We start from the raw sequence: 54,744 nt of genomic DNA, 5'->3' as shown, positions 1-54,744 counted from the left end.
GCACCAGCCGGGTCATACCCTTGCCGATGGCACAGGCGTTGGCGCTTAGCCGCTCCTTGGTGTCGTTGGTTCCCAGCATGATGACCAGCAGATCCACCGGGGCGTGGCTCTTCAGGCAGGGATAGAGGTAGGGGAGGGCGGGCATACCCTCCTCCACCGGGTCCTCAAAGACGGTGGTGCGGCCGGGCAGCCCCTCCTCCAGCACCAGATAATCCTGACCCAGCGCCCGCTGGAGCAGGCAAGTCCAGCGCTCCTCTTCTCCAAAGCGGAACTGGGGCGCGTCCGGGCTGTAGCCGTGGGTGTTGGAGTCTCCCAGGCAGACGATGTGCCGGCGCATCTTACTTCAGCTCGGGCAGGGAGGCGGCGGCCACGGACTGACCCACCCGGCGGGCCTTTTCGTCGGGCAGGGTGGGATTGATCTTGTCGGCGATCTCGGGGTACTCGTCGGCCAGCACGTTCTTGCAGGTCTCCAGGATGATGTCGCCGCCCTTGCCGGACATGACCCGGCCCAGCAGCAGCACGTGCTTGAAGCCGTAGAAGTGGTGGTACAGGGCCAGAGAGTGGCCCAGGTACACGCCGATGGAGCGGAAAATGGCCTCGGCGGGGGAGTTGGGCTGCTCCATGATCTTCTGGATCTCCTTCAGCTTCTGGGCGGGAGCCAGATCGGGGGAGAGGTTGATGCCGGCGGCGGGAGCCAGCTTGATGACGCCGTCCTGGGAGAAGTACTTCACGCCGCAGCCGATGTCGCCGGACCACTCGTCCTCCATGGCGTTGGGGTTCACATCCACCGGGGCGAAAGCCAGCTCGTTGAGCCAGCCGGTGATGTTGCCGTTTTCATCCACATAGCCCACAGCCTCGCTGGTACCCATGGCGATGCCCATGATGTTGTTTTCCTCCAGGCTCATGGCGCCGGCCAGAGCGGACACGTCACCGTCGTTGGCCACCACGTAGGGCACGTCGCCGAAGGTATCGGTGATGGCCCGGATGTAGATGTCCTTCACCTTGGCATCAAAGTCCTCCTTGGGTACCTTCAGGAACAGGGAGGCCACCATGGTGCGGTTCTCGATGTAAATGCCGGCGGAGGACACGCCTACCGCGTCCACACGAGGCATATGCTCGGCGGCGGACTTCAGGGCGGCCACGATGCCGTCATAGTGGTAGTCCGGATCGGCAGTGACCTTGGGATACCACACCACCTCTTCAGAGAACACAGGCTGGCCGTCGATGACGGCGGACACCTTCCGGTCGGAGCCGCCGGCGTCAAAGCCGATGCGGCAGCCGCCCAGGTGACGGCCTACCGCCTGGGGATTACTCTTCTCGGCGGGGACCGCGTCGCAGTACACCACCTCAAAGGGCTTCTCATACACGTTGGACATGAACTCGGCGTCAAAGGACCGCTTGCCGCCCACACAGTAGGTGGCCTTCATAGCCTCAAAGATCTCCTTGTCGCCGCTGATATATACCTTAAAACCACCCATGTACCACAGCATGGTCTTAATGAGGCGGTCCACATAGTACCGGTCGGCCTCAGCCATGTCGGGGGTGCCGTGGATAAAGGTCTTGTACACTGCCACCTCGCCGCCGGCCCGCTCCACTGCCAGGTCCAGAGGCTTTTTGGCGTCCTTCAGGAAGGATGCGCAGAATTTGCCCAGAGGGAGGAAGCCGGGGTCCAGCTCCGGCACATGCTTGACGGGCACTTCAATTCCCAGATGCTTCATAAGAGATCCTCCTTTAGTTTGTGAGAAACAAACAGCTTTCCTTGCTTATAGGCTACCAGTTTTTTTAAATCTGTCAAGCATATTTTCAGCGTTTTGAAAATTATTTTCTTTTTTCCCTTGACGGGGTGTGTGGCGGCGGGTATGATGAAGGCAGTGAGACCGGTTTTTTATTTTTGAAAGGTGGGTTTGATAAAAATGGATATGACTGCTCGCCTGCAAGGGCATCGGAAGTGGATCCAGGAGGAGCTGGAGCGCAGCGTTTCTTTCTGGCTGAAGAATGGTATGGACCTGGTGCACGGCGGTGTGTACACCTGTCTGGACCGGGAGGGCAAGGTGTTCTCCACTGACAAGAGCGTGTGGATGCAGGGCCGGTGCGCCTGGACGTTTGCCTATCTGTGCCACACCTACGGCGTGAAGGACGAGTGGCTGAACGCCAGCAAGAGTTGCCTGGATTTTATGGAGAAGTACTGCATCAACCGGGAAGCGGGCAACCGGATGTACTTCACCGTCACCGGGGACGGCAAGCCTCTCCGTCAGCGCCGCTACTGCTTCTCCGAGGGCTTTTATGCCATTGCCAACGCGGAGTACTACGGCGTCACCGGGGACAAGGAGTGCCTGGACCGTGCCCGGGCCGCCTATGACCTGATCTGGAACCTGAATCAGGGCCTGATCCAGGACCCCACCGGCATGGGTCCCAAGACCATCCCCGAGACCCGGTCCGGCCGTGCCCTGGCCAACCCCATGATCTACCTGAACATCACCTCCGTGCTGCGCCGGGTGGACCCCGAGCAGGAGGCTCTGTACAACGAGCGGGCCCAGCAGTGTGTGGACGAGATCTTCCGCTACCACTATAAGCCTGAGCTGGGCTGCACCCTGGAGAGCGTGGGTCCCAACGGTGAGTTCCGGGGCGACGTTACCGAGGGCCGTGTGGTCAACCCCGGCCACGACATTGAGTGCTCCTGGTTCCTGATGGAGGACGCCAACCGCAAGGGAGATAAGGACCAGCACGCCACCGCTGTGAAGATCTTCGACCAGGCCATCAATGCCGGCTGGGACTACGAGTACGGCGGACTGCTCTACTTTATCGACTGCCTGGGCCGTCCCCCCGAGGCCTATGAGCACGACATGAAGCTGTGGTGGCCCCATGACGAGATCCTCATTGCCTCTCTGATGATCTACCGCGACACCGGGGATGAGAAGTATCTTACCTGGTTCGAGCGCACCCTGGACTACTGCAAGGAGCACTTCTCCGATCCCGAGTACGGCGACTGGTACGGCTATCTCCGCCGGGACGGCAAGCCCACCATGCCCGCCTGCAAGGGTTCCACCTTCAAGGGTCCTTTCCACCTGCCTCGTATGCTCATCATGTGCGACCAGATGCTGGGGCAGCTGCTGAGCCGGGAGTAAGGTGGCGCTTATGCCCTTGAGTAATGTATTTGAGAAGATCAATACCGAGTACTATGAACTGACCAGCGCGGAGAAGAAGGTAGCCGACTACGCGGTGATCCACCAGCAGCGCACCCAGTTCATGTCCATCTCTGAACTGGCAGAGGAGGCGGGGGTGGCGGAAGCCACCATCTCCCGCTTCTGCCGCCGGCTGGGATACAAGGGCTACAGTGCCTTCAAGCTGGCCATTGCCAACGCCACTGCCGGGCGGAGCGAGCTGCCCGCCCGGGAGGATAAGCTGCTGCCTGCGGACAGCGTGCAGGAGATGGCCCGGAAGGTGTTCGACACCGATCTGGAGGCCATGAAGCAGACCCTGGAGCTGGTCCAGCCGGAGGCCATCCGCCGGGCGGCGGACATGGTGATCTCCGCCGGCCGGGTGCTGTGCATGGGACAGGGCGGGTCCATGATCCTGTCCCAGGAGTGCGCCCACCTGTTCAGCACCATTCAGATGAACTTTACCGCGGTGATGGATTCCCACCTCCAGGCCATCGCCGCCTCTCAGCTCACCCCCGGGGACGTGGTGATCTACTTCTCCTACTCCGGCTCCACCAAGGAGCTGCTGAAGAATGTGCGCATCATCCGGGAGCGGAAGGCCAGGCTGATCCTGGTGACCCGCTTCCCAAAGTCCCCCGGCGCCGCCTTTGCCGATGTGGTGCTCCAGTGTGGCTCCCGGGAGGGCCCGCTGCAGGGCGGATCGGTAGGTGCCCGCATCGCCCAGCTCTACCTGATCGACGTGCTCTTCGGCGAGGTGTGCCGCCGGGATCCGGAGGGCTGCCGCATCCGACAGGAACTGGTGGCTGAGGTGCTTTCTGACAAGCACATCTGACAGGGGCGAATTTGAAAGAAATTTGCAAATTTTCGTGAAAAGAAAAATTTTTTGAAACACTATTGACAAAACCTTTAGCGAACTGTACAATCTATACAACGGGTCCTTTGTAGGGAAGAAGCAATTTTATTAAAAATGAGGAGGATACGACAATGAACATGAAGAAACCCCTTGCCCTCCTGCTGGCTGCTGGCATGACCCTCGGACTGGCCTCCTGCGGCAACGGCACTCAGGGCAGCACCGAGTCCCCCGCGGCTGGCGGCGAGACCGGCGGCTCCAACACCGGCGCTATTGAGCTGAACCTGTGGTCCTTCAACATCGGCGGCTTCACCGACGCTGCTGCCTGGGAGCCCATCGTGGCTGCCTTCAACGAGGCCAACCCCGACATCAACGTGACCGTCACTCCCATCAACTATCAGGACGGCGACCAGAAGCTGACCACCGCCATCACCTCCAAGCAGGCTCCCGACATCATCTTTGAGGGTCCCGAGCGCATCGTGGGCAACTACGCTCGCAACGACCTGATGGTGGACCTGGGCGACCTGTGGGAGAGCGGCGGCTCTGACATCGCCGAGGGTATCTCCTCCGTGTCCCAGCTGGATGGTACTTACTACATGTATCCCCTGAGCGTTGCCGCCCACTGCATGGCCATCAACTATGAGGCCTTTGAGGCTGCCGACGCCCTGCAGTACATCGACGAAGAGACCCGTACCTGGACTACCGACAACTTCGTGAAGGCTATGGAGGCCATCCGTGACGCCTCTGCTGCCGGCACCATCAACATCACCGTGCCCGGCATCATCTACTGCGGCGCCCAGGGCGGCGACCAGGGCACCCGCGCTCTGGTGAACAACCTGTACTCCGACTACTATGTCACCGAGGACGGCAGCTCCTACAACGCCAACAGCGAGAACAACGTGAAGGCCCTGCAGCTGCTGCAGAGCATGGTGAACAACAAGTCCATTTCCGCCAACGCCAGCTTCGCCGCTGCCGACGAGCTGCAGGCTTTTGCCAACCAGACTTGTGCTGTCACCTTCTGCTGGAACTACTCCAACTACACTCAGTATGCTGAGCAGACCCAGTTCACTCCCTTCGCCATGGCTTTCCCCTCTGACGACGGCGAGCCCGAGCTGGAGATGGCTGGCCCCTACGGCTTCGGCGTGTTCGACAACGGCGACGAGGCTAAGATCGAGGCCGCCAAGAAGTTCATCGACTTCGTGTGCAACGACCAGACCACCGGCGTTGAGGCTGTGAAGACCACCGGCTTCTTCCCCGTGCACTCCGAGTGGGGCGACGTCTATGCCGACGCTGAGGACGCCGATCTGCGCGCTCCCTTCGCTCTGATGAGCAACTATCTGGGCCGTTACTACAACCTGACCGGCGGCTGGACTGAGCAGCGCGCTCTGTGGTGGCCCATGCTCCAGGCGATCATGACCACCGGTGCCGACGCCCAGACTGCGGCTGACGACTTTGTGCAGCAGGCCAACGCCAACATCGGCTGATCCTGACCGTTACGGTCTGACATCAAGCAAGAATGTTGTGCCCGCTCCCTGTGAGGGGGCGGGCACAGCTTTTTATCCCGGTGTGAATCCCGGGAAAGCGAGACTACGTTGAAAGAGGGGAGAGACTCATGGCGCAAAACACCGCAGCGGCTCCGGCCAAGCGGAAGCCGAAAAAGGAAAAGCGTTCCCAGTTCTCCGGCATGAGCAAGGCATTGGTCCGGAGAGAAACCATTTCCGCTTACCTGTTCCTGCTGCCCAGTCTGATTTTCTTTGTGTCCTTCGTGGTGGTACCCATGTTCATCTGCGTGTTTTACAGTTTCACGGAGTATGGCCTGGGCGGCATCAAGGGCTTTGCCGGACTGGACAACTACATCAAGCTGTTTAACGATCCCATTTTCCACCGGGGCTTCCTGAACACGGTGCTCATCGTACTGGTGGCGGTGCCCACAGTCACCGCCTTCTCCCTGTGGGTGAGCTCCGCGATTTACAAAATGCACTCTGTGCCCCGCTCCTTCTTCCGCTGTGTATTCTACCTGCCGGTGGTTACCGGCTCCGTGGCTATCACCGTGGTATGGAAGTGGATCCTCCATCCCTACTATGGCATACTCAATCAGCTGACCGGCACCAAGGGCTTTGACTGGCTGGGCACTTCGTCCACCGCCATTTGGTTCATCATTCTGATCCTGTTCACCACCTCCATCGGCCAGCCCATCGTGCTGTACGTGGCGGCTCTGGGCAACGTGGACCAGTCCCTGGTGGAAGCGGCTCAGGTGGACGGCGCCACCAAGCTCCAGGTGTTCTGGAAGATCAAGTGGCCCCAGATCCTGCCCACCACGCTGTATGTGCTGGTCATCACCACCATCAACTCCTTCCAGTGCTTCGCTCTGATCCAGCTGCTGACCAAGGGCGGACCGCTGAATTCCACCATGACCATCATGTATCAGGTATACGATACCGCATACCGGCTCAACGATCTGGGTTACGCCAACGCCATCGGCGTGATTCTGGCCATCATCATTGCCATCTTCTCGGCCATCCAGTTCAAGCTGGTCAAGACAGACTAAGGGGGGAGTGAGAGAACATGAAAGCGAAAAATACGGATCTGAGCGGCACTTCCACCGGCTACAAGGTATTTTCGGCGGTGGTGCTGATCCTGTTGGCCATCTTCTTCCTGTTCCCCCTGTACTGGATCGTGACCGGTTCCTTCAAGAACAAGATCGAGATCAATGCCAACTATCCCATCTGGTTCCCTCAGGAGCCTACCATGGACAACTATGCGCGGCTGTTTGAGCATCCCGCGTTCCATTGGCTGTTCAATATCATCTTCATCTCCGCCATGGCTATGATCCTCACCTGCCTCACCGCCGCCCTGGCCGGCTACGCTCTGGGCAAGAAGCGGTTCTATGGCCGGGGCATCCTGTTTACCATCATCATCTGCGCCATGGCCCTGCCCAAGCAGGTCATCGTGATCCCCCTGCTGCAGGAGATGACTTTCTTCCACATGAACGACAACCTGTGGGCCGTGATCCTGCCCACCGTTGGCTGGCCTTTCGGTGTCTTCCTGATGAAGCAGTTCTCCGAGACCATCCCCAACGAGATCCTGGAGGCTGCCCGCGTGGACGGTGCCGGTGAGCTGCGCACCTTCTTCAGCGTGGTGTTCCCCATGATCAAGCCGGGCATCGGCGCGCTGGCCATCTTTACCTTCGTCAACACCTGGAACGATTACTTCCTCCAGCTGGTCATGCTCACCAGCGACACGAACTGGACCCTGCCTCTGGCCATCGCCAACCTGCAGGGCGAAATGTCCAGCGACTTCGGTCTGATCATGGCCGGTGCGGCCCTGGCCGCCATCCCCATCGTGGTGGTGTTTATCGCCTTCCAGAAGTACTTCACCCAGGGCATCGCCATGGGCGCAGTCAAGGGCTGATCCCTTTCTTTGTGTGTTGTTTTTAACTTTTTTGAGAGAAGGAATATATCATGAGCGATCTGAAAAAGTACCAGGGCGTAATCCCCGCCTTCTATGCCTGCTATGACGAGGCCGGCAACATCTCCCCCGAGGGTGTCCGTGCCCTGACCCGCTACCTCATCGACAAGGGCGTCAACGGCCTGTATGTGGGCGGCTCCTCCGGTGAGTGCATCTACCAGAGCGTGGCTGAGCGCAAGGTGGTACTGGAGAACGTGATGGCTGAGGCCAAGGGCAAGGTGGTCATCATTGCCCATGTGGCCTGCAACAACACCGCCGACTCCTGTGAGCTGGCCGCCCATGCCGAGAGCCTGGGCGTGGACGCCATCGCCGCCATCCCTCCCATCTACTTCCACCTGCCTGAGTACGGCATTGCCCAGTACTGGAACGACATCTCCGCCGCCGCTCCCAATACTGACTTCGTCATCTACAACATCCCCCAGCTGGCCGGCGTGGCCCTCACTCCCTCTCTGCTGGCTGAGATGAAGAAGAATCCCCGGGTCATCGGCGTGAAGAACTCCTCAATGCCCGTCCAGGACATCCAGATGTGGCGTGACGCCGGCGTGCTGGTTTTCAACGGTCCCGACGAGCAGTATGTCTCCGGCCTGGCCATGGGCGCCTGCGCCGGCATCGGCGGCACCTACGCCGTCATGCCCGAGCTCTTCCTGAAGGTGTATGAGCACTTCCAGAAGGGCGAGATGGAGCCCGCCCGTGAGATCCAGAACGACATCTGCCGCATCATCTACAAGATGTGCTCTGCCCACGGCAACCTGTATGCCGTGATGAAGGCTGTCCTGGCCAAGAACGGTGTGAACTGCGGTTCCGTCCGCAAGCCCATGCCCGGCCTGATCGACAGTGACGCCGCCGTGGTAGACGAGGCCGCCGCCATGATCGCCGCCGCCATCGCCAAGTACTGCTGAATATAGGAGAAGATCGGTATGCGTATTTATCAATCGGAAGATTACAATGCCATGAGCCGTCGGGCGGCCAACATCATCTCCGCCCAGGTGATCTATAAGCCCGACTGCGTGCTGGGTCTGGCTACCGGCGGTACTCCTGTGGGTACTTATAAGCAGCTGGTGGACTGGTACAAGAAGGGCGACCTGTCCTTCGCCGAGGTCCGGTCCGTGAACCTGGACGAGTACCTGGGCCTGTCTCCCCACCATGAGCAGAGCTACCGCTACTTCATGCAGGACAATCTGTTTAACCACATCGATATCAAGCCGGAGAACACCCATGTGCTCAACGGTCTGGCTAAGGACCCCAACGCCGAGTGTGCGGCCTACAACAAGCTGATCCAGGACCTGGGCGGCATTGATCTGCAGCTGCTGGGTATGGGCCACAACGGCCACATCGCCTTCAACGAGCCCGGCGACGACTTCGGCCTGGAGACCCACGTGGTCACCCTCACCGACCGCACCATCGACGCCAACACCCGCTTCTTTGATAGCCGGGACGACGTGCCCCGTCACGCCCTGAGCATGGGCATCAAGAACATCATGAATGCCCGGCGGATCCTGATGGTGGTCAGCGGCGAGGACAAGGCGGACGCGGTGGTGAAGGCCTTTGCCGGCCCGGTGACCAAGGATGTGCCCGCCTCTGTGCTGCAGCTCCATCCCGACGTGACCCTGGTGGCTGACAAGGCCGCCCTGAGCAAGCTGGTGGAAGCGGGTGTGCCCGTATGCGGATAACCGGCGGTCAGGTTTTCGACCTGCATGAGGGGTTTGTCGAGCGTGACGTGTGCTTTGACGGCCGTCTCCTTTCCAACTCCAGTGACGACGGCCAGAGCTATGACGCTTCCGGCTGCTACGTGATCCCCGGCCTCACCGACCTGCACTTCCACGGCTGCAAGGGGTATGATTTCTCCGATGCTGACCCGAAGGGATTGGAGGTCATGGCTGAGTATGAGCTGTCCCGGGGCGTGACCCAGATCTGCCCCGCCGGCATGACTCTGCTGGAGGAGCAGTTGACAAAGGTGTGTCAGGTGGCCGCCGCCCACAAGGAGGCCGACAAGCCCGGTGCTGCCCTGTGCGGTATCAACCTGGAGGGACCCTTCCTCTCCATGGCCAAGAAAGGCGCCCAGAACGGCGCCTGGCTCCACGCTCCCGACGTGGCCATGTTCCGGCGGCTGATGGCCGCCTCCCACGGTCTGGTGAAGCTGGTGTCTCTGGCTCCCGAGGAGCCCGGCGCCATGGAGTTTGTGGAGGCTGTGGAAGGGGAGGTCACGGTATCCCTGGCCCATACCACGGCAGACTATGACACCGCCATGGAGGCCTTCCGGCTGGGTGCCCGCCAGGTGACCCACCTGTTCAACGGCATGCCTCCTTTCAGCCACCGCGCTCCCGGCGTGGTAGGCGCCGCCCTGGATACTCCCCTGTGCAAGGTGGAGCTGATCTGCGACGGCGTCCATATCCACCCCTCTGTGGTGCGGGCGGTGTTCAAGATGTTTGGTCCCAAACGGGTCATTCTGATCTCCGACACCATGCGGGCCGCCGGTATGCCAGACGGCGACTACACCCTGGGCGGTCAGGACGTGACCGTGAAGGGCAAGCACGCCACCCTGGCCGACGGCACCCTGGCCGGCTCGGTGACTGATTTGATGAATTGTATGAAGACCGCGGTGTCCTTCGGCATCCCCCTGGCGGACGCGGTGCGGGCGGCGGCGGTGAACCCCGCCAAGGCCATCGGCATCTTCAGCCGTGCAGGCAGCCTGGAGCCCGGCAAGCGGGCCAACGTGGTCATTCTGGACAAAAATCTGGACGTCAAGGACGTCTTTTTCCGCGGCAAGCTGGTGAGCCGCTGAAGCACGACCCCCAAATCAGGCCTCCCGGCCCTACTCCATTCCCATAGGGCCGGGGGAGCTGTCAAAAAGGAGGAAAAACCGCCGGCCGGCGGTGCGGCAGTGTGGAGACCTGCCGTAAAGTCCCCGGGGTAACCACTCCCCGGCGGGCGAGAGGGTATTTGCGGAGGCATTGCCCTTACGGCCAAGGAATATGGCAACGGTATCTCTGAAGGGTATCAAGAAGATCTATGACAACAAGGTGACCGCCGTCCACGACTTCAACCTGGAGATCGCGGACAAGGAATTCATCGTGCTGGTAGGCCCCTCCGGCTGCGGCAAGTCCACCACCCTGCGGATGGTGGCCGGCCTGGAGGACATCTCCGAGGGCGACCTGATCATCGGCGGCAAGCGGATGAACGACGTGGAGCCCAAGGACCGGGACATCGCCATGGTGTTCCAGAGCTACGCCCTGTATCCCCACATGACCGTGTATGAGAACATGGCCTTTGCTCTGAAGCTGCGGAAGGTGCCCAAGGACGAGATCGACAAGAAGGTGCGGGAGGCCGCCGCCATCCTGGACATCACCCAGTACCTGGACCGCAAGCCCAAGGCTCTGTCCGGCGGCCAGCGGCAGCGTGTGGCCATCGGCCGCGCCATCGTCCGTGATCCCCAGGTGTTCCTGATGGACGAACCTCTGTCCAACCTGGACGCCAAGCTGCGTAACCAGATGCGTGCCGAGATCATCAAGCTGCGCCAGCGCATCAACACCACCTTCATCTACGTGACCCACGACCAGACCGAGGCCATGACCCTGGGTGACCGCATCGTCATCATGAAGGACGGCTTCATCCAGCAGATCGGCACCCCCCAGGAGGTGTTCGACCGTCCTGCCAACCTGTTTGTGGCTGGCTTCATCGGCTCTCCCCAGATGAACTTCTTTGACGGCACCCTGTCCAAGCAGGGCGGCAAGTACCAGATCACCGTGGGCGAGGCCACCATGGAGCTGTCCGACAAGGCTCAGGCCATCCTCACCGAGAAGGAAGTGGGCGACATGGCTGTGACCGTGGGCGTCCGTCCCGAGCACATCTCCTTCGCTCCCAGCGCCGGTTCCCACACCATCTCCAGCAAGGTGGACGTGTCCGAGATGATGGGCAGCGAGGTCTACCTCCACGTCAGCGCCGTGGGCAGAGATGTGGTGCTGCGGGTGCCCACCGTGGACCTGCCCGAGGAGCATCGCGCCGGTATCCCCTACGGTACTGAGATCAACTTCACCTTCCGTCCGGAGCTGATCCATCTGTTCAACCCCGAGACCGAGCTCAATCTGCTCTACTAAGAGAATCAAAAAGCTCCGCGGACCAGTTCAGGTCCGCGGAGCTTTTTTAATTATTCCGGATCCACCGGGTCCACCTCGACAGGGTGTATCTTGCGGTACTCCTTGGTCCAGCGGGAGAGCTGGAACAGGGTCCACAGGTCGGCGGCGCCGGAGTAGAGCAGAGAGATGCCGATGAGCCGCACCAGCGTGGTGCCCGCCAGCATGGGACGGAATACCACCACCAGGCCCAGGACCACGGTGATAAGGGAGAGGATCAGGTAGAGCGTCCAGCCCATGTGCTCCATCCGCCGCAGCTCCAGAGCCCGCATCAGGTTGAGCAGTCCGTCGATCAGGATATAGATGCCCAGAATGACGGTGAGGATGCTCTGAAACAGGGAGGGCTGGAACAACAGCACCGCGCCCACGGCGGCGGCCACGATGCCTAGCAGCAGGGTGAGAAAGCTGCCCGCCGTCCGCGTCTCCTCCCGGCAGAAGCCGACGATGGAGATCACACCGTAGAACAGCAGAATACCGCCGGTGAGGTAGCACAGTACATCCATGACGGTGGTGGGCCACACCAGCAGGATCACGCCCAGAAGTACATAGAGAACGGAGAGCAGTACAAAGCTGACGCTGAGATTTTTCAGTCGGTCTCGCATGGAACAGACCTTCCTTTCTTGTGGGCCGGAGGTTTTACTGCCAGTCCTTGCATACATCGATCCAGCCGGCGCTATTGGCCAGCTGGGCCAGCTCGTCGCAGTTGAGCTTCACCGCGGAGGCTGCGTTGCCGGCGGCGGGATAGATGGTATCGAACCGCTGGAGGGATACGTCCAGATAGGCGGTAACGTTGGGATGGGTAATGGCGAAGGGGCACACACCGCCGATGGTGTGGCCGGTGAACTCCACCACCTGGTCGGGGGTGAGCATGGTGGCCTTGTGGTGGAACTGGGCCTTGAACTTGGAGTTGTCGATCTTGGCGTCTCCGGCGCAGACGATCAGGATAGCCCCGTCCTCGTGGACGAAGGAGAGGGTCTTGGCGATGTGGGCGGGCTCACAGCCCACCGCCTGGGCGGCCAGCTCTACCGTGGCGCTGGACACGTCGAACTCCCGGATGCGGTCCTCGTAGCCCCGCTCCCGCAGGTAGGCCCGGCAGGCTTCAATAGACATGGCTCACTTGCCTCCCTTTTTGGCTTCTGCCTTGGCCAGGAAGCGATCTACGGTGATGATAAACCGCTCGTGGGTGCCGCCGCCGATGGCGCCGGCCTCGTCAAAGGCCTTGACGGAGAAGGTGAGCTTCTTGCCCTCTACAGCGGTGAGCTCAGCCTCCGCCCACACCTTCATGCCCACAGGGGTGGCGGCGTCGTGAGTGACGTCCAGCTTGGTGCCCACGGTGCCCTGACCCTCCTCCAGATGGGCCTGCACGGCGTTGACGGCGGCGTTTTCCATCAGGGCGATCATGTACGGGGTGGCGAACACAGGCACCAGGCCGCTGCCCACGGCAGCGGCGGTGTTCTGCTCGGTGACCACAGTCTCCGCCTTACCCTTGCATCCAACAGTGAGAGACATATGCGTTCAAACTCCTTTCGATTCCAGCATCCGTTTCAGATATTGCCCGGTATAGCTCTCCGGACAGGCAGCCACTTCCTCGGGAGTGCCCGTGGCCACGATAGTACCGCCGCCGGAGCCGCCCTCGGGGCCCAGGTCAATGATGTGGTCGGCGGTTTTGATGACATCCAGGTTGTGCTCGATGACCACCACCGTGTTGCCCACATCCACCAGCTTCTGGAGCACTTCAATGAGCTTGTGGACGTCGGCGGTGTGCAGGCCGGTGGTAGGCTCGTCCAGAATATAGATAGTCTTGCCAGTGGAGCGCTTGGCCAGCTCGGTGGCCAGCTTCACACGCTGGGCCTCGCCGCCGGACAGCTCCGTGGAAGGCTGGCCCAGCTTCACATAGCTCAGGCCCACCTCATAGAGGGTGTGGAGCCTGTTGTACAGCTTGGGCAGGTGCTCGAAGAAGGGGAGGGCCTCCTCCACCGTCATGTCCAGCACCTCGTAGATGTTCTTGCCCTTGTACCGCACCTCCAGAGTCTCCCGGTTGTACCGCTTGCCCTTGCATACCTCGCAGGGCACGTAGATATCGGGCAGGAAGTGCATCTCGATCTTGATCAGACCGTCGCCCTGGCAGGCCTCACACCGGCCGCCCCGGACGTTGAAGGAGAACCGGCCGGGGCCGTAGCCTCTGGCCTTGGCGTCGGGGGTGGAGGCAAACAGGTCCCTGATATCGTTGAACAGCCCCGTATAGGTGGCCGGGTTGGAACGGGGGGTGCGGCCGATGGGGGACTGGTCGATGTCGATGACCTTGTCCAGATACTCCTCGCCCTCGATGGCGGCGTGCTTGCCCGCCCGTGTCTTGGCCCGGTTCAGGTCGGCGGCCAGCCGCTTATAGAGGATCTCGTTGACCAGGGAGGATTTGCCGCTGCCGGACACGCCGGTGACGCAGGTGAAGGTGCCCAGAGGGATGGATACGTCCACGTTCCGCAGGTTGTTTTCCGCCGCTCCCTTGACGGTGAGGAAGTGGCCGTTGCCCTTCCGCCGCTCTGTGGGGATGGGGATCTGCTTCCGGCCGGACAGGTAGTCGCCGGTGATGGAGCCGGGGGTGTTCATCACCTCTTCGGCGGTGCCGCAGGCCACCACCTGACCGCCGTGGACGCCGGCGCCCGGTCCGATATCCACGATATAGTCGGCCTGACGCATGGTATCCTCGTCGTGTTCCACCACCAGCAGGGTGTTGCCCAGGTCCCGCAGGTGCTTCAGAGTGTCCAGCAGCTTGTCGTTGTCCCGCTGGTGCAGGCCGATGGAGGGCTCGTCCAGGATATAGAGCACCCCCATCAGGGAGGAGCCGATCTGGGTAGCCAGCCGGATGCGCTGGCTCTCGCCGCCCGACAGGGTGGCGGCCGCTCGGCTCAGGGTCAGGTATTGCAGACCCACGCTCTGGAGGAAACCCAGACGGTTCTTGATCTCCTTCAGGATGCGGTCGGCAATGAGCATCTTCTGCTCCGACAGCTCCAGATGGTCGATGAAGTCCAGGGCGTCGGTCACCGACTTGCGGCAGAACTCGTCGATGTTGAGGCCTCCCACGGTGACCGCCAGAGCCTCCTTCCGCAGCCGCTTGCCGCCGCAGTCGGGGCAGGGCCGCTCACTCATGCAGTCCTCCAGGTCCCGGCGCATGGCGTCGGACTGGGTCTCCTTGTAGCGGCGCTCCAGGTTGTTGATGATGCCCTCAAAGGGCTGCATCAGGGTGCCGTGGCCGTTGGCGCGGTCGTAGGTCAGCTTCAGCTTTTCTCCCTTGGTGCCGTAGAGGATAATGTCCATGATCTCCTCCGGCAGGTCCTTCACCGGGGTGGTGAGCTTGAAGCCGTATTTTTTGGACAGGGCCTCAAAATACATCCGGGAGATGGAGTCCCCCTTGATGTTGTTCCAGCCGGAGGCGGTGATGGCGCCATCCAGAATGGACAGCTCCTTGTTGGGGATGATGAGGTCGGGGTCCACCTTCAGTTGGGCGCCCAGGCCGGTACAGGTGGGGCAGGCGCCGAAGGGGTTGTTGAAGGAAAACATCCGGGGAGAGAGCTCCTCAATGGAGATGCCGCAGTCCTCGCAGGCGTAGTTCTGGGAGAACAAAATGTCCCGGTCCTCGCCCACGATGTTGATGACCACCAGGCCGCCCGCCAGGTTGGAGGCCACCTCCACGCTGTCGGTGAGGCGGCGGGCGATATCCTCCTTGATGACCAGACGGTCCACCACGATCTCGATGTTGTGCTTCTTGTTCTTGTCCAGCTCAATGGCCTCGGTGAGGTCGTACAGGGACCCGTCCGCCCGAACCCGGACATAGCCGGACTTCCGGGCGTCCTCGAAGATCTTCTGATGGGTGCCCTTCTTACCCCGCACCACCGGCGCCATCACCTGGATGCGGGTGGCCTCCGGAAGGGCCAGCACCTGGTCGATGATCTGGTCGATGGTCTGCTGCTTGATCTCCTTGCCGCACTTGGGGCAGTGAGGTGTGCCTACGCGAGCCCACAGCAGACGGAGGTAGTCGTAGATCTCAGTGACGGTGCCTACGGTGGACCGGGGGTTTTTGGAGGTGGTCTTCTGGTCGATGGAGATGGCGGGGGACAGACCGTCGATATAGTCCACGTCGGGCTTCTCCATCTGCCCCAAAAACATCCGGGCGTAGGAGGACAGGGACTCCACATACCGGCGCTGTCCTTCGGCATAGATGGTGTCAAAGGCCAAGGAGGACTTGCCGCTGCCGGACAGGCCGGTGAGCACCACCAGCTTGTCCCGGGGAATGTCCACGTCGATATTCTTTAAGTTGTTGGCCCGTGCGCCTTTGACGGAAATATGGTCCAGCATAAATGAGGAACTCCTTTAAACGATCAATAACCGAACAGCTTGGCCACGTCGGCCAGCATATCGCGAATGGGCAGATTATAGGGGCAGCGCTTCTCGCAGGCGCCACACTGGACGCAGGAGCCGGCGTGATACTGCAGCGCCTTGTACCGGGCCACGGCCCAGTCGGCCAGCCCGTACTTGCGTGCGTAGTTGGCCATCAGGAAATTCTGAGGGATGTCGATGCCGGTGGAGCAGGGGGCGCAGTAGCCGCACCGGCGGCAGAACTGGGTGCCCAGCTCTCTGCGGACGGCGGCGCACTGCTCCATCTCCTCCTGGGACAGAGGAGTGGTCAGGTCCACCGCGGCGTTGCGGTCCACCTCTTCGGGGGAACCCATGCCGGGAATGGAGATATCGATGACGCCGGAGGCGGCGATGTACCGCAGGGCCAGCTTCCAGTCGTCCAGATTGCCGCCGGCCATGGGCTTCATGGCGATGGTGGCAATGCCCTTCTCCCGGGCCAGAGCCAGGGTGTCCCGGCCCTGATCCTCCACGATGTTAAAGGGGAACATGACGGTCTCGATCTTGTCGGCGTACTGCTCCACCAGGATCTTCATGGCGTCGGCGCTGTGGCAGGTGACGCCGATGTGGCCGATCTTCCCAGCGGCCTTGGCCTCCTCCAGAGCGGCGTAGGCACCGTCGGGACCGAAGGCCTTTTCAAAGTCCTTTTGCTGGAGATTGTGGAGCTGATAAATGTCGATATAGTCGGTGCGCAGGTTCTTCAGGCTGGTCTCTACGTCTTTGGCCATGCCCTCCTTGTCCCGGACCATGCTCTTGGTGGCCAGAATGAACTTGTCCCGGCGGCCTTCCAGAGCGGTGCCCAGATACTCCTCGGACACGGTGTAGCCCCGGGCGGTGTCAATATAGTTGATGCCACACTCCTCCAGCTTGTCCACCACTGCCACCGTGTTGGCGGCGTCGGCACGCTGGATGGGAATGCCGCCGAAGGAAATGACGGCGGCCTTGAGACCAGTTTTACCTAAGGTGACGTAATTCATGTGGAAAACCTCGCTTGTTAGAATCTATATGGGCCAAACGCGCAGGCCCAAAATATAAAAAGGAATAGACATCACAAAAAATGTGAAGGTGACCATGGCCTGTGATATCAGTGCCTGCGGGGTGGGCTCCACGGCCTCCGGGTCCTCCACCCAGAAGGACATCCGGCACAGGAGGAAGGGGTGGAAAAACCAGATGCCCAGGCCGGCGATGGCGGCAAAAAGGGTGCCGATGGCCCAGAGCCAGGGTTCGCCCCGGTGATGGTCCGGCTCCGGTGCGGCGGAAAAGCGGCGGATATCCCCGGCGGTTGGGGCGTGAGGGTCCTGACTTTCGGGTGGTTCCTCGCCCGGGGCATAGGGACCATAGACGGTATCTCCCCAGCGGTAGATGACGGTGCCGTCGGATTCCACCGTCAGAACGGCGGCCGCTCCGTCCACCTTTGCGATGTAGACGGTGTTTTCCCCATCTGTGGAGCGGGAAAACATGGTGTCCTGATATTCCAGATAGTAAAAACGCCCCAGGATCAGATAGAGGATGGAGAACAGCAGAACCATCCCCGCCAGCAGGATCATCAGGACTTTTCGCACCTTCTGAAACATACTGCACTCCTCCTCAACGCTTCCGTCGGCTTTACTGTCCCCGCAGCTCGATAATGCGGTCCCGGAGTACGGCAGCGTACTCGAATTCCAGCCGCTTGCTGGCCTCCCGCATTTCTTTTTCCAGCTTGGCGATGGCGGCCTCCTTCTCCTTCTTGGACAGGGCTTTCTTGGAGTGAGGCAGTTCCTCCTTGTCCTCCGACAGGTCGATGACGTCCCGGACAGACTTGATGACCGTCTTGGGTACGATGCCGTGCTCCTTGTTGAAGGCGTCCTGTTTGGCGCGGCGGCGCTCAGTTTCGTCGATGGCCCGGCGCATGGAGGGGGTGATGGAGTCAGCGTACATGACCACCAGACCCTGGGCGTTTCGGGCTGCCCGGCCGATGGTCTGGATCAAAGAGGTTTCAGAGCGGAGGAAGCCCTCCTTGTCGGCGTCCAGAATAGCCACCAGGGACACCTCCGGCAGATCCAGACCCTCACGCAGCAGATTGATACCCACCAGCACGTCGAAAGTGCCCAGCCGCAGGTCCCGGATGATCTCCATCCGCTCGATGGTGTCGATATCGTGGTGCATGTAGCGAACCTTGATGCCGGCGTTGGTGAGGTAGGCGGTGAGGTCCTCCGCCATCTTTTTGGTGAGGGTGGTGACCAGCACCCGCTCTTTCCGGGCGGTGCGCTCGTTGATCTCCCCGATCAGGTCGTCGATCTGACCCTCCACCGGCCGCACCTCGATCTTGGGGTCCAGAAGGCCGGTGGGGCGGATGACCTGCTCCACGATCTGACCGGAGCGCTCCCGCTCGTACTCGCCGGGGGTGGCGGACACGTACACCACCTGGTTGAGCCGCTTCTGGAACTCCTCAAATTTCAGGGGCCGGTTGTCGAAGGCGCAGGGGAGGCGGAAGCCGTAATCCACCAGACTGGTCTTCCGGGCACGGTCGCCGTTGTACATGGCCCGCACCTGGGGTAGGGTCACGTGGCTCTCGTCGATGAACAGGACAAAATCCTTGGGGAAATAGTCCAGCAGGGTGTGAGGGGGCGACCCGGCGGGCCGGCCCTCGATCACCCGGGAGTAGTTCTCAATGCCGGTGCAGTAGCCCAGCTCCTGCATCATCTCCACGTCGTACATGGTGCGCTGCTTGATACGCTGGGCCTCAATGAGTTTGTTTTCCTTCTCGAAGAAGGCCACCCGCTCCTCCAGCTCCTTGTAGATCTCCTGGACGGCGGCGTCCATCTTCTCCTTGGGGGTGACGTAATGGGTGGCGGGCCAGATGGGGATGGTGTTCAGCCGCCGGATGGGGGCGCCGGTGACCACGTTGATCTCGCTGATCCGGTCGATCTCGTCCCCGAAAAACTCCACCCGGATGGCGGAATCCTTCCAGTAGGCGGGGAAAATCTCCACTGTGTCTCCGCGGACCCGGAACATGTTGCGCTCGAAGGCGATGTCGTTGCGCTCGTAGCGGATGTCCACCAGCTTTTTCAGCAGTTCGTCCCGCTCCATGGTGGCTCCCACCCGCAGGGAGACCATCATCTTGGCAAAGTCCTCCGGCTCGCCCAGACCGTAGATGCAGGACACCGAGGACACCACGATCACGTCCCGCCGCTCCATCAGGGAGGCGGTGGCCGCCAGACGCAGCCGGTCGATCTCCTCATTCACCGCCGAATCCTTTTCAATAAAGGTGTCGGTGTGGGGGATATAGGCCTCGGGCTGGTAGTAGTCGTAATAGGACACGAAGTATTCCACCGCGTTGTTGGGGAAAAACTCCTTGAACTCGGCGCACAGCTGGGCGGCCAGGGTCTTGTTGTGGGCCAGCACCAGGGTGGGGCGCTGCACCGCCTCGATGACTTTGGCCATGGTGAAGGTCTTGCCCGAGCCGGTGACACCCAGCAGGGTCTGCTCGTCCAGACCGTTCTCGATACCCGCCGCCAGAGCGGCGATGGCCTCAGGCTGATCGCCTGCCGGCTGATATTCACTGACTACTTCAAATTTTGGCATACCATCACCTCGCGTTCCTATTCTACCAAAACAAATGTTCTATTTCAACCAATAATTTCAGGGCCGGTAAAAGCCGCTGTCCCGGAGGGACACCATGTCGTCGTCCACGAAAATCAGGTGGTCCACCAGCGCCACGCCCAGGGTGCTCAGGATGGGAGCCAGGCTGTTGGTGGTGGCCACATCGTCGTCAGAGGGGAAGGCGATGCCTGAGACATGGTTGTGGGCCAGCACCACCGCCGAGGCGTTGAGGGACAGGGCGGCCTCTGCGATGAGCCGGGTGGTGACGTTGACCGCGTTCACGTTGCCCTCTCCCAGCTTGCGGATGCCCAGCACCTTGTGCTTGCCGTCCAGGCAGAGCAGGCACAGCATCTCGTTCCGCGCCCCGAAGAAGTAGGGCCGCAGCAGGGTGTAATAGTCCCGGGAATTCCGGGCGGTGTCGTCCACCTGGGTGCGGACGGTGAGATAGCGGCCGGAAAACTCCTTTACCGCCTTGAACAGGACGGCGGCGTGCTCTCCCACACCCTTCACCTTCTGAAGCTCCTCCGGCGTGGCGTCCAGTATCCCGGCCAGGGAGCCAAAGTGGTCGATCAGCTCGTGGGCCAGGGGATTGGTGTCACTGCGGGGGTTGGCGTAGAAGAGCAGCAGCTCCAGCAGCTTGTGGTCGGGAAAAGAGTCCGGCCGGGCCAGAAATTCAGTTTTCAGCCGCTGACGGTGGCCGTCGTGGGTGCCCATGGCCGGACCTCCTTTCCACGCAACATTACCGGGCGCCGTACTCCTTCAGGTAGGCTTCCATTTTGCCCTTCATCTCGTCGTCGATATACACCTTGCCGTCGATCTCCTTGTTGTGGAGGAAGGCAATGATCTCCTTCACGGTGACGATGGGGTAGACGGCGATGCCGTAGTCCTCACGCAGCTCGTCCAGAGTGGAGCAGTCCTTGGTGCCCCGCTCCATCCGGTCCACGGACACGATGAGGGCCTTCATGTGGACGTCGGCCACGTGCTTGAACAGCTCGATGGTCTCCCGGACGGCGGTACCGGCGGTCACCACGTCCTCCACGATGACCACATCGTCCCCGTCCTGGGGCTTGTAGCCCACCATGGAGCCGCCCTCGCCGTGGTCCTTGGCCTCCTTGCGGTTGAAGCAGTAGGGCAGGTCACGGTCATAGTTGCGGTACAGGGAGGCGGCGGCGGTGACGGCCAGGGGAATGCCCTTGTAGGCGGGCCCGAACAGGCAGGTGACTCCGTCGGGCAGGTTCTCCTGGATGCAGGCGGCGTAGTAGTCGCCCAGCTTGGCAGCCTGAGCGCCGGTCTTGTAGTTGCCGGTGTTGATGAAGTAAGGGGTCTTGCGGCCGGACTTGGTGGTGAAGTCGCCGAAGGTGAGCACGCCGGAGCGCACCATGAAGGTAATAAATTCTTCCTTGTAGGTCATGTCAGTCAGCCTCTCTTTTTCAAAAAATTGTCGAACTATTATATCATTATTTCCATGCCGGTACAAGGTCGTACCGGGAGAGGAAAAATCCTTTTTTTATAAAAAATTAATGTAAAGTTTCCAGGGGATATGGTACAATACAAAAGATTTCAAGTGCGAGGTGTTCTGATTGGAGTTGTTGGACTGGCTTACCCATACCAATTTGGGTGAAATGCTGTTTACCATGCTGGTGTCCATGGTGCCCATCATCGAGCTGCGGGGCGGCGTGCCCTTCGGTACCGCCCTGGGTCTGCCTGCGGGCCAGGCGCTGGTGGCCGCCATCATCGGCAATATGATCCCCATCCCTTTTATTATTGTCTATATCCGGCGGATCTTTCTGTGGATGCGGCGGAAATCCAGAAAGCTCAACACTCTGGTGGATAAACTGGAGCGGAAGGCCCACCTGAAGGGCCAGAAGGTGAGCAAATATAAGTATATCGGCCTGTGGCTCTTTGTTGCCATCCCTCTGCCGGGCACCGGTGCCTGGACGGGGGCTCTGGCTGCGGCCTTTTTGGATATGCCCCTGCGGAAGGCACTGCCCTCCATTTTCCTGGGTGTGGTGACTGCCGGACTGATCATGACCTTTGCCACCGGTCTGGTGGTGGCCACCGTGGGAGGCTGAGACCCTTTCCGCCTTTGCCGCATAGGATGGGGCGGAGGTGAGCGGTGTGCATGAGATCTTACAGGTGCTGCTGGCACTGCTGACGGCGGCGGGCCTGCTGGCCCTGGGCTGGGTGCTTTTCGGCAGACTGGTGACCCCGGTAGGGGGGCGGGACGGCGGCCCGGTGTACGCCGTGGTGCCCGCCGATGGCGGCGGAGAGCACCTGGAACAGGATGTGAAGGGCCTTTTGTGGCTGCGGGGCGGGGAACTGGCCCGGTTCACCATCGTCATCGCGGACAACGGCCTGGATGAATCAGGCCGGGCGGTGGCGGCGGCCCTGCTGACCGATGCCACCGGAGTGGTGGTCTGCCCCGGCGACCGGCTGGGTGCGTACATTTTGGGGAAATAGGATTCGACAAATGAGCCGCTTGATGGTATCATAATCCCTGAGAGAAAGAGGAGGGGCAGCCATGCAGGAGGCGGAACAGACGTACATCGAGGGCACCGTGGAGGCCGTGGTCTACCAGAACCAGGAGAACGGCTACACGGTGCTTCGTCTCGACGTGGGAGACGGCGCTTCCATCACCGTGGTGGGCTGTATGCCCGGAGTGGCTCCCGGTGAGGGCATTTCCGTTCAGGGTGCCTGGATGCGCCACGCCTCCTACGGAGAGCAATTCAAGGCCGAGGCGGTGGAGCGGCGGCTCCCCGCCGGTACCAAGGCCATCTTTGACTACCTGTCCTCCGGGGCTGTGCGGGGCATCGGCGCCGCCACCGCCCGGCGTATGGTGGAGGAATTTGGGGAGGACGCCCTGCGGGTGCTGGAGGAGCACCCCGAGCGGCTGACCCAGATCAAGGGCATTACCCGCAAGCGGGCTCTGGCTATCGGGGAGAGCTTCCGGATGCAGATGGGGATGCGGCGGCTGCTGGACTTTCTGGGGGAACACCAGGTGCCCCTCCAGCTGGCTATGCCCCTCTACCGCAAGTTCGGGGACCGCGCTCTGGAGGTGATCCGGGGCAACCCCTATCTGCTGGTGGACGAGGAGCTGGGGGTGGAGTTTGCCGACGCCGACGAGCTGGCCCTGTCCATGGGCATGGACGGGGACGATCCCCAGCGGGTGGAGGCCGCCCTGCTGTTCGAGCTGACCCACAACCTGGACAACGGACACACCTTCCTGCCCCGGCGGAAGCTGGTGCCCGCCACCGCCCAGCTTATCGGGGTGGAGGAGGACCTGCTGGAGGACGCTTTGGAGACCCTGCTGGAGCGGGGGGAGGTCATCCAGGAGCAGGTGGCCGGGGAGGAGGCAGTGTACCTCCACGACCTGTGCGAGGCCGAGCAGTACGTGGCCTGGCGCGTCACCGAGATGGCCCGTGGTGAGCTGGTGGCTCCCCACGACCTGGACAGGCTCATTGACCGCATCCAGGCCGACCAGGGGATCACCTACGCGCCCCAGCAGCGCCAGGCGGTGCTGCTGGCCGCCCAGCGGCAGGTGATGCTCCTCACCGGCGGTCCCGGTACCGGTAAGACCACCTCTCTGCGTGGTGTGCTGGCCCTCTTTGAGGAGCTGGGCCTGGAGACCGCCCTGGCGGCTCCCACCGGCCGGGCGGCCAAACGGCTGGGTGAGCTGTGCGGGGCGGAGGGGTACACCATCCACCGCCTGCTGGAGACCCAGTACGATCCCCACTCCGGGCGGCTGGTGTTCGCCCATGATGAGAGCGACCCGCTGAAGGCGGACGCCGTCATCGTGGACGAGACCTCCATGGTGGATATCGTGCTCATGCGCGGCCTGCTGTCCGCTCTGCGGCCGGAGTGCCGCCTCATTCTGGTGGGAGACCCGGACCAGCTGCCCAGCGTGGGGCCGGGGAACCTGTTCTCCGACCTGATCCGCAGCGGGGTGGTGCCCATGGTGCGTCTGACGGAAATTTTCCGCCAGGCCGCCGAGAGCGCCATCGTCCGCAACGCCCACGGGGTCAACCGGGGAGAGCTGCCCGACCTGAAGGACAACAAGCACGACTTTTTCTTCCTGCGCCGCAAGGACCCGGCCCGGGCCGCCGAGACCATTGTGGAACTGATCCAGACCCGCCTGCCCAACAACATGGGCATTCCCGCCGACCAGATCCAGGTGCTTTCTCCCACCCGCAAGCGGGTGGCGGGCACCGCCAGCCTGAACCGGGCCATCCAGGAGGCGGTGAATCCTCCGGGAGAGGACAAGCCGGAGCGCCGCTTCGGGGAGTATGTCTTCCGCCAGGGAGACCGGGTCATGCAGGTGCGCAACAACTACGACGTGATGTGGAAAGACGGCCTCACCTCCGGCATGGGCATCTTTAATGGCGATATCGGTCAGATCATCCGTGTGGACAACCGGGAGGGCACCCTGACGGTGGACTTTGAAGGCCGTCAGGTGGAGTACACCGGGGACATGCTGGTGGAGCTGGAGCCGGCCTACGCCATTACTGTCCACAAGGCCCAGGGCAGCGAGTACCGGGCGGTGATTCTGGCGGTGAGCGACGGCGCCCCCATGCTGCTGACCCGCGGGGTGCTGTATACTGCAATTACCCGGGCCAGGGAGCTGCTGATCCTGGTGGGTGACGAGGAAGTGGTGGCCGCCATGACCGCCAACGACCGCCAGCAGCGGCGGTATTCTGGCCTGCGGTGGCGCTTGGTGCAGATGGCGGAGTAAGATAAATTTTATGCCGTAAAAATGCACTAAGAATAAACTTGATTTGCAGTACAGAGGATATGCTTTGTTTACCAAAGATCAGGAGGCAAAGCATATGGGCAAGACCAATCATCTCAGCATCCGCACGGACAAGGAACTCCACGATAAGCTGCAATATGTGGCGGCTTATGAGGGACGTTCCATGAGCGGGCAGATCCTGTATTTGATCCAGAGCTGCATCCGGAGCTTTGAACAGGAGAATGGCCCCATTCCAGTGGGGGACGAAAAATGAGCGGGGCGGCGGCGAAACTGCTGGATTTGCTGTTCCCGCCGAAATGTGTGTTTTGCGGGAAGATCCTGTCCACGGGGACCGAGCATCTGTGTCCCGCCTGCCAGAAGGACCTGCCCTGGCTGGAAGGCCCGGCGGCGGAGCAGAAGGGAGAATTTTTCTCCCTGTGCGCCTCGCCGCTGCGGTACCAGGACAAGGTGCGGGACTCCATCCGGCGGTACAAATTCCAGGGACGCAGAGGCTACCACAAGGCCTATGGCCTGCTGGTGGCCCAGTGTGTCCACGACCATTTGGCGGGAAAATATGACCTGATCACCTGGGTACCTCTTTCTGAAAAACGGAAGAAGGAGCGGGGCTACGATCAGGCCTTCCTGCTGGCCAGCGCTGCGGCGCTGGAGCTGGGCGACGTGGCGGTGGAGACCCTGCGGAAAGGCCGTGACAACGCGGCCCAGTCCGGCCTGGAGGGAGAAGCCGAGCGCCGGGCCAACGTGCTGGGTGTCTATCAGCCGGTGGACCCGGAGCTGGTGGAGGGCAAACGAGTACTTATGATCGACGATGTGGTGACCACCGGCTCCACCCTGTCGGAGTGCGCCCGGATGCTGCGCTCCATGGGGGCTGCGGACGTGGTTTGTGCCACCCTTGCCCGTGCCAGATAAAAAACTTCCCGAAAATTCGGGGAAAATGACGTTGAAAAGGAAACCGTACTTCTGTATAATATAGGAGATTATCTATGAAATTTTGGGATAAACTAAAAATAAAGTTATCAAGACTTAGAGGTGCTGGTATGTTCAGTAAAGATATCGGTATCGACCTGGGTACGGCTTCGATCCTGGTCTACGTAAAAGGCAAAGGCGTGGTGCTGCGGGAGCCCTCCGTGGTGGCCATTGACAAGAATACAGGCAAACTGCTCAAGGTGGGCACTGAGGCTCAGCAGATGCTGGGCCGTACCCCCGGCAACATTGTCGCCATCCGTCCCCTGCGGGAGGGCGTGATCTCCGACTACGACATGACCGAGCGGATGCTGAAGGAGTTCATCCGCAAGGTGACCTCCTTCCGGCTGTTCAAGCCCCGCATCGTCATCTGCGTCCCCTCCGGCATCACCGAGGTGGAGGAGCGCGCCGTTATCGACGCCGGTATCCAGGCCGGCGCCCGCCGGGTGTACCTCATTGAGGAGCCGGTGGCTGCCGCTATCGGCGCGGGCATCGACATCGCCAAGCCCGACGGCCACATGATCGTGGACATCGGCGGCGGCACCACCGATATCGCCGTTATCTCCCTGTCCGGTATCGTGGAGTCCACCTCCATCAAGATCGCCGGCGACCAGTTTGACGAGGCCATTGTGAAGTACATCCGCCGCAAGCACAACGTGCTCATCGGCGAGCGTACCGCTGAGGAGCTGAAGATGCAGATCGGCTGCGTGTTCCCCCGTCCCGAGGAGCAGACGGTGGAGATCAAGGGCCGCTGCCTGATGACCGGTCTGCCCCGTGTGTTCTCCGTATCCTCCAGCGAGATGATCGAGGCCTTTGAGGAGGTCTCCACCCGCATTCTGGAGGCCATTCACGGTGTGCTGGAGCGTACGCCCCCCGAACTGGTGGCCGACATCTCCACCAACGGTATCTGCATGACCGGCGGCGGCTCCCTGGTCTGGGGCTTTGACAAGCTGATCGAATCCCATACCGGCATCGAGACCCACGTGGCCGACGACGCCATCTCCTGTGTTGCCTACGGCACCGGCAAGAGCCTGGACGACGTGGACAGCATGCAGGACGGTACCATCAACCTGTCCCGGCGCAAGCAGATGAACTGAATCAACAAAAGTCCCCGGCGAAAGCCGGGGACTTTTTTCTTCCAAGACAGTTGAAACGGGGAGTTTGGTACGGTATACTGAAAGTGAGAAAGAAGGCCTTAGGGCCGATAAAGAAATGGAAAGGTGAATCGGATGGAACAGTCAAAGGTCCAGACCATGGCCGTCACGGCGGCCCGGGCACGGCTGCTGGCCATGGATATGGTGCATGCCGCAGCCTCCGGACACATCGGCGGCTCCCTGTCCTCCATGGACATTCTTACCACGCTGTACTTTCATGTAATGCGGGTGGACCCCGCCAATCCCAGGGACCCGGACCGGGACCGCTTTGTGCTCTCCAAGGGCCACTGCACCCCGGCCCTCTACCCCACGCTGGCCCTGAGAGGCTTTTTCCCCGTCACCGACCTGGCCATGTTCCGCCGCATCGACGGCACCATGTCCGGTCATGCTGAGATGCACGACGTGAAGGGTGTGGACATGTCCACCGGCTCCCTGGGTCAGGGCATCTCCGCCGCCGTGGGCATGGCCCTGGCGGGCAAGGCCGACAAGAAGGACTACCGGGTGTATGCCCTGCTGGGCGACGGTGAGATCGAGGAGGGCCAGGTGTGGGAGGCCGCCATGGCTGCCGCCAAGTACCACCTGGACAACCTGTGCGCCATCGTGGACGTGAACGGCCTGCAGATCGACGGCGCCACCGCCGACGTAATGCCCTCCGAGCCTCTGGACAAGAAGTTCGAGGCCTTCAACTGGAACGTGATCCATGTGGACGGCCACGACTTTGACGCCCTGGATAAGGCGTTCCAGGCTGCCGCCGCCTGCAAGGACAAGCCCACCGTGCTCCTGGCCAAGACCGTCAAGGGCAAGGGCGTGTCCTTCATGGAGAACAACTACGGCTGGCACGGCAAGGCCCCCAACGACGAGCAGTACGCCCAGGCCCACGGAGAGCTGCTCCAGGGTCTGATGGAGCGCATGGAGCAGGCCGGCCTGCAGGTGTCTGAGCAGATCGCCACCACCTACGGCGTGCTCAGCGAGAAGGAGGGAGTGTGAGCCATGAGTGAGAAGATCGCCACCCGCGTGGCTTACGGAAAAATGCTGGCTGAGCTGGGTGCTCAGTATCCCGACCTGGTGGTGCTGGACGCCGACCTGTCCGGCTCCACCCAGAGCGCCTTTTTTGCCAAGGCGTTCCCCGACCGCTTTTACAACATGGGTATCGCCGAGGCCAACATGACGGTTGTGGCCGCCGGTCTGGCCACCTGCGGCAAAATGCCCTTTACCAATACCTTTGCCATGTTTGCCACCGGCCGTGCCTATGAGCAGGTGCGCAACTCCATTGCCTATCCCCGCCTGAACGTGAAGGTGGTGGGTTCCCACGGCGGCCTGTCCGTGGGCGAGGACGGCGCCACCCATCAGTGTATCGAGGACTACGCCCTCATGCGGGCTATCCCCAACATGATGGTGGTCTCCCCCTGCGACGGTCCCGAGATGCGCCTGGCGGTAAAGGCTCTGCTGGACTACGACGGTCCTGCCTATATGCGTCTGGGCCGCCTGGCGGTGGACAGCATCACCGACGAGGTGCCCGGCTACACCTTCCAGCTGGGCAAGGGCTCCGTCCTGCGGGACGGCTCCGACGTGACGGTGATCGCCACCGGTATGATGGTGCAGATGGCCTATGAGGCCGCCAAGACCCTGGAGGGAGAGGGTATCTCTGTCCGGGTCATCGACATGCACACCATCAAGCCTCTGGACCACGAGCTGGTGCTCAAGGCTGCTCTGGAGACCCGCTGCATCGTCACCAGCGAGGAGCACACCGTCATCGGCGGCCTGGGCTCCGCTGTGGCGGAGTTCCTGTCTGAGCACTGCCCGGTGCCCGTGGTGCGCCACGGCGTTTACGACGAGTTCGGCCGCTCCGGCGAGGCCAAGGCGGTGCTCAAGGCCTACGGCCTCACCCCCGAGGGCATTGCCGACAAGGTGCGCCAGGCCCTGAAGCTGAAGAAATGAGCGATATCCGCCTGATTTGCCTGGACATGGACGGCACCCTGCTGGACGATGACCACGCCACTGTGCCCCAGCGCAATGTGGCCGCACTCCGAGCGGCGGACCAGCGGGGGGCAGCTACCGTTATTTCCAGCGGCCGGGCCTGGGATCTGCTGCGGGAAGTGGACGCTCAGCTGGGGATCACCAAATACGCCGTCCTTTCCAATGGTGCGGCGGTGCTGGACGTGGCCTCCGGAGAGTGGATCTACCGCAACTGCCTGTCCGACCAGGTGCGGGTCCCCCTGATCGAGCTGCTGCTGGACTGGGGCGTGCCCTTTGAGATCTATTGCCAGGGAAAAAACTATATTCAGGCAGACCGGAAGGAGCAGGTGCTCTCCTGTGCCTTTACCCCTCAGTTCCGGCGGATCCTGGCTGAATACTCCCAGTTCCCCCAGCATATGAATGAGGCCCTGCCGGCGGGAGCGGTGGAAAAGATCCACGTCTTTTACGTTCCGCCGGAGCGGCGGCAGGAGCTGGTGGAGCGGGCACTGGAATGGGGTCCCCTGTCTGTCACCACCTCGTTCCAGAACAACATGGAGTTTACCGCGCCCGGTGCGAACAAGGGCACCGCGGTGCAGGCCCTGTGTGCCCGGCTGGGCCTGGGGCCGGAGCAGGTGATGGCCTTCGGAGACGCAGGCAACGACCTGGAACTGCTCCGCTGGGCCGGCTGGTCCTTCGCTATGGCCAACGCCACCGAGGAGGCCAAGGCGGCCGCGCGCTATGTCACCGGTACGAACCATGAGGCCGGTGTGGGCATGGCGGTGGAACAATATCTTCTGAACGGCTGAAAAAGAAAGCGGCGCATGAAATCATGCGCCGCTTTTTTCACAGGCCGGTTCCGGCCCTTTTACTTTGCGGAAATACCACAGCAGGAAGACGACGGTAAAGATCAGGCACAGCCCCTCGGAGACCAGGGGAGAGAGCCAGATGCCGGTGTCTCCGAACAGGGCGGACAGCGCCACCAGACACCCGGATATGAGCACCAGGCTCCGTCCGAAGGAGATGGTGAGGGCGGGAACCGGATGCTCCATAGCGGTGAAGAAGCCGGAGACTACTACATTGAAGCCCATCACCAGGAAGGACAGGGAGTAGAGCCGCAGGGCATTGGCGGTGTAGCCGAACAGCGGGTCTTCTGCCTCCAGGAACAGCCCTACGATAGGCCCGGCGAAGAGCTGGCAGATCAGGAAGAAGCCGACGCCCGCCGCCGCCACCAGCCGCACGCCGTAGGAGAGGAACCGGTGGCACATGGGCCGCTCGCCCGCTCCCAGGTAAAAGCTGGACAGAGGCTGAATGCCGTGGGCGGTGCCGATCATGGTCATGAGCACCAGGGTGTTGACATAGCTGATAATGGTGTAGGAGGTAAGTGCTTCACCGCCGATGACCGACAGAATGATCTGGTTGAACAGGAAGATCACGAAGCCGTTGGAGAACTCGCTGAGACCGTCGGACACACCCAGGGGAATGATCCGGCGATAGGCGCCTAGATCCCACTTGAACTTTCCAAACCGCAGGGGCTCCCGGTGTGTGAGGAAATAGATCACGAACACGATGGTGGAGGTGACCTGAGCCAGGCCGGTGGCCAGGGCGGCGCCCCACACCCCCCAGTGGAAGTGCATCACGAACACATAGTCCAGTACGATGTTCATGATGGCGCAGGAGAGCACGCCGATGGTGCTGACGTGGGGTGCGCCGTCCGCCTTCACCTGCACCTCCAGGTTGTAGGACACGGTGAAGAACACGGCAAAGCAGGAGATGATGCCCACATACTCCTTCACCAGGGGCAGCAGGTCGCCGCTGGCGCCCAGGAAGACGGCCACCCGCTCCAGATTCAGGAGCACCGCCGCAGACAGAGCCAGGGAGATCACGATGACCACGAACAGGTTCTGGTTAAAATAGTTCCGTGCCTTCTCCTTGTCCCCCTGGCCCAGCGCCAGGGACAGGACGGTGGAAGTGCCGGTGGCCAGCAGGATGCCGATGGTGAACACCAGAGACACGAAGGGCATGGACAGGTTCACCGCACCCAGAGCGTGGCTGCCCACCCCGTGGGCCACGAAGATGCCGTCCACCATGGTATATAGGGAAAAGATCCACATGGAGACGATGGACGGGATGGTGAATTTGAAAAATTTCCGTACTAAGTTCAAGGGTAAAACCTCCTCTTGTTGCATCTATCATAAACCCTCGTACTATCCGAAAGTCAAGGGCGGGAGGCAAAAAAATTGAAAGAGTATTATCAGATCCACGAATTGGCCAAATTGTTCGATCTCTGCCCCGATACCCTGCGCTATTATGAGGAAAAGGGGCTGCTTCACCCCGATCGGGGTGAGAACCGTTACCGAAAATACGGCATCCAGGATATCTGCACCCTGAATATCATCCGCTCGCTCCGGGAGCTGGACCTGCCCACCGGGGAGATCCGGGGCTATCTGGAGCGGCGGAGCGTGGGGGAGACTCTGGAACTGCTGGACCGGGAGGAGGAGCTGCTCCGCCGCCGGATGGCGGAGCTGGAAGAGGCCTGCCGGGAGGCGGAAGAGCGCCGGGGGCGTCTGGAGCGCTACCGGGGCGTGGAGGCCGGACAGGTGGAATTCCTGGAGGAGCCGGAGCGGCCCTATGTGTTTCTGGAGAAGGACTTTATCCTGGAGAAGGAGGTGGACTTCCAGCTCAAGCGGCTGGAACAGCGCCACCAGGATTATATCCAGGTCATCGGCAGCCAGTGTATGGGAGCGCAGGTGGACGAGGAGAGCCTGAAAAAGGGGATCTACAACCACTTTTCCCGGGTGTTTTTCCTTACCCGGCCCGGGCTGCCCTACGATGATCTGCTGCCCGGAGGCGAGTATGCCCGGCTGTACTACCGGGGAGAGTACGACCGCATGGAGGAGCACCTGGGCGCACTGCTGGCCGGCATCCAGGCGGCAGGCCGGCAGCCGGCGGGCGCACCTCTGGAGCTCTACCGCATCGACGCCCATGACACCAATCGACCGGAGGAATACGTCACCGAGCTTCAGGTGCGGGTCTGTACCCCATAAAAGCCCGGTTTCTTCAGGCAACTTTTTACAGCGGCGGTGCGTCTATGGCATGACGGGTTTCCCGTCGGATGCAATGCTTGGCAGGAGGAAACGCACATGAGAAGAATAGGTAAGACCGCCGCTGCCCTGGCGATTCTGTCTGCGATGTGCCTCAGCGGCTGTTCGCAGGCTCAGCCCGGCGCTGAGGATACCAGCAGCCCCAGTCTTGTGACCCCATCCCCGTCTCCCATTCAAAGCGAGACCCCAACCCCTCCGGATCCCATGGATGAGGTCTATCCGGTGGACACGCAGGAGGATGCGGCCAAGATCCTGGAGCAGGCCTATGAGGGGCTGGTACAGGAGCTGACCTTCCGCTTTGCCCAGGAGGACTTGTCCCTTCAGGACCGTTCCATACTGCTGCAGAACGCCTCCAATCAGGTGCTGAGCGTCCGTCCGGAGCTGAAATATGCCTACGCCCTGGAATGTGCGGACGGTGCGGAGGGAACGGTCTGTAAAATCTCCTATATGCCCTATAAGCTGGGATATCCGGACGGTGTGCCGGAAGGAGCGGTGGAAATCCACAACCTGGCGGAGCTGGTGGCTGCGGCGGATAATGCGCTGGGGGCCGAAGAGATCCCCATCGTGATCCGGGACCCGGAACTGCTGGTGGACGACATGCAGCGTGCCCTGCAGCAGGCGGGATATAGTTATGTGGTGTATACACTCAACAGCGACGCCACGGCAATCTGTGCGTCTCCGGGCGTTTCTGAGACGATGGAACAAAACCTCGAAGCGGTGCAGGAGGTCCAGCGCCTGGCGAAAGAGACCGCGGAGAAAATTTTGACCGATACGATGGACGACGAAGAAAAGCTTCGAGCCATTTACGGCTTTATTGTGGAAAACACCACGTATGACTACCGGTATTATCAGGCCCCGGATACTATGCCCTATGAGTCCAGAACGGCCTTTGGACCGTTACAGAACGGCACGGCTATCTGCGGCGGTTTTTCCTGGGCGTTTCGTATGCTCTGCGAAGAAGCGGGCATTCCCTGCTGGAACGTTACCGGCACCGGAGCGGGGGAGGAGCATATGTGGAATTGCGCTCTGATAGACGGAGCGTACCGCTACTTTGACACCACCTGGGACGCCGGACGCGCAGACGAGAGCCAATGGCGGTATTTTGCCCGGACGGAAGAGGAGATCTCACAGGACCACTTCTGGGGTGTGGGCCAGCAGGAGCTGATACACGCACTGACCCAACAATAGGTCGGGAGAGTCCTCGCCGTATAAGGACAAACCGTGTCGGAATACAGTGGGACCAGGAGGTGTGACCTATGTTTCCAGCCTGGATCCTGCTGACACTCAATCATCTGTTTTTTACCCTGCGGCTTTCCGGCGGGGCGGCCAGTTCTTTTCCGCGGCCCCTGAAGGCGGAGGAGGAGCGGCAGTACCTGGAATTGGCCGCCCAGGGAGATCTGGAGGCCCGCAACAAGCTGATCGAGCATAACCTGCGTCTGGTGGCGCACATTATTAAAAAGTATTATACCCCCAACGGGGATCAGGACGATTTGATCTCCATCGGGACCATCGGCCTGATCAAAGGAATCAGTACATTTCGGCCGGATAAGAAGGTGCGGCTTGCCACCTACGCCTCCAGATGCATTGAAAATGAGATTCTGATGTATTTTCGGGCTCAGCGAAAAAACCAGGGAGAGCTCTCTCTGTCCGATTCCATCGACGGAGACGGGGACGGCAGCTCACTGTCCCTGATGGATACTATCAGCGTGGACGACAATATGCTGGAGGAGTTGGATGCAAGGGACTCCTGTGTAAAGGTCCGCCGCTGTGTGAAGAACTGCCTGGATCCTCGGGAGGCCATGATCATCACGCTGCGTTACGGACTGAATGGGGATACGCCGCTGACCCAGCGGGAGATCGCCACCCAGTGCGGTATTTCGCGCAGCTATGTATCCCGCATTGAAAAGAAAGCGCTAAAAAAGCTGGAAACAGCTATGGAGAGCCGAACATAGATAAAAAAATCAGGAGCAAGCGTTAAAAACGCTTGCTCCTGATTGGCGCAGAAGGAGGGATTTGAACCCTCGCACGGTTTAACCCGCCTACTCCCTTAGCAGGGGAGCCCCTTCGGCCACTTGGGTACTTCTGCATACAGAATACGCCGCCGAATCACTGAAATATAAAAATGGCGGAGAGAGTGGGATTCGAACCCACGGATGCTTGCACATCGCCGGTTTTCAAGACCGGTTCCTTCAACCACTCGGACATCTCTCCACGTCCGGGCTCCGGCCAAATGCAAAAGAAATTATACAATAGATTTATCCGGTTGTCAATGAAAAGAACAAAAAAATTTAACGCTTTTCGTCTGGAAATCTGAGACGTGGTGTGGTATATTGGGAAAGTATGCGAAAAGGGAAGAAAAGTTACAGAAACAGTGAGGTAATGCAGTAAAATAATGGATATGACGACGAAAAATCAAGTATTGTATCAGGAAAAGCTGGCAACTCCCGAGGGAGTGGCGGCCTGTATCAAAGACGGGCAGCACATTTTTATGGATATTGCCCTGTCTCAGCCCAAGGCCATTATAGAAGCGATCGGCCAGCGAGCCCGTCAGGGCCAGATGTCCGGGGTGACGCTGAGCAGCATGATGGACATCTATCCCATGGCCTGCTTTGAACCGGACGCTCCGGAGGGATTGCAGGGAATATCTCTGTTCTGCGGTTCCGGTGCCCGGAAGGCTGCCAAAGAGGGCCGGTGTGACATCCTGCCTGGATATTACCGGGACTTTCCTCGGATCATCCGGGAAAACAGAGAGGTAGACGTATTCTGCGCTGCGGTGTCGCCGATGGATCGTAACGGCTATTTCAGCCTGGGTACGTTGTCATCTGCCACTCAGACGATGATCGATAAGGCGGATGTGCTGCTGTTGGAGGTAAATGAGCATGTCCCTTACTCATTCAGTGCCCCTGTCATCCACGTTTCTCAGGTGACGGCGCTGTGTGAAAACCACATGCCGCTGCCGACCCTGAAACCCGCTGAGCTGGACGAAGTGAGTTTGAAGATTGGTGAGCTGATCGCCAATGAGGTGCGGGATGGCTCCACCCTTCAGTTGGGGATCGGAGCGATCCCCGACGCAGTGGGTTTGGCGCTGCGGGAGAAACGAAACCTGGGTATCCACACAGAGATGTTTACCGACAGTATGGTGGAACTGATCCAGTGCGGAGCGGTGGACAACAGCCGCAAGCCCATTCACCGGGGGCGGTCGGTGGCCACCTTTGCCTTTGGGTCTCAGCGGATCTACGATTACATCGACCACAACCAGGCCATTGAGATGCTGCCGGTAGAGTACGTCAACGACCCTGCGGTGATTGCCAGGCATCCCGACTTCGTGTCGGTAAACGCGGCGCTGGAGGTGGACTTCTTCGGCCAGGTGTGCGCGGAATCCATTGGGACCAATCCGGTGTCGGGCACCGGCGGGCAGGTAGACTACGTCCGGGGCGCGGTGCTCTCTCCCGGCGGGCAGAGCTTTATTGCATTCCCCTCCACAGCCAAGGGGGGAACGGTAAGCCGTATCACATCCACCCTGACGCCGGGAGCCATCGTGACCACAGGAAAGAACGATGTGGACAACATCGTGACCGAGTACGGAATCGCCCGGCTGCGAGGCAGAACCCTGCGGCAGCGGACAGAGAGCCTGATCGCCATTGCCCACCCCAAATTCCGGGACGAGCTGCGGTATGAGGCCAAAAAGCGGAATATTCTGATTTGAGGAAGGGGGACCTGTGCAGGTCCCCCTTTTTTAGTTCAGCGCCCAGACACCGAAATTGAGATAAGCGGCGAAGCTCACCCACAGCAGATAGGGCACCTGGAGCCAGGCGGCCCATTTGTCTACCTTGCGGAACGTAAGCAGCATCCGCAGGATGAGCGCCCACAGGATGGCCAGCCAGATCAGAGCCAGGCCGTAGGCCTGCGCGTTGAAGAAGATGATGCTCCAGAAGAAGTTGAAGGCCAGCTGTGTGCCGAAGAGCACCAGCCCCCGGGAACGCTCCGGCGAGGGCGGAGCCAGCCAGACCCGGGCTGCGCCGATGCCCATCAGGGCGAAGAGAGCGCTCCACACCACGGGAAAGACCACACTGGGCGGCGAGAGAGGGGGCTTGGAAACCGTGCGGGAATAAAGGTCCGCACCCTTCCGGGTCAGCCAGCCGGACAGGCCGCCTACGGCCTCCGTGCCCAGGATCCAGAGCGCGTAGGTTTTCCATGCGTTTGATTTCATATGCCATCACCCGGGAATAGGATATGCATGGATGTCCCGATTCTATGCGAAAACAGGCTTGGAAGAACGTGGATGGGACTTTACGGCGAAGGCTGAGAAAGTTATAATAAAAAAGAATCTGCGCTGCAATAAAAAGCGCCTTCCGTGCATTATACAGACGGAGAGAAGTGGGGAGCGGAACTATGCTGATCTTATTGGAGACCATGGCGGAGGAGAGCCGGGGCGTTACCGCGCCGGAACTGCTGGAGCCATTGCTGCTCAAATTGGCTCAGGGCGATCAGGAAGCCCTGGGGGAACTGTATCACAGGGCAAGAGCCGCCGTCTACGGTTTGGCGCTGTCCTATCTGAAGCATGCCCATGACGCCGAAGATGTGACCCAGGATACCTTTGTGCGCATCTGGGAGAACGCGCCCCGCTACCGGCCCCAGGGCACGCCTCTGGCGTGGATCCTGGCGGTGGCCCGGAATCTGTCGCTGATGAAGCTGCGGGAGCGGGGAAAGACCCAGGACATGGAGCCGGAGGAGTGGGACCGGCTGGCGGCGGACAATCCGCTGGTGACGACGGAGGATCGTCAGGTCCTCCAGTCTGCTCTGTCCGGCCTGTCTGACGAGGAGCGGCGGGTGGTGATCCTCCACGCGGTGACCGGCTGGAAGCATCGGGAGATCGCGGAGCTGCTGGAAATGCCTCTGGCAACGGTACTGTCCAAGTACCGCCGGGCGCTGCAAAAATTAAAAAATATACTGGAAGGGGGGGAGACGAAATGAACGAGCGGGATGTGGAACGCCGCCTGCGCACGGCGCTGGAGCATGCGGCTCCTGACGACCTGGAGGCTGTCCGGGCCCGCTGCGGTCCCCAGCACAGCGGGGACGTGATCCCCATGCCCAAGCGGAAGCGGCCCATGCGCCGGGCAGCGCCCTGGCTGGCGGCGGCCTGTCTGCTGCTGGTGATCGCCGGGGGCGTTATGGGTGTACGGTATCAGAAGGCGTCGGCGGTGGCGTCTCTGGTCTCCCTGGACGTGAATCCCAGCGTACTTTTGGAAGTGAACGGAGCGGAAAAGGTGCTCTCCGCCCAGCCCATCAACGATGATGCCGGGGAGATCCTGGACGGCATGGACCTGCGGGGCACCGATCTGAATGTGGCTATCAACGCCATTGTAGGCTCCCTGCTCAAGCACGGCTATGTGGACGAACTGGCCAATTCGGTGCTGGTGTCTGTGGAGGACAGCAACGCCGACCGGGGCGCAGCCCTGGAGGAGAAGCTGACCGGTGAGATCTCCCAGGTGCTGGAGTCGGCCTCTATCAACGGGGCGATCCTGTCCCAGAGCTTTTCCGGCGATGACGCCCTGCGGCAGAAGGCGGAGGAATACGGCATCTCCATGGGCAAGGCGGCTCTGATCCAGAGCCTGGTGGAAAACAGCACCCACCTGACCTTTGAGTCTCTGGCCGGTCTGTCCATCAATGAGCTCAATCTGCTGGTCAATTCCACCGTGGTACAGGATCAGCCCAGCCAGGCGGGGGAGACCGTGGCGGACCAGAACGCCATCACCTCAACCGGCACCGCCAGCCAGAGCGGCTATATCGGCCTGGAGGCCGCTCAGAGCGCGGCGCTGACCCATGCGGGTCTGGATGCCGCCTCGGTGACCTGGAAGGAGGCCGACTACGACTACGAGGACGGCCGGATGGTATATGAGATGGAGTTCTTTGCCAACGGTGTGGAATATGAGTACGATGTGGACGCGTCCACCGGTGAGATCCTGAAAATGGAGAAGGAGGGGGCGGAGTGGAATGTCCCCTCCGGCGGCCAGAATACGGGTGGCCAGGGGAATACCGGCGGGGGCACCTCCGGTGTAATCGGCCGGGAGGCCGCCCGGGACGCCGCTCTGTCCAGCGCCGGGGTAACGCAGTCCCAGGCATACGAGCTGGAAGTGGACGACGAGCTGGATGACGACCAGCCCCACTACAAGGTGGAGTTCAAGGCGGGCGGCTATGAGTACGAATATGAGATCGACGCCTTTACCGGCTCAGTGCTGAAAAGCGAGCGGGACCGGGATGACTGATCCCGAAGCGGGCCTGTGAGAGACGGAGAGGAATGGTGTGGAGATGCGGCTGGGAAAAATCGACAGCCCGGTAGAACGGCTGGAGCAGGACAAGCTTTCTGTGGACGCCCAGATCAAGGGGTTCGCGGATTTTATCCTGCACTGTGAGACGCCTATGGCGGTTGCCATCCAGGGCGCCTGGGGCAGCGGCAAGACCAGCTTTGTCAACATGGTCATGGACGCTGCCCGGGAGGTAGATCCCCAGGCGGCGGAGCGCTGTGGATTTTTAGCCTTCAATGTGTGGCAGTACAGCCAGTTCGGCATGGGAAAGCAGCTGGCGGTGAGCCTGCTCACCGCCCTCATTGGGGAGCTCAGGAAAGGGATGCCTCAGGATTCCCAGCGGGGCAGCCGGGCGCTGGAGGAACTGAGCCGGGGACTGCGGACCCTGGGCAAGTTCTCTCTGGGCATTGCCAATGACATCGTGAAAAAGACCACGGACATTGATGTGAAGTCCCACCTGGATACCGTTGTGCGGGAGTACAGCGGAAAGAGCGGGGAAGAGGCGGACGCCATCGGCGAACTGAGGCACAATTTTCAGGTGGCTATCGACGAGCGGCTGAAGGGCCTGGCCGGGACGGATGGGGAGGAACCCCGTCTGGTCCTGTTTCTGGACGACCTGGACCGGCTGCCTCCTGACCGGGCCATTGAGATACTGGAGGTGCTCAAGCTCTTCCTGGACTGCCCCAACTGTGTATTTCTCCTGGCCATCGACTATGATGTGGTGGTCAACGGTGTGACCATTAAGTACAAGGGGACCCTGAACGCCGAAAAGGGCAAAGACTTTTTTGAAAAGATGATCCAGGTCGTGTACAACATGCCCCGCTCCTTGGACCACACGGACCGCTACATCGCGGCCATGCTGGCGGAGAACGGCATGAACCGGGCCATGGCGGTGGACTTTGCCAAGCTGTTAAAGGCGGCGGGGAAGGACAATCCCCGGTCCATCAAGCGTTTTGTGAACTCCTACCTGCTGCTGGCCCGGATGAAGCGGTATGTATCTCCCATGAGCGAGCTGGAAGAGGATGTGGCCCTGTTTGCCGTGCTCTGCCTTCAGAGCGTCTGCCCGGAGGTGTATGACTGGCTGGCGGCCAATCTGGAGGAGCTGCCCATGGACCGGCTGAATGCCCTCAAGGATCTGGCCCTCCAGGACGAGCCCTCCGGGGAGGAGCCGACACCCCAGTTCCTGCTCCGACTGGGGCTGACGGACAGTCAGGGTACCCGGGTGTTTTCCCGCTGGGAATTCCTCCGTACCTTCTTTGCCCAGATCGTGGAGTGCGACTGGGACGGACCGGAGGAGATGGGGAACTTTGACTATGCCGAGACTCTGGGCGCGGCCCATGAGAAGATCATCCGCTCTGCCATCCGCCTAGCCCAGCTGACCCGAGCGGAGGATGGGAGCATCACAGAGGACGACTGCGTGGCCTTCCTCATTGCCGACTGTGAGTACTGGCCTACCAGGACCGGCAGCGTGGGCGAGGCCTTTGCCCTCTCCTGCCAGTATCTGCTGCGGGGCCTTGAGACGGAGCAGGCAGTGGAAGCCGCCTCTTATTTCCCCTTCCTGTCTGCGGATCCCACTCACCTCGCCAATCCCTATGACCTGCATTATCCGGGAGCGGCGCTCTATGTGGATCAGGACTGGCCTGCCCGGGAGGTGACTGCCCGCCTGGAGGACCTGATCTCTTACGTCCGGGAGTGGGATAACAGCCCTGTTTTTCTCGTCTGGTTCAAGGACAAGGCAGGCCAGCAGGAGCTGTGGAGCTATCGCTCTCCCCTGGGGGAGGAAGACCCGGAGGAGAATTTCTCCTTTGATTTAAATCTGGACGAGTTTTAAGGAACCGCCCGCGCCAAAAGCGCGGGCGGTCTTTTTTCTTTCGAGGTCAGAATAGTATTGACAAGGAGATATTGTGATGATATGATTTTGATATCAAAAAGAAGAGCGGAGGTGCTCTCATGGAAGAGAAGATCATAAAAGGTCATAAAAACGGAATGGCCATGCTGCTGCTGATCCTGGCGCTGTATGTGGTGGCGGTAGTGGGTGTTGTGTGGGGTGCCATCCGGGAGGAGGCCGCGGAGGCCGCCTGGTTCGGCGGGCCGGACCCGCTGGCTATCGCAGTTATCGTTGTGTGCGCCATCTGGCTGGCTTTGGGCTGGATTTTCCTGTGCGGCCTGAAGGTGCTCAAGCCCCAGGAGGCTCTGGTGCTCACCCTGTTCGGCAAGTACGTGGGTACTCTGAAGGGTGAGGGCTTCTACTACGTCAACCCCTTCTGCTCCGGCGTGAACCCTGCCGCCAAGACTAAGCTCAACCAGAGCGGAGACGTGGACGGAGGCGGCAAGGGCGTGTCCCTGAAGGTGGACGCGGAGACCGTTGGCAAGCGGATTTCCCTTAAAATCATGACCCTGAACAACAACCGGCAGAAAATCAACGACTGCCTGGGCAACCCGGTGGAGATCGGCATCGCCGTTATGTGGCGGGTAGTGGATACCGCCAAGGCCGTGTTCGATGTGGATAACTACAAGGAGTACCTGTCTCTCCAGTGCGACAGCGCTCTGCGCAACATCGTGCGCATCTACCCCTACGACGTGGCACCCAACGTGGACACCACCGGGGACGGCATTGCCGACGAGGGCAGCCTGCGGGGCTCCAGCGAAGTGGTGGCATCCCGCATCAAGGACGAGATCCAGAGCAAGGTGGCCCAGGCGGGGCTGGAGATCATTGAGGCCCGCATCACCTACCTGGCCTATGCCCCCGAGATCGCCGCGGTGATGCTCCAGCGGCAGCAGGCCAGCGCCATCATCGACGCCCGGAAGATGATCGTGGACGGAGCCGTGGGTATGGTGGAAATGGCCCTGGAGCGCCTGAGTGAGAACCAGGTGGTGGAGCTGGACGAGGAGCGGAAGGCCGCCATGGTGTCCAACCTGCTGGTGGTGCTCTGCGGCAACCGGGACGCCCAGCCGGTAGTCAACTCCGGGAGCCTGTACTGATATGGCGGCGGACGGCAAGAAGCAGATCCCGCTGCGGCTCTCTCCCAAGCTGTATGCCGCCATCGCCGCCTGGGCGGAGGACGATTTTCGCTCGGTGAACGGCCAGATCGAGTATCTGCTTACCGAATGCGTCCGGCAGCGGAAGAAGAACGGCAAGTACGTCTCCGACCAGATCGACGTGCCGCCGGAGCTGGATATTGAATAAAAAACGAGCCCGACCGGAGTTCCGGTCGGGCTCGTTTCGTTGTGTTCAGGCTTCTTCCGCAGCGCCCAGACTGATCTCAGGCATCAGCTCCTTGCTGATGATGGAGAGCATTTCCTCCAGCTTGGCGCACTCCTCGGGGGTGAACCGCTGCCGCATCCGCTCGGTGACCACATGTACATAGTCGTTGCTGATGTTGTAGTAGTCCCTGTATTTCTGGGTCACCTGCAGGTGATATTCCCGCTTGTCCTGGGCGGACTGGATTTTCTGCACGTACCCCTTGCGGATGAGGCTGTTGATCTTGTAGGCCGCGTTGGGGGGTGAGATGCGCATAAAGGAGGCAAATTCGTTCACCGTGGGGGAGCCCAGGGCCTGGATAGTCTCCATGGCGAAGGTCTCCACCGTGGTCAGACTGGCCTCCCGGTTCTGGAAGCGCTCAAAGATCTCCTGATAAAAATGCAGCTTGAATTTTGTATACACAGTTTCAAATTTCTGTTCCAGCATGCCGCAGCCTCCGCAATTTCGATCATTTTCTCCATTATAACAAACGGCGGAGGAAAGGGCAATCAGGAATCCTTACCCAGGGCAAAGGTGAGCTCCGCCGTGGCCGCCACCTGTCCGTTGACGGTGGCCTTGGCCTCTCCGATCCCCACCGGACCTTTCTGCTTGATGAGGGTGCACTCCAGTTCCAGCACGTCGCCGGGGGTGACCTGGCGGCGGAACCGGGCGTTCTTGATGCCGCCGAAGAAGGCGATCTTGCCCCGGTTCTCCGGCATGGACAGCAGAGCCACCGCTCCCACCTGAGCCAGAGCCTCCAGGATCAGCACGCCGGGCATCACGTGGTACTGGGGAAAGTGCCCCTGGAAGAAGGGCTCGTTGACGGTGACGCACTTGATGCCCTTGGCCCACTTGCCCTCCTCGCCGTCCACGATGCGGTCCACCAGGGCGAAAGGATAGCGGTGGGGGATGATCTGGGCGATCTCGTTGGAATTATACTGCATGTCTCAGCCCTCCCACTTCTTGAACAGGACGCAGGCATTGTGGCCGCCGAAGCCCAGGGAGTTGGACAGGGCGTATTCCACCTGAGCCTGACGGCCCTGGTTGGGTACATAGTCCAGGTCACAGGCCGGGTCGGGCACCTGGTAGTTGATGGTGGCGGGCAGATAGCCCTCCTTCAGAGCCAGGGCGGTAAAGATGGCTTCCACCGCGCCGGCGGCGCCCAGCATGTGGCCGGTCATGGACTTGGTGGAGCTCACCGCCAGCTTGCCGGCGTGGTCGCCGAAGACGGCCTTGATGGCGGCGGTCTCGCCGGAGTCGTTCAGGGGGGTGGAGGTGCCGTGGGCGTTGATGTAGCCCACCTGCTCGGGCGCCACACCGCCGTCGGCCAGAGCCTGAGCCATGGCCCGGGCGCCGCCCTCCCCGTTGGGGGCGGGAGCAGTCATGTGGTAGGCGTCGCAGGTGGCGCCGTAGCCCACCACCTCGGCGTAGATCTTGGCCCCGCGGGCCTTGGCGTGCTCATACTCCTCCAGCATCAGGATGCCGGCACCCTCGCCCATGACGAAGCCGGAGCGCTCGGCGTCGAAGGGGATGGAAGCCCGGTTGGGATCATCGCCCACGTGGAGGGCACGCATGGTGGTAAAGCCGCCGATGGACAGGGGCGTGACGGCAGACTCGGCGCCGCCGCACAGCATCACCTCGGCGTAGCCGTCCCGGATGTGGCGGAAGGCGTCGCCCACCGCGTTGGAGCCGCCGGCGCAGGCGGTCACCGGGCAGGTGCACATGCCCTTGAAGCCGAAGGCGATGGCGATCAGCCCGGCGCCCATGTTGGCGATGGCGGAGGGAATGTAGAAGGGGGAAGCCCGGTCAAAGCCCTTCTCGGAGCAGCGCATCTGCTCGCTCTCGGTCATGGCGATGCCGCCGATGCCGCTGGATACGATGACTCCGCAGCGGGTGGTGTCTACCTGTTCCAGATCCAGACCGCTGTCGGCCACCGCCTCCTTGGCGGAGGCCATAGCCAGCTGGGCGAAGCGAGCCATGTGGCGCACGTCCTTCTTGTCCAGCACGGAGGTGGGATCCCAATCCTTCACCTCGGCGGCCAGGTGAACCTTCTGATTGGCGGCGTCATACTGGGTGATGGGAGCGATGCCGCACACCCCGTCTTTCACAGCCTGCCAGGTATCCGCAATATTGTGGCCCAGGGGATTGACGCTCCCCATGCCGGTAATGACTACTCTGCGTTTATCCATGTTCGTTCCTCCTTACATGCCCATGCCGCCGTCGACCTGAAGCACCTGGCCGGTGATGTAACCGGCCTCCTCAGAGGCCAGGAAAGCCACCGCGGCGGCTACGTCCTCCGGCTTGCCGGCCCGGCCGGCGGGAATTCCGGCCAGCATGGCCTCCCGGGCGGCCTCAGGCAGGGCGGCGGTCATGTCGGTGGCGATGTAGCCGGGGGCTACCGCGTTGACGGTGACTCCGCGGCCGCCTAACTCGCGTGCCAAAGACTTGGTCATGCCGATGACGCCCGCCTTGCTGGCGCAGTAGTTGATCTGGCCGGGGTTGCCCCGGAGTGCCACCACGGAGCTGAGGTTGATGATGCGGCCGTAGCGGGCCTTCATCATGGGCCGGGCGGCGGCCCGCATGCACAGGAAGGCGCCCTTCAGGTTGGTGGCGATGACAGCGTCAAAATCCTCGTCCTTCATCATCATGGACAGATTGTCCCGGGTGATGCCGGCGTTGTTCACCAGGATGTGGAGGCCGCCCAGCTCCTTGACGGCGGTGTCAATGAGGGCCTTGACGGCGGCGGGATCAGCCACGTCGCCCTGGACGGCCCGGGCCTCTACCCCCAGCTCCTTCAGCGCCGCCAGGGTCTCCTCGGCGGCGGCGGTGTTGCCGGCGTAGGAGAACACCACGTTAGCGCCCTGACGGGCCAGCTCCAGACAGATGGCCTTGCCGATGCCCCGGCTGCCGCCGGTAACGACGGCGGTCTTTCCAGTCATACTCATATTGTTATCCTTTCAGGGCCGCGGCCAGCGCGTCGATGTCGGCGCAGGTCTCCACGGCGTAGGTCTTGATGGAAGGTGCGGTCTTTTTGACAAAGCCGCTGAGGGCCTTGCCCGGCCCGATCTCCACGATGATGTCCACCCCCAGCTCCTCCAGCCGGCGGATGGTGTCCTCCATGTAGACAGAGGACTGCACCTGCTTTTCCAGCAGAGCGGGGATGGTGTCGTTCTCACCCATCTCCCGGCCCAGGCAGTTAAAGAGCACCGGGAACTTGGGCGTGCCGAAGGTGATCTCCTTAAACTTCTCCCGCAGGGCGTCGCCGGCGGGGCGCAGCAGGGAGGTGTGGAAGGGGCCGCTGACCTTCAGGGGCAGGCACCGCTTGGCGCCCAGCTCGCGGGCCAATGCGGCGGCTTTGTCCACCGCCTCTTTCTGGCCGCCGATGACCAGCTGGCCGGGGCAGTTGTAGTTGGCGATTTCCACCACACCGGCGTCAGCGGCCTGATTGCAGGCCTGCTGCAGCTTTTCCCGATCCAGACCCAGCACGGCGGTCATGCCGCAGGCCATACCAGAGGCAGCGGAGGCCATGGCCTTGCCCCGGAAGGCGGCCAGGGAGATAGCCTGAGCGGGCGTGAACACCCCGGCACACTGGAGAGCGGAGTACTCGCCCAGGCTCAGTCCGGCGGCGTAGTCGGGCTGAATGCCCAGCTGGGCCAGAATGGCGGTCATGCCGGCGGCGAAGGCCACCATGCAGGGCTGGGTGTATTCGGTCTGGTTCAGCACCCCGTCGGGATCGGTAAAGGAGACCGTTTTCAGGTCAAAATCCACCTGGGCGCTGTCCAGAATCTCTTTGAAAGCGGGATAGGCCTCATACAGGTCGGCTCCCATGCCGGGGTGCTGGCTGCCCTGTCCGGCGTACAAAAAGGCGAGGCTCATACGTTCAGTCCTTTCACCACGGCCTCACAGCCGCGCATCAGATCTTCAAAAATAGCCCGCAGAGGACGGATCTCCTTTACCATGCCCGCCACCTGACCGGCCATAAAGCTGCCGGTGTCCAGGTCGCCGTCGAACACCGCCCGGCGGAGGGAACCCAGAGTCAGCTTCTCCATCTCCTCCAGGGGCAGGTTCTGCTTCTCCATCCGCAGGTATTCCCGGGCCATCTTGTTCTTCAACACCCGGACAGGAGCTCCGCCGGTGCGGCCGGTGACGGTGGTGTCGTTGGCACCGGCCTTGATGACCGCCTGCTTGTAGTTGTCATGGATGGGGCACTCTACGCTGGCCAGCAGGCAGGTGCCCAGCTGCACGCCGCAGGCGCCCAGGGCGAAGGCGGCGGCCATCTGACGGCCGTCGGCAATGCCGCCGGCGGCGATGACGGGGACGCTCACCGCGTCGGCCACCTGAGGCACCAGGGCCATGGTGGTCATCTCGCCTACGTGGCCGCCGCTCTCGGTGCCCTCGGCGATGACGCCGTCAATGCCGTAGCGCTCCAGCCGGTGGGCCAGGATGGGAGCGGCCACCACGGGGAAGACCTTGATGCCCGCCTCTTTCCAGGCGGGGATGTACTTGCCCGGGTTGCCAGCGCCGGTGGTCACCACCTGCACGCCCTCATCCACCACCACTTTGGCCAGCTCGTCAATGTGGGGGTTCATCAGCATCAGGTTGACGCCGAAGGGCTTGTCGGTGTTGGCCTTGGCGGTGCGGATCTCAGCGCGGAGAGCCTCGGCGTCCATGCCGCCGGAGCCTACCAGGCCCAGAGCGCCCGCGTTGGACACGGCGGCGGCGAAGGCGCCGGTGGCGATGTTGGCCATGCCGCCCTGGATGATGGGAAATTCAGTTCCCAAAAGTTCGTTCAGTTTCATTGCAAACTCCTTATCTGTCTCAGGCCAGCTCCAGCAGCCCGCCGGCCCAGGTGAGGCCGCCGCCGAAGCCCACGCACAGGGCCTTCTGGCCGGAGGTGAGGGCGCCGGAGGAGACCAGCTCGTCCAGCAGGATAGGTACGCTGGCGGCGGAGGTGTTGCCGGTGCGGGAAATGTTTCCGGTGCATTTGGCGGGGTCCACCTTCAGCTTCTTCACGGCAAAGTCGATGATCCGCTGATTGGCCTGGTGGAACACAAAACGGTCCACCTGGTCCAGAGAGATGCCGGCCTTGCCCGCCACCTCCTTGGCGCAGCGGGGAAGGGCTTCCACGGCGAAGCGGAACACAGTCTGGCCGTCCATATGGATGTAAGAGTGGTCCTTGGTATTGACACCGGGGACCAGCAGGGCCTCCCGGTTGCCCCGGCAGCCCAGCACGCCGTGGAGGGAGGGGTAAGCTTCGTTCCACTCCACCACCGCGGCGCCTGCCCCGTCTCCGAAGAGCACGCAGGTAGAGCGGTCGGTAAAGTCGGTGAGGCGGCTGAGCACCTCGCAGCCGATCACAAGACCATACTTCCGGGGTGCGGCGGCCAGCAGGCATTCCGCCGTGTGCAGGCCGTAGACGAAGCCGGAACAGGCGGCGTTCAGGTCAAAGCACACAGTGTCCTCCGGCAGGCCCAGCTCCATCTGGAGGACGCAGGCCGTGGCGGGGGTGAGGAAGTCCTGGGACAGGGTGGCCACCAGGCATACCCCGATCTGTTCCGGGCGGATGCCGCTCCGCTCCAGGGCCTGCCGTGCGGCGGCCAGGCACAGGGAGGTGTGGCACTCGTCCCCCGAGCAGTGGCGGCGGCTGGAGATGCCGGTGCGGGAGACGATCCACTCGTCGTTGGTGTCCACGATCTTGGCCATATCGGCATTGGTGACTACCCGCTCCGGCAGAGCGGAGCCGGTGGCGATCAGTTTGATTCCGTTCATAGGCGCTCCTTTCCAAGGGCTTTGCTGCCCATTAAGCGGAATTTTTTGTAGCGGTTTACCGCCAGGGCGGAGGGGCTCAGCTTGCTCAAAGCGGCCAGCTCCCGCACCAGGGCGGCGTCCAGAGCCCGGAAAACGGGCTGAGGAGCGGCGTGTGCTCCGGCGGCAGGCTCGGGGATGATGCCGTCGATGACACCCAGCTCCAGAAGGTCCGCGGCGGTGAGCTTCATTACGTCGCAGGCCTCCGCGCTGCGGGAGGAATCCTTCCACAGGATGGCGGCAAAGCCCTCAGGGGAGAGGACGGAGTAGACGGCGTTTTCCAGCATGAGCACCTTGTTGCCCACGCCCAGAGCCAGGGCTCCGCCGCTGCCGCCCTCGCCGGTGACCACCGCCACCACAGGGACGGTGAGGCCGGACAGCAGGGCCAGGGTGCGGGCGATGGCCTCGCCCTGACCATGGGCTTCAGCCTCCAGGCCGGGATAGGCGCCAGGGGTGTCGATAAAGGTGATGATGGGGCGGCCGAATTTCTCGGCCTGGAGCATCAGACGCTGGGCCTTCCGATAGCCCTCGGGGGAGGGCATGCCAAAGTGGTAGGCCATGTGCTCCTCCAGGGTGCGGCCCTTCCGGTGACCGATGACGGTGACCGGATGGCCGTGGAACATGGCGATACCGCCCAGGATGCTGCCGTCGTCGGCGCAGTGGCGGTCGCCCCGCTGTTCAAAGAAGTCGGTGAACAGGGCGTCGATAAACTCTGCCGTGCCAGGCCGGTCGGCGTGGCGGGCCAGAGCCACCCGCTGGGCGGGAGTGAGATCATTTGGCACGGTCGGACCCTCCTTTCCCGTGGAGCTTCAGCAGCCGGATCAGGGTGTCCCGCATCTGGGCCCGGGGCACGATGGCGTCCAGGAAGCCGTGCTCCAGCAGATACTCGGCGCTCTGGAAGCCCTCCGGCAGCTTTTCCCCAATCGTCTGCTCAATGACCCGGGGACCGGCGAAGCCGATGAGGGCGCCGGGCTCTGCCAGCATGATGTCTCCCAGGCTGGCGAAGCTGGCGGTGACGCCGCCGGTGGTGGGATGGGTGAGCACTGAGATGTACAGCCCGCCCTTTTGGGAGAACCGCTCCAGGGCGGCGGAGGTCTTGGCCATCTGCATCAGGGACAGAATGCCTTCCTGCATCCGGGCGCCGCCGCTGGCGGAGAAGAGGATGAGGGGCAGCTTGTTCTTTTCGGCGTGCTCCACCAACCGGGTGACCTTCTCACCCAGGGCGGCGCTCATGCTGCCCATGAAGAATCGGCTGTCCAGTGCGCCCACCGCCACCTTCTGGCCATTGATCCGGCCGGTGGCGGTGACTACGCCCTCCGCCATGCCGGTGCGCCGCCGGGCGGCGTCCAGCTTGGCGGCGTAGCCGGGGAAGGACAGGGGGTCGTTGGAGGTCAGACTGTCGTCCAGCTCCCGAAAGGTGCCCTTGTCCAGTACCAGGCTCAGCCGGTAATAGGCCCCGATGGGGTAATGGTGGCCGCACAGGGGGCAGACGTACCGCCCGGCCACCAGATCCCGGCGGCGTACCACGCCGCCGCAGGCGGGACAGGTCTCCTCAGTGTGGGCGGGGGCGGGAGAGGTGCCCCGGAGGGCTTTCAGAGCCAGCAGCTTCTGCCGCCGCTGGGCAAAGACGTTGCTCATTTCGCTTCAGTCTCCTCTCCGCCCCGGCTCCAGGCCAGCAGGGTGTCCATGTTGGCCTCCAGGAAGCCGGTGGTGTAGTTGCCCCGGACGAAGTCGGGGTGGTGCAGGATTTGATGGAGCAGATCCACATTGTTGGGCGGACCCTGGATGATCAGCTCCTCCAGCGCCCGGCGCATCCGGCGGATGGCCTCCAGCCGGGTGGGGGCGTACACGATGAGCTTTGCCATCAGAGAATCGTAGAAGGGAGGCAGGGTGTAGCCGGTGTACAGCCCGGTATCCACCCGCACGCCGCAGCCGCCGGGCAGATGGACAAAGTCGATCTTTCCCGGCCGGGGCTGGAAGCCGTGGGCCGGATCTTCGGCATTGATGCGGCACTCGATGGCGTGACCTCGCAGCTGCACTTCATCCTGGGTGAGGGAGAGGGGCAGCCCGGCGGCGATGCGGATCTGCTCCCGCACCAGGTCCACTCCGGTGACCAGCTCGGTGACCGGGTGCTCCACCTGGATGCGGGTGTTCATCTCAATGAAGTAGAAGTTGCCCTCCTGATCCAGCACGAACTCGATGGTGCCGGCGTTCTCATAGTGGGCGGCCTTGGCGGCGGCCACGGCGGCGGCGCCCATCTTCTCCCGCAGTTCGGGAGTGAGGGCCTTGGAGGGGGATTCCTCCAGCAGCTTCTGGTTGCGCCGCTGGATGGAGCAGTCCCGGTCACCCAGCTGGATCACGTGGCCTTCCTTGTCGGCCATGATCTGGAACTCGATGTGCCGGGGATTGAGGATCAGCTTTTCCAGATACATCTCTCCGCTGCCGAAGCAGGCCACCGACTCGCTGCGGGCCTCTTCAAACAGGGGGATGAGCTGGTCGGGCTCAAACACCCGGCGCATGCCCCGGCCGCCGCCGCCGGCGGAGGCCTTGATGAGCACGGGGTAGCCGATGGAATCGGCCAGGGCCTTGGCCTGCTCTGCGGTTTCCACAGCTCCGTCGGAGCCGGGTACCACCGGCACGCCGGCCTCCATCATCAGCTTGCGGGCAGCGGCCTTGTTGCCCATGGCCCGGATCACGTCTCCGGAGGGGCCAATGAAGGCGATGCCCGCCTGGGCGCAGGCGTCGGCGAACTGGTCGTTCTCAGACAGGAAGCCGTAGCCCGGGTGGATGGCGTCGCAGCCGGTGGCCTGGGCCACAGTGAGGATGGCGTCCACATTCAGGTAGCTGTCGGCGGACCGGGCGGGGCCGATGCAGTAGGCCCGCTCCGCTAGCTGGACGTGGAGAGCCTCCGCGTCGGCCTGGGAGTAGACCACCACAGGCTCGATGTCCAGCTCCCGGCAGGCACGAAATACCCGGACGGCGATCTCGCCCCGATTGGCGATCAAAATACGCTTGAACATGGGCTCACCCTTCCCGGTAGCGGATGAGGGGATCCCCGAAGGACACCAGAGCCCCATCCTCCTGGAGCACGGCCTCGATGACGCAGTCGCAGGGAGCCTGGACCTCGTTCATCATCTTCATGGCCTCCATCAGGCACACGGTCTGGCCCTTCTTCACCTTGTCGCCCACCTTGACAAAGGGCTCAGCGTCGGGGGCGGAGGCGGCATAGAAGGTGCCCACCAGGGGGGCGGTGATGCAGGGACCCTCCGGCTGAGCGGGAGCCGCCGCGGGGGCGGCGGCAGGGGCGGCAGCGGACAGAACAGGGGCGGAGGCGGCAGGAGCAGCAGCTCCCTTGCCCAGCTCCAGAGTCACGTCCTTGGTAGTCAGCTTAAAAGAGGTGATGCCGCTCTGGTCGAAGCGGGTCATCAGCTCAAAGATCTCTTGGTTGGTCATAGCGGCTCCTTTCGGCACAAAGGCGCCGGTATTACCGGCGCCTCAGGCAATTGCGGGGAAGGCTGCGCTTAGGCAGCGTGCTCCTCGATGTACTTCATCAGATCGCCCACGGTCTTCATGTTGGGCAGGTCCTCGTCGGCGATGGTCACGCCGAAAGCCTCCTCCAGAGCCATGGACAGCTCCACGGCGGCCAGGGAGTCGGCCTCCAGATCCTCAGCCAGCTTGGCCTCGGGAGTCACCTTGTCGGCGTCGCAGCTCAGAGTCTCCACGATGATGTCCTTAATCTTCTCGAAATCCATGATAAATGCTCCTCACAAATCAATTCAAAATTTTTAGTTAAATCATTTTACTTAAAAATTTTTAAATAAAATAATTTAAGCATATTTTATCAGGCGGCGGCCATTTGTCAATAGGTATTTTTGCCGAAAAAAGGGAAAAGTGCTGGAAGCGCTTGGGGCGCAAGGGGTTGAGCGCAAAAAAATCCCCTGCGGACCAGGCCGCAGGGGAGAGAATGGGGGTAAGTAGCCGCCCCCTCAAGGGGGCGGTGCGGGAATCAGCCGCGGCAGCAGCCGCAGGAACCACAGGTATCGGAATCCTCCTCCTGCATATCCATCAGGAAAGCGGGGACGGAGACGTAAACCGGCCAGCGGGTGTTGCTGCCGCCATTGGCCAGCCAGGAGAGATCGGGGAAGGAAGGCAGGGTGACAGCCCCGCCGCTCCCGTTCCCGTTGTTGGAGCAGCAGCCGCAGCGGCAGCAGCGATTCTGACGATTACAACAACACATAGTAAAGTACCCCCATTCAAAGTGGCGGCGGGTGTTTGCCCTCCGCAAGACAGTATACGCCACCGCCGGGAAAGGGGTGCAAAAAAAGAGCGCCGGTCCCAAAAGGGGACCGGCGCAGTGTGTCGAGACAGATTAGGCAGCCACCACGTTGACAGCGCGCAGCTTGTCGGCGTTCTTGGGATCGGGCTCCACATCATAAGTGACCTTCTGGCCCTCCTGGAGGGTCTTGAAGCCGTCGCACACGATGGCGGAGAAGTGCACGAACACGTCGTCGCCGCCCTCGTCGTTGGAGATGAAGCCGAAGCCCTTGGTCTCGTTGAACCACTTAACAGTACCGTGATACATGATGGTACCTCCTGAGAAAAAATTTGGAGCTAAATGACAAAGAAAAACTCACATATTTGCGTATCGTCTGAAGAGGCGACGATGACTACAAACATGTGAGTTCAGGCCGTGCATTTAGACTACCCTGATACTATACCACCGAACCAGGCGTCCGTCAAGAAAAATCACAGCTGTTCCTTCTCCTGGTTGTCGGCGATGAGACGGCGGATGGCATCCTCCGGATAGGACAGCAAACGCCCGAAATCCCAGGCGATCTGGGTGCGGTTGCCGCCGAAATAGACCTTCTCCCGCACCAGTGATTCCTTCCAGCGCTTCAGGCGGAGATACTGGTCCAAAATGTGGTCGGCCTGGTAAAGCAGCATATTGTGTTTGCCCAGGTTCATGGAGATGGGGAACAGGTCGGTGAGCAGAGGCTCGTCCTCTATGTAGAGCTTGGTTCCGTAGCGGGCGCAGCTCTCCCGGGCGAAGGGGATCAGGGCGTCCCGCTCCTGAGCGCTGTCCATGGGCCGGCTGAGGGCCAGGGTCTTCAATCCGGCGTGCACCATCTCGTTAAAGCAGTCGATCACACCGCACTGGTAAGAAAAAGCATCAAGATTCTGCATGGTTCAGGGCCTCCTGTCTTCTGGGGCCTATTCTACTCTCTTTTTCCCGCTCCTGCAAGAGAGAAGGAAAGGGAAAGACAGGAGGCTTTGTCGAACCAGCATCAATCATTCCGCCCAGCCGCGGCAGCGCTCCACCGCCCGGTGCCACTGGCGGAGCAGCTCCGCCCGGCGGGCGTCCTCCATGGCGGGCTGGAAGGGAATATCCGGCTGGCGCAGGGAGCGCAGCTCGCCGCTGTCCCGCCACACGCCCACGGCCAGACCAGCCAGGCAGGCGGCGCCCAGAGCGGTGGTCTCCCGGATGGCGGGACGGAGGACCTGGCGGTCCAGAATGTCCGCCTGGAACTGCATCAAAAAGCCGTCCCGGCTGGCGCCTCCGTCAGCCCGGAGAGCGCGGAGGGGCAGGCCGGTGTCCGCCTCCATGGCGTGGACCAGGTCGGCCACCTGATAGGCGATGGACTCCTGAGCCGCCCTTGTGATATGCTCCCGGCGGGTGCCCCGGGTGAGGCCAACCAGCACGCCCCGGGCATACATGTCCCAGTAGGGAGCACCCAGGCCGGTGAAGGCGGGCACCAGATACACGCCGCCGTTGTCGGATACCTTCTGGGCGTAATATTCCGCGTCCCGGCTCTCGGTGAAGAACCGCAGCTCGTCCCGCAGCCACTGGATCACCGCGCCGCCCACAAATACAGATCCCTCCAGAGCGTACTGCACCTTGCTGCCCAGCCCCACCGCGATGGTGGTCAGCAGGCCGTTGGAGCTGAAGCAGGGCTTTTCCCCGGTGTTCATCAGCAGGAAGCAGCCGGTGCCGTAGGTGTTCTTGGCGTCTCCGGGATCAAAGCAGGTCTGGCCGAACAGCGCCGCCTGCTGGTCCCCGGCGATGCCTGCGATGGGGATCTGCGCCCCCTGAATGTCGGTGTAGCCGTAGATCTCGCTGGAGGAGCACACTTTGGGCAGCATGGCCCGGGGAATGTCCAGGGCTTCCAGCAGGGTGTCGTCCCAGTCCAGCTTCGTGATGTCGTAGAGCATGGTGCGGGAGGCGTTGGTCACGTCGGTGGCGTGGACCGCCCCGCCGGTGAGCTTCCACAGCAGCCAGCTGTCTACCGTGCCGAAGAGGATCTCACCCCGGCGGGCCTTCTCCCTGGCTCCCTCCACGTGATCCAGGATCCAGGCGATCTTGGTGGCGGAGAAATAGGCGTCGGGAATGAGGCCGGTGGCCTTGCGGATGTGGTCCTCCAGCCCGTCGGCACGGAGCTTGTCCACCATGTCCGCCGTCCGGCGGCACTGCCACACGATGGCGTTGTAGATGGGCCGGCCGGTCTCTTTGTCCCACAGAATGGTGGTCTCCCGCTGGTTGGTGATGCCGATGGCGGCAATGTCCCCGGCGGCCACGCCGGACTGGGCGATGACCTCCATCATCACCCCGTACTGGGAGGACCAGATCTCCATGGGGTCGTGCTCTACCCATCCCTCTTTGGGATAGAGCTGGGTAAATTCCTTTTGAGAAATAGAAATAATATTCTGTTCCCGATCAAAGAGAATGGCCCGGGAGCTGGTGGTGCCCTGATCCAGAGCCAGGAGATAGCTGCCCATTGCCTGACCTCCTTTGTGTGATTTCTTTCAGTGTACCACGGATGGAGCGGAAGCAAAAGAGGGTCAGAGCTGTTTCAGGGTAAATTTCCCCCGGTCCGCCTCCAGTACGCCCTCCTCCCGCAGCTGACCGATGGCCCTGGACAGGGCGCTGCGGTCCACGCACAGGTAGTCCGCAAGGGCCTGCCGGTCGAAGGGGACCGTGACGGTGTTTTTCCCGGCCTTCAGGCACAGGTCCTCCAGATAGGCCAGCAGCCGCTCCCGGATGGTGCGGCCGGACAGAACTTCCACCTTGCCCGCCAGGGCCAGGTTCTTGTGGGCCAGCACAGACAGAAGGTTGGCGATCAGCCTGCCGTGGAAGGCGCAGGCGGCGGAGCAGGGGGCGGACAATCTGCCGCTGTCCAGCAGCAGCACCGCCCCGTCTGTCCCGGCGGTAGCAGTGACGGGCAGAGCCTCCGCCCGGGCGCAGGCAAAGGATTCGGCGAACAGCTGGCCCGGCCGGATCTCCCCCATGACGATCCGCTGCCCGTCCGCCTTCAGGCGGCTGACCTGCACCCGCCCGGCCAGCACGATGCCCAGATGGGTGGCGGGCTCCCCGGCGGCCAGAACGGTGTCCCCCTTTTTCATCCGTCGGGGCCGTCCCCCCATGCAGTCCAGCAGGGCGGAAAGCTCCTCCGCCTCTATGCCGCGGAACAGGGGAGAGCGGCGTATGATTTCCAGATATTCTGTCATGAACAGCCCTCCGTATGTTGTAATTGCAACAAGTGAGGTCAGTTTAACACAGAGGGCGAGGACTTGCAATGGCAGATCATACCTGCTACAATGGGGGTCATACTGAAGAAACGGCGGTGAGGACATGTCAGGCTATCTGTCTGTAGGAATTTTGCTGGCGGTTCTGGGGGCCTTTTTCGTCCTGATGCCCTATGAGAAGCTGCATGAGGTGTTTCGGGGGATGCGCTCTCCCGTGACCACAAAGGTTGGCGGCGCGGTACTGCTCATTGGCGGAATCGCCATGATCGCAAAGGGAATTACATTGCTGTGATAGAAAGAACAGGCGGGGGGGGGGGGGGGGGGGGGGGGGGGGGGGGGGGGGGGGGGGGGGGGGG

The 54,744-nt window shown here is 61.7% G+C and carries 58 protein-coding genes and 2 tRNA genes (1 of these 60 only partly in view); 28 read left to right on the top strand and 32 right to left on the bottom strand.

All coding sequences use genetic code 11. The features are described 5' to 3' along the window. Together ACTNB1_RS12255 and ACTNB1_RS12250 are read right to left on the bottom strand one after the other, a co-directional pair. A protein-coding gene (locus ACTNB1_RS12255; protein ID WP_441169822.1) for a GDSL-type esterase/lipase family protein crosses the window boundary here: on the bottom strand, positions 1-337 show its 5' portion. 305 nt of this gene lie to the left of the window's left edge; 337 of the gene's 642 nt are visible here — the first part of the coding sequence; its start codon is at positions 335-337; its stop codon lies beyond the left edge, outside the window. Between the two features lies 1 nt (position 338). Next, positions 339-1,718, bottom strand: a complete 1,380-nt coding sequence (locus tag ACTNB1_RS12250) for an ROK family protein (protein WP_441169820.1) — start codon at positions 1,716-1,718, stop codon at positions 339-341. Positions 1,719-1,913: 195 nt separating this feature from the next. On the opposite strand from ACTNB1_RS12250, the gene ACTNB1_RS12245 reads away from it, so the two are divergent. The 9 genes from ACTNB1_RS12245 to ACTNB1_RS12205 all read left to right on the top strand — a co-directional run bounded on the left by ACTNB1_RS12245 (position 1,914) and on the right by ACTNB1_RS12205 (position 11,570). Continuing rightward, positions 1,914-3,125: an AGE family epimerase/isomerase gene (locus ACTNB1_RS12245; protein ID WP_441169819.1), complete on the top strand. Its 1,212-nt coding sequence runs from the start codon at positions 1,914-1,916 to the stop codon at positions 3,123-3,125. A gap of 10 nt (positions 3,126-3,135) precedes the next feature. Further along, complete coding sequence (locus tag ACTNB1_RS12240; RefSeq protein WP_441169817.1) at positions 3,136-3,990, top strand: MurR/RpiR family transcriptional regulator; 855 nt, start codon at positions 3,136-3,138, stop codon at positions 3,988-3,990. A gap of 152 nt (positions 3,991-4,142) precedes the next feature. Beyond that, a complete protein-coding gene (locus ACTNB1_RS12235; RefSeq protein WP_441169815.1) occupies positions 4,143-5,492 on the top strand; it encodes an ABC transporter substrate-binding protein in 1,350 nt (449 codons plus the stop codon). A gap of 128 nt (positions 5,493-5,620) precedes the next feature. After that, positions 5,621-6,556: a carbohydrate ABC transporter permease gene (locus ACTNB1_RS12230; protein WP_441169813.1), complete on the top strand. Its 936-nt coding sequence runs from the start codon at positions 5,621-5,623 to the stop codon at positions 6,554-6,556. A gap of 17 nt (positions 6,557-6,573) precedes the next feature. Continuing rightward, the gene (locus ACTNB1_RS12225) at positions 6,574-7,419 is read left to right on the top strand and encodes a carbohydrate ABC transporter permease (RefSeq protein WP_441169812.1); all 846 of its coding nucleotides are present in this window, start codon (positions 6,574-6,576) and stop codon (positions 7,417-7,419) included. Between the two features lie 50 nt (positions 7,420-7,469). Then, entirely contained in the window at positions 7,470-8,375 is a 906-nt protein-coding gene (locus ACTNB1_RS12220) for a dihydrodipicolinate synthase family protein (RefSeq protein WP_441169811.1), read from the top strand. 18 nt (positions 8,376-8,393) lie between these two features. Further along, the gene (gene nagB / locus ACTNB1_RS12215; RefSeq protein WP_441169810.1) at positions 8,394-9,146 is read left to right on the top strand and encodes a glucosamine-6-phosphate deaminase; all 753 of its coding nucleotides are present in this window, start codon (positions 8,394-8,396) and stop codon (positions 9,144-9,146) included. Further along, positions 9,137-10,258: an N-acetylglucosamine-6-phosphate deacetylase gene (gene nagA, locus ACTNB1_RS12210; RefSeq protein ID WP_441169809.1), complete on the top strand. Its 1,122-nt coding sequence runs from the start codon at positions 9,137-9,139 to the stop codon at positions 10,256-10,258. The genes nagB and nagA overlap by 10 nt, the downstream gene beginning before the upstream one ends. A 190-nt stretch (positions 10,259-10,448) precedes the next feature. After that, the gene (locus tag ACTNB1_RS12205; RefSeq protein WP_441169807.1) at positions 10,449-11,570 is read left to right on the top strand and encodes an ABC transporter ATP-binding protein; all 1,122 of its coding nucleotides are present in this window, start codon (positions 10,449-10,451) and stop codon (positions 11,568-11,570) included. Positions 11,571-11,620: 50 nt separating this feature from the next. Here the strand turns inward: ACTNB1_RS12205 and ACTNB1_RS12200 are convergent, their stop codons facing one another. The 9 genes from ACTNB1_RS12200 to pyrE are packed head-to-tail and all read right to left on the bottom strand — an operon-like array spanning position 11,621 to position 21,009. Next, positions 11,621-12,208 (bottom strand): HdeD family acid-resistance protein, encoded by a 588-nt coding sequence (locus ACTNB1_RS12200; protein WP_441169806.1) that lies wholly within the window; start codon positions 12,206-12,208, stop codon positions 11,621-11,623. Between the two features lie 34 nt (positions 12,209-12,242). Further along, on the bottom strand, positions 12,243-12,716 hold the full coding sequence (locus tag ACTNB1_RS12195) for a YbaK/EbsC family protein (protein ID WP_441169805.1): 474 nt from the start codon (positions 12,714-12,716) through the stop codon (positions 12,243-12,245). Positions 12,717-12,719: 3 nt separating this feature from the next. Beyond that, entirely contained in the window at positions 12,720-13,115 is a 396-nt protein-coding gene (locus tag ACTNB1_RS12190) for a thioesterase family protein (RefSeq protein WP_441169804.1), read from the bottom strand. A gap of 6 nt (positions 13,116-13,121) precedes the next feature. Further along, positions 13,122-15,959: an excinuclease ABC subunit UvrA gene (uvrA, locus tag ACTNB1_RS12185; RefSeq protein ID WP_441169803.1), complete on the bottom strand. Its 2,838-nt coding sequence runs from the start codon at positions 15,957-15,959 to the stop codon at positions 13,122-13,124. A gap of 23 nt (positions 15,960-15,982) precedes the next feature. Then, entirely contained in the window at positions 15,983-16,993 is a 1,011-nt protein-coding gene (locus ACTNB1_RS12180) for an aldo/keto reductase (RefSeq protein ID WP_441169801.1), read from the bottom strand. A 24-nt stretch (positions 16,994-17,017) separates the two neighbouring features. Then, a complete protein-coding gene (locus ACTNB1_RS12175; protein ID WP_441169800.1) occupies positions 17,018-17,590 on the bottom strand; it encodes a hypothetical protein in 573 nt (190 codons plus the stop codon). Between the two features lie 31 nt (positions 17,591-17,621). Beyond that, a complete protein-coding gene (gene uvrB, locus ACTNB1_RS12170) occupies positions 17,622-19,580 on the bottom strand; it encodes an excinuclease ABC subunit UvrB (protein WP_441169799.1) in 1,959 nt (652 codons plus the stop codon). A gap of 57 nt (positions 19,581-19,637) precedes the next feature. Continuing rightward, positions 19,638-20,312, bottom strand: a complete 675-nt coding sequence (locus tag ACTNB1_RS12165) for a JAB domain-containing protein (protein WP_441169797.1) — start codon at positions 20,310-20,312, stop codon at positions 19,638-19,640. Positions 20,313-20,337: 25 nt separating this feature from the next. Next, the gene (gene pyrE / locus ACTNB1_RS12160) at positions 20,338-21,009 is read right to left on the bottom strand and encodes an orotate phosphoribosyltransferase (RefSeq protein ID WP_441169796.1); all 672 of its coding nucleotides are present in this window, start codon (positions 21,007-21,009) and stop codon (positions 20,338-20,340) included. A 169-nt stretch (positions 21,010-21,178) separates the two neighbouring features. Between pyrE and ACTNB1_RS12155 the strand changes: the two genes are divergently transcribed. From ACTNB1_RS12155 to ACTNB1_RS12115, 9 genes are all read left to right on the top strand, one after another. Then, the gene (locus ACTNB1_RS12155) at positions 21,179-21,670 is read left to right on the top strand and encodes a COG2426 family protein (protein ID WP_441169795.1); all 492 of its coding nucleotides are present in this window, start codon (positions 21,179-21,181) and stop codon (positions 21,668-21,670) included. A gap of 46 nt (positions 21,671-21,716) precedes the next feature. Then, on the top strand, positions 21,717-22,058 hold the full coding sequence (locus ACTNB1_RS12150; RefSeq protein ID WP_441169794.1) for a hypothetical protein: 342 nt from the start codon (positions 21,717-21,719) through the stop codon (positions 22,056-22,058). 61 nt (positions 22,059-22,119) lie between these two features. Next, complete coding sequence (recD2, locus tag ACTNB1_RS12145; RefSeq protein ID WP_441169792.1) at positions 22,120-24,327, top strand: SF1B family DNA helicase RecD2; 2,208 nt, start codon at positions 22,120-22,122, stop codon at positions 24,325-24,327. 94 nt (positions 24,328-24,421) lie between these two features. After that, complete coding sequence (locus ACTNB1_RS12140; protein WP_130871023.1) at positions 24,422-24,598, top strand: Arc family DNA-binding protein; 177 nt, start codon at positions 24,422-24,424, stop codon at positions 24,596-24,598. Continuing rightward, on the top strand, positions 24,595-25,251 hold the full coding sequence (locus ACTNB1_RS12135) for a ComF family protein (protein WP_441169790.1): 657 nt from the start codon (positions 24,595-24,597) through the stop codon (positions 25,249-25,251). Before ACTNB1_RS12140 ends, ACTNB1_RS12135 begins: the two co-directional genes overlap by 4 nt. A gap of 128 nt (positions 25,252-25,379) precedes the next feature. Next, positions 25,380-26,402 carry a rod shape-determining protein gene (locus ACTNB1_RS12130; RefSeq protein WP_007494905.1) on the top strand — a complete coding sequence of 341 codons (1,023 nt, stop codon included), beginning with the start codon at positions 25,380-25,382 and terminating at the stop codon, positions 26,400-26,402. Between the two features lie 132 nt (positions 26,403-26,534). After that, positions 26,535-27,446 carry a transketolase gene (locus tag ACTNB1_RS12125; protein WP_441169789.1) on the top strand — a complete coding sequence of 304 codons (912 nt, stop codon included), beginning with the start codon at positions 26,535-26,537 and terminating at the stop codon, positions 27,444-27,446. Between the two features lie 3 nt (positions 27,447-27,449). Beyond that, complete coding sequence (locus tag ACTNB1_RS12120) at positions 27,450-28,397, top strand: transketolase family protein (protein ID WP_441169787.1); 948 nt, start codon at positions 27,450-27,452, stop codon at positions 28,395-28,397. Then, on the top strand, positions 28,394-29,221 hold the full coding sequence (locus ACTNB1_RS12115; RefSeq protein WP_441169785.1) for an HAD family hydrolase: 828 nt from the start codon (positions 28,394-28,396) through the stop codon (positions 29,219-29,221). The genes ACTNB1_RS12120 and ACTNB1_RS12115 overlap by 4 nt, the downstream gene beginning before the upstream one ends. A gap of 21 nt (positions 29,222-29,242) precedes the next feature. Here ACTNB1_RS12115 and ACTNB1_RS12110 read toward each other — a convergent pair whose 3' ends face one another. Further along, positions 29,243-30,577 carry an MATE family efflux transporter gene (locus ACTNB1_RS12110; RefSeq protein WP_441169784.1) on the bottom strand — a complete coding sequence of 445 codons (1,335 nt, stop codon included), beginning with the start codon at positions 30,575-30,577 and terminating at the stop codon, positions 29,243-29,245. Between the two features lie 75 nt (positions 30,578-30,652). Between ACTNB1_RS12110 and ACTNB1_RS12105 the strand changes: the two genes are divergently transcribed. The 3 genes from ACTNB1_RS12105 (at position 30,653) to sigK (ending at position 33,468) form a co-directional block, all read left to right on the top strand. After that, a complete protein-coding gene (locus ACTNB1_RS12105) occupies positions 30,653-31,459 on the top strand; it encodes a MerR family transcriptional regulator (protein ID WP_441169783.1) in 807 nt (268 codons plus the stop codon). A gap of 96 nt (positions 31,460-31,555) precedes the next feature. Beyond that, positions 31,556-32,704, top strand: a complete 1,149-nt coding sequence (locus tag ACTNB1_RS12100) for a transglutaminase domain-containing protein (RefSeq protein ID WP_441169782.1) — start codon at positions 31,556-31,558, stop codon at positions 32,702-32,704. A gap of 68 nt (positions 32,705-32,772) precedes the next feature. Further along, positions 32,773-33,468, top strand: a complete 696-nt coding sequence (gene sigK / locus ACTNB1_RS12095) for an RNA polymerase sporulation sigma factor SigK (RefSeq protein ID WP_441169780.1) — start codon at positions 32,773-32,775, stop codon at positions 33,466-33,468. 43 nt (positions 33,469-33,511) lie between these two features. Here sigK and ACTNB1_RS12090 read toward each other — a convergent pair. Further along, positions 33,512-33,602, bottom strand: a tRNA-Ser gene (locus tag ACTNB1_RS12090). A gap of 37 nt (positions 33,603-33,639) precedes the next feature. After that, positions 33,640-33,727: transfer RNA gene (locus ACTNB1_RS12085), tRNA-Ser, on the bottom strand. 181 nt (positions 33,728-33,908) lie between these two features. On the opposite strand from ACTNB1_RS12085, the gene ACTNB1_RS12080 reads away from it, so the two are divergent. Beyond that, the gene (locus ACTNB1_RS12080) at positions 33,909-35,222 is read left to right on the top strand and encodes an acetyl-CoA hydrolase/transferase family protein (RefSeq protein WP_441169778.1); all 1,314 of its coding nucleotides are present in this window, start codon (positions 33,909-33,911) and stop codon (positions 35,220-35,222) included. A 30-nt stretch (positions 35,223-35,252) separates the two neighbouring features. On the opposite strand, the gene ACTNB1_RS12075 is transcribed toward ACTNB1_RS12080, so the two are convergent. Beyond that, positions 35,253-35,726: a TspO/MBR family protein gene (locus ACTNB1_RS12075; protein ID WP_441169777.1), complete on the bottom strand. Its 474-nt coding sequence runs from the start codon at positions 35,724-35,726 to the stop codon at positions 35,253-35,255. 182 nt (positions 35,727-35,908) lie between these two features. Between ACTNB1_RS12075 and ACTNB1_RS12070 the strand changes: the two genes are divergently transcribed. From ACTNB1_RS12070 to ACTNB1_RS12050, 5 genes are all read left to right on the top strand, one after another. After that, positions 35,909-36,490, top strand: a complete 582-nt coding sequence (locus tag ACTNB1_RS12070) for an RNA polymerase sigma factor (protein WP_441169775.1) — start codon at positions 35,909-35,911, stop codon at positions 36,488-36,490. Further along, positions 36,487-37,782 carry an anti-sigma-I factor RsgI family protein gene (locus tag ACTNB1_RS12065; RefSeq protein WP_441169773.1) on the top strand — a complete coding sequence of 432 codons (1,296 nt, stop codon included), beginning with the start codon at positions 36,487-36,489 and terminating at the stop codon, positions 37,780-37,782. The genes ACTNB1_RS12070 and ACTNB1_RS12065 overlap by 4 nt, the downstream gene beginning before the upstream one ends. A gap of 43 nt (positions 37,783-37,825) precedes the next feature. Continuing rightward, a complete protein-coding gene (locus ACTNB1_RS12060; protein ID WP_441169889.1) occupies positions 37,826-39,652 on the top strand; it encodes a KAP family P-loop NTPase fold protein in 1,827 nt (608 codons plus the stop codon). A 119-nt stretch (positions 39,653-39,771) separates the two neighbouring features. After that, positions 39,772-40,803, top strand: a complete 1,032-nt coding sequence (locus ACTNB1_RS12055; protein ID WP_441169771.1) for an SPFH domain-containing protein — start codon at positions 39,772-39,774, stop codon at positions 40,801-40,803. 1 nt (position 40,804) lies between these two features. Beyond that, complete coding sequence (locus ACTNB1_RS12050; protein ID WP_441169770.1) at positions 40,805-41,008, top strand: PTS ascorbate transporter subunit IIC; 204 nt, start codon at positions 40,805-40,807, stop codon at positions 41,006-41,008. Positions 41,009-41,053: 45 nt separating this feature from the next. On the opposite strand, the gene ACTNB1_RS12045 is transcribed toward ACTNB1_RS12050, so the two are convergent. The 17 genes from ACTNB1_RS12045 to ACTNB1_RS11965 form a co-directional block, all read right to left on the bottom strand. Next, positions 41,054-41,509: a MarR family transcriptional regulator gene (locus ACTNB1_RS12045; protein WP_441169768.1), complete on the bottom strand. Its 456-nt coding sequence runs from the start codon at positions 41,507-41,509 to the stop codon at positions 41,054-41,056. A gap of 62 nt (positions 41,510-41,571) precedes the next feature. Further along, the gene (gene fabZ / locus ACTNB1_RS12040) at positions 41,572-42,006 is read right to left on the bottom strand and encodes a 3-hydroxyacyl-ACP dehydratase FabZ (RefSeq protein WP_204246203.1); all 435 of its coding nucleotides are present in this window, start codon (positions 42,004-42,006) and stop codon (positions 41,572-41,574) included. Positions 42,007-42,009: 3 nt separating this feature from the next. Then, complete coding sequence (fabF, locus tag ACTNB1_RS12035; RefSeq protein WP_441169767.1) at positions 42,010-43,251, bottom strand: beta-ketoacyl-ACP synthase II; 1,242 nt, start codon at positions 43,249-43,251, stop codon at positions 42,010-42,012. Positions 43,252-43,263: 12 nt separating this feature from the next. Continuing rightward, entirely contained in the window at positions 43,264-44,007 is a 744-nt protein-coding gene (fabG, locus tag ACTNB1_RS12030) for a 3-oxoacyl-[acyl-carrier-protein] reductase (protein WP_441169766.1), read from the bottom strand. Positions 44,008-44,011: 4 nt separating this feature from the next. Continuing rightward, positions 44,012-44,938, bottom strand: a complete 927-nt coding sequence (gene fabD, locus ACTNB1_RS12025) for an ACP S-malonyltransferase (protein WP_441169764.1) — start codon at positions 44,936-44,938, stop codon at positions 44,012-44,014. Next, positions 44,935-45,861, bottom strand: a complete 927-nt coding sequence (locus ACTNB1_RS12020; RefSeq protein ID WP_441169762.1) for a nitronate monooxygenase — start codon at positions 45,859-45,861, stop codon at positions 44,935-44,937. Before ACTNB1_RS12020 ends, fabD begins: the two co-directional genes overlap by 4 nt. A gap of 19 nt (positions 45,862-45,880) precedes the next feature. Beyond that, the gene (locus ACTNB1_RS12015) at positions 45,881-46,831 is read right to left on the bottom strand and encodes a beta-ketoacyl-ACP synthase III (protein ID WP_441169761.1); all 951 of its coding nucleotides are present in this window, start codon (positions 46,829-46,831) and stop codon (positions 45,881-45,883) included. Next, positions 46,828-47,649, bottom strand: a complete 822-nt coding sequence (locus tag ACTNB1_RS12010) for an acetyl-CoA carboxylase carboxyltransferase subunit alpha (protein ID WP_441169759.1) — start codon at positions 47,647-47,649, stop codon at positions 46,828-46,830. Before ACTNB1_RS12010 ends, ACTNB1_RS12015 begins: the two co-directional genes overlap by 4 nt. Further along, on the bottom strand, positions 47,639-48,505 hold the full coding sequence (accD, locus tag ACTNB1_RS12005; protein WP_441169758.1) for an acetyl-CoA carboxylase, carboxyltransferase subunit beta: 867 nt from the start codon (positions 48,503-48,505) through the stop codon (positions 47,639-47,641). Before accD ends, ACTNB1_RS12010 begins: the two co-directional genes overlap by 11 nt. Beyond that, positions 48,502-49,887, bottom strand: coding sequence for an acetyl-CoA carboxylase biotin carboxylase subunit (gene accC / locus ACTNB1_RS12000; protein ID WP_441169756.1), 1,386 nt, complete (start codon positions 49,885-49,887; stop codon positions 48,502-48,504). Before accC ends, accD begins: the two co-directional genes overlap by 4 nt. A gap of 4 nt (positions 49,888-49,891) precedes the next feature. Next, positions 49,892-50,320 (bottom strand): acetyl-CoA carboxylase biotin carboxyl carrier protein, encoded by a 429-nt coding sequence (gene accB / locus ACTNB1_RS11995; RefSeq protein WP_441169755.1) that lies wholly within the window; start codon positions 50,318-50,320, stop codon positions 49,892-49,894. Between the two features lie 68 nt (positions 50,321-50,388). After that, on the bottom strand, positions 50,389-50,619 hold the full coding sequence (gene acpP, locus ACTNB1_RS11990; RefSeq protein ID WP_441169753.1) for an acyl carrier protein: 231 nt from the start codon (positions 50,617-50,619) through the stop codon (positions 50,389-50,391). 254 nt (positions 50,620-50,873) lie between these two features. After that, positions 50,874-51,104 (bottom strand): hypothetical protein, encoded by a 231-nt coding sequence (locus ACTNB1_RS11985; protein WP_441169752.1) that lies wholly within the window; start codon positions 51,102-51,104, stop codon positions 50,874-50,876. A gap of 132 nt (positions 51,105-51,236) precedes the next feature. Further along, a complete protein-coding gene (locus ACTNB1_RS11980) occupies positions 51,237-51,449 on the bottom strand; it encodes a cold-shock protein (protein ID WP_009259878.1) in 213 nt (70 codons plus the stop codon). Between the two features lie 164 nt (positions 51,450-51,613). Then, entirely contained in the window at positions 51,614-52,051 is a 438-nt protein-coding gene (locus ACTNB1_RS11975; protein WP_441169750.1) for a hypothetical protein, read from the bottom strand. A gap of 105 nt (positions 52,052-52,156) precedes the next feature. Then, positions 52,157-53,641 (bottom strand): glycerol kinase GlpK, encoded by a 1,485-nt coding sequence (gene glpK, locus ACTNB1_RS11970; RefSeq protein WP_441169749.1) that lies wholly within the window; start codon positions 53,639-53,641, stop codon positions 52,157-52,159. A gap of 63 nt (positions 53,642-53,704) precedes the next feature. Further along, positions 53,705-54,370 carry a Crp/Fnr family transcriptional regulator gene (locus ACTNB1_RS11965; protein ID WP_441169748.1) on the bottom strand — a complete coding sequence of 222 codons (666 nt, stop codon included), beginning with the start codon at positions 54,368-54,370 and terminating at the stop codon, positions 53,705-53,707. Between the two features lie 124 nt (positions 54,371-54,494). On the opposite strand from ACTNB1_RS11965, the gene ACTNB1_RS11960 reads away from it, so the two are divergent. Beyond that, complete coding sequence (locus ACTNB1_RS11960) at positions 54,495-54,680, top strand: hypothetical protein (protein ID WP_441169747.1); 186 nt, start codon at positions 54,495-54,497, stop codon at positions 54,678-54,680. Positions 54,681-54,744 lie beyond the last annotated feature (64 nt).

The organism is Flavonifractor sp. HCP28S3_F3, from assembly GCF_052065355.1.
GTDB lineage: Bacteria > Bacillota > Clostridia > Oscillospirales > Oscillospiraceae > Flavonifractor.
This window is presented reverse-complemented; position numbering and strand designations above follow the sequence as displayed.

What these genes read in the sequence shown, in the direction of transcription:
- ACTNB1_RS12245 (WP_441169819.1), top strand. Translation starts at nt 1,914, where the DNA reads ATGGATATGACTGCTCGCCTGCAAGGGCATCGGAAGTGGATCCAGGAG.
- ACTNB1_RS12240 (WP_441169817.1), top strand. Translation starts at nt 3,136, where the DNA reads ATGCCCTTGAGTAATGTATTTGAGAAGATCAATACCGAGTACTATGAA.
- ACTNB1_RS12220 (WP_441169811.1), top strand. Translation starts at nt 7,470, where the DNA reads ATGAGCGATCTGAAAAAGTACCAGGGCGTAATCCCCGCCTTCTATGCC.
- ACTNB1_RS12050 (WP_441169770.1), top strand. Translation starts at nt 40,805, where the DNA reads ATGGCGGCGGACGGCAAGAAGCAGATCCCGCTGCGGCTCTCTCCCAAG.
- ACTNB1_RS12100 (WP_441169782.1), top strand. Translation starts at nt 31,556, where the DNA reads ATGAGAAGAATAGGTAAGACCGCCGCTGCCCTGGCGATTCTGTCTGCG.
- ACTNB1_RS11975 (WP_441169750.1), bottom strand. Translation starts at nt 52,051, where the DNA reads ATGCAGAATCTTGATGCTTTTTCTTACCAGTGCGGTGTGATCGACTGC.
- recD2 (WP_441169792.1), top strand. Translation starts at nt 22,120, where the DNA reads ATGCAGGAGGCGGAACAGACGTACATCGAGGGCACCGTGGAGGCCGTG.
- sigK (WP_441169780.1), top strand. Translation starts at nt 32,773, where the DNA reads ATGTTTCCAGCCTGGATCCTGCTGACACTCAATCATCTGTTTTTTACC.
- ACTNB1_RS12175 (WP_441169800.1), bottom strand. Translation starts at nt 17,590, where the DNA reads ATGTTTCAGAAGGTGCGAAAAGTCCTGATGATCCTGCTGGCGGGGATG.
- fabD (WP_441169764.1), bottom strand. Translation starts at nt 44,938, where the DNA reads ATGAGCCTCGCCTTTTTGTACGCCGGACAGGGCAGCCAGCACCCCGGC.
- acpP (WP_441169753.1), bottom strand. Translation starts at nt 50,619, where the DNA reads ATGGATTTCGAGAAGATTAAGGACATCATCGTGGAGACTCTGAGCTGC.
- ACTNB1_RS12140 (WP_130871023.1), top strand. Translation starts at nt 24,422, where the DNA reads ATGGGCAAGACCAATCATCTCAGCATCCGCACGGACAAGGAACTCCAC.
- ACTNB1_RS12180 (WP_441169801.1), bottom strand. Translation starts at nt 16,993, where the DNA reads ATGAATTACGTCACCTTAGGTAAAACTGGTCTCAAGGCCGCCGTCATT.
- ACTNB1_RS12065 (WP_441169773.1), top strand. Translation starts at nt 36,487, where the DNA reads ATGAACGAGCGGGATGTGGAACGCCGCCTGCGCACGGCGCTGGAGCAT.
- ACTNB1_RS12125 (WP_441169789.1), top strand. Translation starts at nt 26,535, where the DNA reads ATGGAACAGTCAAAGGTCCAGACCATGGCCGTCACGGCGGCCCGGGCA.
- uvrB (WP_441169799.1), bottom strand. Translation starts at nt 19,580, where the DNA reads ATGCCAAAATTTGAAGTAGTCAGTGAATATCAGCCGGCAGGCGATCAG.
- nagA (WP_441169809.1), top strand. Translation starts at nt 9,137, where the DNA reads ATGCGGATAACCGGCGGTCAGGTTTTCGACCTGCATGAGGGGTTTGTC.
- ACTNB1_RS12015 (WP_441169761.1), bottom strand. Translation starts at nt 46,831, where the DNA reads ATGAACGGAATCAAACTGATCGCCACCGGCTCCGCTCTGCCGGAGCGG.
- ACTNB1_RS12115 (WP_441169785.1), top strand. Translation starts at nt 28,394, where the DNA reads ATGAGCGATATCCGCCTGATTTGCCTGGACATGGACGGCACCCTGCTG.
- ACTNB1_RS12195 (WP_441169805.1), bottom strand. Translation starts at nt 12,716, where the DNA reads ATGTCTATTGAAGCCTGCCGGGCCTACCTGCGGGAGCGGGGCTACGAG.
- ACTNB1_RS12055 (WP_441169771.1), top strand. Translation starts at nt 39,772, where the DNA reads ATGGAAGAGAAGATCATAAAAGGTCATAAAAACGGAATGGCCATGCTG.
- pyrE (WP_441169796.1), bottom strand. Translation starts at nt 21,009, where the DNA reads ATGACCTACAAGGAAGAATTTATTACCTTCATGGTGCGCTCCGGCGTG.
- accD (WP_441169758.1), bottom strand. Translation starts at nt 48,505, where the DNA reads ATGAGCAACGTCTTTGCCCAGCGGCGGCAGAAGCTGCTGGCTCTGAAA.
- ACTNB1_RS12225 (WP_441169812.1), top strand. Translation starts at nt 6,574, where the DNA reads ATGAAAGCGAAAAATACGGATCTGAGCGGCACTTCCACCGGCTACAAG.
- fabG (WP_441169766.1), bottom strand. Translation starts at nt 44,007, where the DNA reads ATGAGTATGACTGGAAAGACCGCCGTCGTTACCGGCGGCAGCCGGGGC.
- uvrA (WP_441169803.1), bottom strand. Translation starts at nt 15,959, where the DNA reads ATGCTGGACCATATTTCCGTCAAAGGCGCACGGGCCAACAACTTAAAG.
- ACTNB1_RS12205 (WP_441169807.1), top strand. Translation starts at nt 10,449, where the DNA reads ATGGCAACGGTATCTCTGAAGGGTATCAAGAAGATCTATGACAACAAG.
- fabZ (WP_204246203.1), bottom strand. Translation starts at nt 42,006, where the DNA reads ATGCAGTATAATTCCAACGAGATCGCCCAGATCATCCCCCACCGCTAT.
- ACTNB1_RS12135 (WP_441169790.1), top strand. Translation starts at nt 24,595, where the DNA reads ATGAGCGGGGCGGCGGCGAAACTGCTGGATTTGCTGTTCCCGCCGAAA.
- glpK (WP_441169749.1), bottom strand. Translation starts at nt 53,641, where the DNA reads ATGGGCAGCTATCTCCTGGCTCTGGATCAGGGCACCACCAGCTCCCGG.
- ACTNB1_RS12060 (WP_441169889.1), top strand. Translation starts at nt 37,826, where the DNA reads ATGCGGCTGGGAAAAATCGACAGCCCGGTAGAACGGCTGGAGCAGGAC.
- ACTNB1_RS12020 (WP_441169762.1), bottom strand. Translation starts at nt 45,861, where the DNA reads ATGAAACTGAACGAACTTTTGGGAACTGAATTTCCCATCATCCAGGGC.
- accB (WP_441169755.1), bottom strand. Translation starts at nt 50,320, where the DNA reads ATGACCAACCAAGAGATCTTTGAGCTGATGACCCGCTTCGACCAGAGC.
- ACTNB1_RS12070 (WP_441169775.1), top strand. Translation starts at nt 35,909, where the DNA reads ATGCTGATCTTATTGGAGACCATGGCGGAGGAGAGCCGGGGCGTTACC.
- ACTNB1_RS11980 (WP_009259878.1), bottom strand. Translation starts at nt 51,449, where the DNA reads ATGTATCACGGTACTGTTAAGTGGTTCAACGAGACCAAGGGCTTCGGC.
- ACTNB1_RS12075 (WP_441169777.1), bottom strand. Translation starts at nt 35,726, where the DNA reads ATGAAATCAAACGCATGGAAAACCTACGCGCTCTGGATCCTGGGCACG.
- ACTNB1_RS12230 (WP_441169813.1), top strand. Translation starts at nt 5,621, where the DNA reads ATGGCGCAAAACACCGCAGCGGCTCCGGCCAAGCGGAAGCCGAAAAAG.
- ACTNB1_RS12235 (WP_441169815.1), top strand. Translation starts at nt 4,143, where the DNA reads ATGAACATGAAGAAACCCCTTGCCCTCCTGCTGGCTGCTGGCATGACC.
- ACTNB1_RS12190 (WP_441169804.1), bottom strand. Translation starts at nt 13,115, where the DNA reads ATGTCTCTCACTGTTGGATGCAAGGGTAAGGCGGAGACTGTGGTCACC.
- fabF (WP_441169767.1), bottom strand. Translation starts at nt 43,251, where the DNA reads ATGGATAAACGCAGAGTAGTCATTACCGGCATGGGGAGCGTCAATCCC.
- ACTNB1_RS12250 (WP_441169820.1), bottom strand. Translation starts at nt 1,718, where the DNA reads ATGAAGCATCTGGGAATTGAAGTGCCCGTCAAGCATGTGCCGGAGCTG.
- accC (WP_441169756.1), bottom strand. Translation starts at nt 49,887, where the DNA reads ATGTTCAAGCGTATTTTGATCGCCAATCGGGGCGAGATCGCCGTCCGG.
- ACTNB1_RS11960 (WP_441169747.1), top strand. Translation starts at nt 54,495, where the DNA reads ATGTCAGGCTATCTGTCTGTAGGAATTTTGCTGGCGGTTCTGGGGGCC.
- ACTNB1_RS11985 (WP_441169752.1), bottom strand. Translation starts at nt 51,104, where the DNA reads ATGTGTTGTTGTAATCGTCAGAATCGCTGCTGCCGCTGCGGCTGCTGC.
- ACTNB1_RS12200 (WP_441169806.1), bottom strand. Translation starts at nt 12,208, where the DNA reads ATGCGAGACCGACTGAAAAATCTCAGCGTCAGCTTTGTACTGCTCTCC.
- ACTNB1_RS12130 (WP_007494905.1), top strand. Translation starts at nt 25,380, where the DNA reads ATGTTCAGTAAAGATATCGGTATCGACCTGGGTACGGCTTCGATCCTG.
- ACTNB1_RS12080 (WP_441169778.1), top strand. Translation starts at nt 33,909, where the DNA reads ATGGATATGACGACGAAAAATCAAGTATTGTATCAGGAAAAGCTGGCA.
- ACTNB1_RS12045 (WP_441169768.1), bottom strand. Translation starts at nt 41,509, where the DNA reads ATGCTGGAACAGAAATTTGAAACTGTGTATACAAAATTCAAGCTGCAT.
- nagB (WP_441169810.1), top strand. Translation starts at nt 8,394, where the DNA reads ATGCGTATTTATCAATCGGAAGATTACAATGCCATGAGCCGTCGGGCG.
- ACTNB1_RS12120 (WP_441169787.1), top strand. Translation starts at nt 27,450, where the DNA reads ATGAGTGAGAAGATCGCCACCCGCGTGGCTTACGGAAAAATGCTGGCT.
- ACTNB1_RS11965 (WP_441169748.1), bottom strand. Translation starts at nt 54,370, where the DNA reads ATGACAGAATATCTGGAAATCATACGCCGCTCTCCCCTGTTCCGCGGC.
- ACTNB1_RS12165 (WP_441169797.1), bottom strand. Translation starts at nt 20,312, where the DNA reads ATGGGCACCCACGACGGCCACCGTCAGCGGCTGAAAACTGAATTTCTG.